Source organism: Aeromonas sobria, assembly GCF_006243315.1.
Taxonomy (GTDB): Bacteria; Pseudomonadota; Gammaproteobacteria; order Enterobacterales; family Aeromonadaceae; genus Aeromonas; species Aeromonas sobria_A.
Window position 1 is genome coordinate 1 of the sequence record NZ_NKWE01000059.1, and the last position, 41,729, is coordinate 41,729.

Sequence of the window (41,729 nt, forward strand, 5' to 3'; positions counted from 1 at the left end):
TTCAAGACGACAGCCCCTAATTTATGCAGCCGTTGTCAGCGCCCTGCTGGCCGGATGTGGGGGAGATGAAAACAAGGGCGATACCACCAGCTCCCTCGACTATGCCCTGAGTGGCGCCAGCGGCCTCCGCCCGAGCGTGCTGGCCCCCCGAGCCAGCGACGGCACCCTGAAGTTTGCAACAGAGACGCAGGATCTCTCCAATCCGGTGTCTGCGCTCTCCACCCTGGATGGCTGGTCAACGACGCAACCTGTCCAGCTGGTACCGGCGACCGTGACCGGTGTATCTGTGCCGGCACCGGCGGCCAGTGAGTATGCCTCTGCCGTTGCGCCACTCTATCTGCTGGAGCTGGTGCTGGATCCGGTGACTCAGCGACCCGTCGGAGTGAAGAACAACCAGCCTCTGACCTATGGCACCGACTTTGTGGTGAGCGATGGCGGCGGCAAACTCAATCTGGTACCGCTCAAGCCGCTCAATCCCTCTTCTTATTACATGATCGTGGCGACCGACTCCCTTAAGGACAGTCTGGGGACACCGCTGAAAGCCGGTGGTGATTACAGCAGCTTCAAATCGACAGCAGGCAGTAGCGCGCAGGATCAGGCCATCAACGGTCTGATTACGCTGCAGGAGGGGCTGTTCAAGGAGGCCACCGGGATCACCAGCGATCGGGTGATCTTCTCCGACTGGTTTGCCACCCAATCTGGCGCCGATGTACTGCTGGCGGTGAAGGGGGCCGCCGCGTCCGTGCTGCAGAGCCCGAGCCTGGACGCCGCGTCGCTGTGGACGCAGGACGCCAAAGGCAATACCAGCTTGCCGGCAACCTATACCATCAGCGGCCTTAATGGCGGCGTGGATTTCCTGACCCAGCTGGCCGGTGAGCCGTTCCTGCCTTCAGATCAGAAGAGCTTGTTGGCAACCACTATTGCCAACAGTACGCAGCTTACCGCTGTCGCCAACCAGACCAAGGTTTACACCGGCACCGTCAAGCTCCCTTACTTCCTCTCTACCCCAGCGATAGCCGGTTCATGGGACAAGGCCAAGACCCAATCCTGGCATGGCGCCATCCCCAGCCTCTATGCCATCGCCAACGCGCTGAAAGCGGGTGACAGCGAGGTGATCGGTGGATTGGTCGGGGCGGGTGTGGATCCGGCGCTGTTGGGTGAGCTGATGGCCGACCCGAGCCGTCAGAGCGCACTGCTGACCGAGGCGAGCAAACTGATCGGAGTGACTATCACCTCTGGCGGCAAGCCGCTGGATGCCGAGCGCAATATCGGCCGCTTCAACCCGCTGCCGACCCTGACCGAAGTGCAATCGGTTCCGTTGCGGATCTTTGCCGCCGGGCCACTGGCCAATGTCACCGATGTGATCATCTATCAGCACGGGGTCACCTCCATCAAGGAGAACGCCTATGCGCTGGCGCTGGGGCAGATTGGCGCAGGTTTGAGTGCCAGTAAAAGTGTCGCAGTGGTGGTGATCGATCATCCGCTGCACGGTGAGCGTGGCTTTGCCCTGAGTGGTAGCACGGATACCGTCACCACCTCCGACAACCCGACTCCCTACCTGAATCTGGGCTATCTGACGGTGGCGCGGGACAACCTGAAACAGAGTGTGGCCGATCTGCTGGGGCTGCGACTGGCAGTCGGTCTGGCCAATACCAGGGGGCTGGGTGGTCAACTGGGCGGTGCCGGTCTGAAGGTGCACTTCCTCGGCCACTCGCTGGGGGCGATTGCCGGAGCCAATCTGCTGGCGGTAGCCAACCAGACCACCGGCAGTGTCCAGGCTGATGCGCTGTTCAAGTTCGATACCGGCGGTCTGGCGATGCCGGGTGGCGGCATAGCGCCGCTGCTGCTCAACTCGCCGAGCTTCGGGCCGACCATCAAGATGAGCGTGCTCACCTCGGGCAGTCCGGAGCTCAAAGCGGGTTTCACCGCTTATGCACCGAACTGCAAAACGGCAGCCGCCAACTGCTTCGTCAACGAGTTCCTGCCCAGTCTGGATGCGGTCACTCAGGCGGGTGCGGCCAGCACGCTGCAGAGCTATACCTTTGCCGCCCAGTCGGTGCTGGACTCTGCCGACCCGATCAATCTGGGCAGTGGCGTCGCCAAGAACTTCCCGCTGTTCGCCACCGAAATTGTTGGCGATGGTGCGCTCAGCTTGCCGGACCAGGTGATCCCCAACAGCATCGCCTCCGCGCCGCTGGGTGGCACCGAGCCACTGTTTCGGGTGCTGGGTTTGCAAGAGCTGAAGGGTTCCGGCGTGCTCCCGGCGGGTCATCATGCTGCGCGATTCCTGAAAGGGGGCCATAGCTCGCTGCTGGCCCCTGACGAGAACTTCGATCAGGCTGGCGCGGTCACCACCGAGATCCAGACCCAGTTCGCCAGCTTCTTTATGAGTGGCGGTGCGGCGGTCAAGGTGACCGACGACACCCTGATCAAGCAGTAACTGCCTATCGCGTAAAAAAACGCCGCCCTTCGGGGCGGCGTTGTTGTTTCTGCAGGCAGCTTGCACATCTCAGGCAGGTTGGTGGTTTCTATCCAGCCAGCCTTGCAGCAGGCCGACCAGCAGGCCGACCAGATGAGCCATATTGGCGGTTTTGGCACCGAGCATGTCGAAGAAACCGAGCACCAGCCAGAACAGCATAAAGCCCATCAGTGCAGGTGGCAGGGTCAGGCCACAGGCCGGTTGCAGCTTGCTGCGCAGCCAGCAGTAGCCGAGCAGGGCATAGACCACACCGGAGAGGCCGCCAAACAGCGGGCCGCTGACGAAGAACTCGGCGATATTGGGCAAGGCCGCCCCGATCAGTAGCAAGATCAGTAGCTTGCCGCTGCCAAGGCGCTGCTCGATCTGGCCCCCCAGATACCACCACCACAGCAAGTTGAACACCAGATGGAGCACCGAGAAGTGGATCAGGGCGGGGGTGAAATAGCGCCATGCCTGCCAGTCGGTGAACTGGGTCAAGGTCGGGTGGAACGCCAGCTCGTCGAAGATTGGCAGGCCGATGGCCTCGATCCCGTAGATGGCCAGACAAGCGATGATCACCACCAGGGTCAGTGGCCCCGCTTGATGGAGAAAATCGGTGACCGGATCCATCATCCCCTTGCTGTAGTCGATACGGGCATTGGCTTGGCCAGACTGCCAGGAGGCTTCCATATAGCGCGGGTGGTTTGGTTCGGTCAGGAAGCGCTTCACCTCCAGCTGGGCCTGGGCGAGGCGCTGCTCGTCCGCCAGCCAGATGGTCACCCCCAGCTCTGACTGGGTCAGCTCGCAGGAGATGCCCAGGGTCGTGAGGTAATCCACCAGCGCTTGCGCCATGCGGGCATTATCGAGCACCAGTAGCTGGATCATGCCTCGCCTGCCTCGATGGGAAACTCCCGGCGCCACGCCTCGAAGCCGCCATCCATGCTGTAGACCTCGTCATAGCCCTGTTGCAGCAGGTACTGGGCGGCCCCCTGACTGCTGTTGCCGTGATAGCACATCACTATGACCGGGGTATCGAAATCCACTTCATTCATAAAGCGCACCAGGGAGCCGTTGGTGAGGTGATAAGCGCCGACCGCATGGGCCGTTTCGAACGATTGCGGGTCGCGAATATCCACCAGTCGAGCATCACCGGCGCTCAGTTTTTGGTGAGCATCATGGGCACTGATATGGGCAAACTGGTCCATTGAAATGTCCTGCGAATAGGTTGATTGCCGGTCAGTGTACCGCAAGCAGGGGCGCAAACTAACCCCACAAAAGATAAGGGAGCCAGCGGCTCCCTTGTCGTTATGTCATCGTCGTTCCGGGCTCAGCCTCCGAGATAAGCCTGCCGCACCGCCGGGTTGGCCAGCAGGGCGGCCCCGGTGTCTTGCAGCACCACATGGCCGTTCTCCAGCACATAGCCGCGGTCGGCCAGTTTGAGCGCTTGGTTGGCGTTCTGCTCCACCAGAAAGATGGTCATCCCCTTCTGGCGCAACTGCTCTATGGTGTCGAAGATCTGCTGGATGATGATGGGGGCCAGCCCCAGCGAGGGTTCATCCAGCAGCAGCAGGCGCGGTTTGCTCATCAGGGCGCGACCGATGGCCAGCATCTGTTGCTCGCCGCCAGACATGGTGCCCGCCCGCTGTTGCAGTCGTTCGTGCAGCCGCGGGAACAGGGTGAACACCTGATCCAGCAAGGCGGGCTGTTCGGCCTTGTCGACGAAGAAGGCCCCCATCAACAGGTTCTCTTCCACAGTCAGGCGGGCGAAGATGCGGCGCCCTTCCGGCACCACGGCGATATCCTTGCGCATGATGCGGGCTGTGGTGAGGGAGCTGATCTGTTCCCCTTCAAACCAGATGGAGCCGCTGCTGGGCTTGGGTTCGCCACACAGAGTCATCAGCAAGGTAGTCTTGCCAGCGCCGTTGGCACCGATCAGGGTGACGATCTCCCCCTCTTTTACCTCGACGCTGACATCGTGCAGCGCCTGAATTTTGCCGTAGTGGGTCGATACGTTGCGAAGTTCTAACATCGTGACTCCTAATGCCTATGCCTACGATTCGCCCAGATAGGCTTTGATCACTGCCGGATTGTTGCGGATCTCATCCGGCTTGCCATGGGCCAGCGGTGTGCCCTGATTGACCACGAAGATGCGGTTGGAGATGCCCATCACCAGCTTCATATCGTGCTCGATCAGCAGCACAGAGACGCCGAATTCGTCCCGCAAAGAGGTGATCAATTCATCCAGCTCGTCGGTCTCTTTCGGGTTGAGGCCTGCAGCCGGTTCATCCAGCATCAACAGCTCGGGCCGGGCTGCCATGCAGCGGGCGATCTCGAGGCGGCGTTGCTGGCCATAGGCCAGATTGCCTGCGGCGCGGTTAGCAAGATCCGTGAGCCCCACCTTCTCCAGCCAGAATGCGGCTCGCTCCAGCCCCTCTTGCTCCGCCCGGCGGAAGGCCGGGGTCTTGAACAGACCGGCGATAAAGTTGGTGTTGAGGTGCTGGTGCTGGGCGACCAGCAGGTTCTCCACCGCTGTCATCTCCTTGAACAGCCGCACATGCTGGAAGGTTCGCACTATCCCCTTGCGGGCGATCAGGTGGCCGGGCAGCCCCTGGATCTCCTCACCCTTGTAGCGGATGGTGCCGCCACTTGGGCTGTAGAAGCCGGTCAGGCAGTTGAAGATGGTGGTCTTGCCCGCGCCGTTTGGGCCGATGATGGAGATCACCTCGCCCTTGTCGATATCCAGTTTGACCCCGTTGACTGCCAGCAGACCACCGAAGCGCATCGACAGATCAGAGACTTCCAATAACTTCTGATTGGCACTCATTTTTTCAGCTCCCTATTCAAGGTGGAGCAAGTCACTGCCAGCCATTCAGCCACATAGCGCATCGACAGATCAGAGACTTCCAATAACTTCTGATGTGTACTCATTTTTTCAACTCCAGATGCGGACGGGTCATCGGCAGCAATCCTTGTGGCCGCCAGATCATCATGAACACCATCAACAGGCCGAACATCAGCATGCGGTACTCGTTGAATTCACGGGCCAGCTCCGGCAGCACCGTCATCACGATGGCGGCCAGCACCACCCCGATCTGGGAGCCCATACCGCCCAGCACGACGATAGCGAGCACTATGGCCGACTCGATAAAGACGAAGGATTCCGGGCTGATAAAGCCCTGCCGCGAGGCGAAGAAGCTACCGGCGAAACCGGCAAAGGTGGCGCCTATGGTGAAGGCGGTCAGCTTGATGATGGTGGGGTTGAGCCCCAGCGATTTGCAGGCGATCTCGTCTTCCCGCAGCGCTTCCCAGGCGCGGCCGAGCGGCATCCGCAGCAGACGGTTGATGACGAACAGGGTCGCCACTACCAGCAGCAGCGCCATCAGGTAGAGGAAGATCACCTTGTGGTTGGCGTTATAGGTGATGCCAAAAAATTCGTGGAAAGTCTCCCAGCCGCCATCCTTGACGGTACGGTTGAACTCCAGCCCGGCCAGGGTCGGTTTCGGGATGCCGGAGATCCCGTTCGGGCCGCCGGTCAGGGAGGTCATATTGTTGAGCAGGATACGGATGATCTCGCCAAAGCCCAGGGTGACGATGGCCAGATAATCCCCCCGTAGCCGCAGTACCGGAAAGCCGAGCAGGAAGCCGAAGGTGGCGGCCATCATTCCGGCGATAGGCAGGCATTCCCAAAAGCTCAGACCGAAATAGGTGTTGAGCAGGGCATAGCTGTAAGCGCCGACCGCATAGAAACCGACATAGCCGAGATCGAGCAGACCGGCGAGACCGACCACCACGTTCAGCCCCAGCCCCAGCATGATGTAGATCAGGGTGAGGGTAGCCAGATCGATGGCTCCGCGCGAAGCCATAAAGGGCCACAGCACCGCAAACAGCAGCACCAGCACCGCAGTGGTGTTATAGAGCCGTGGCGCCTCCTCCTGACTTGGCAGCACCAGCTTGGTGAAGCCGACCGAGAAGCCACTGATGGAGGAGTGGAACAGCCGACTGATCTGGCCGCGCATCAGCTGGAACCAGAACACCAGGGTGGCGCCGCCCAGCAGCCAGGCCAGCGACACATCGAGACGACTGACGATCAGTAATTGACCCCCCTCTGACTCAAAACGAAAGCCGAGCAGCCAGAAGGAGAGCACCAGTAACACCAGACTGGCGATGCTGGCGTGGATGAATTGGCTTTTCATGCCTTCACCTCCGAACGTTGCGGGCGACCCCGAGAGCCGCTGTTGGGCAGAGAGAGCAGTATCAGAGTGGTGGTATCTGCATGAGTGAATGGATGTTTCATCATACTTTTTCTACCTCCGGGCGGCCCAGAATGCCGGTGGGCATAAACAGCAGCACAAAGATAAGCAGGGCAAACGCCATCACATCCTTGTATTCGGTGCTGAGATAACCGGCGGTGAGCGCTTCAACCACCCCCAGCAGCAGGCCGCCAAGTACGGCGCCCGGAATGCTGCCGATGCCACCTAATACCGCCGCCGTGAAGGCTTTCAGACCGGCCATAAAGCCGAGGTAGGGGTTGATGACGCCGTAATACATGCCGAGCAGCACCCCGGCGATGGCGGCCAGTGCGGCCCCCAGCACGAAGGTGATGGAGATGACCACGTGGGTGTCGATCCCCAGCAGGTTGGCCATCTTGATATCTTCCGAACAGGCGCGGCAGGCGCGGCCCATGCGAGAGCGGTTGATGAACTGGGTCAGCGCCAGCATGGTGATGAAGGTCACCACGAAGATGATCAGCTGCATGTAAGAGAGGCTGGCCTGAAAACCATCCTCGCTCCCCAGGGTCCAGCCACCGGAGATCAAGGTGGGCATGGCGATATCCCGCGAGCCCTGGGCCATCCGCATCATGTTCTGCAAGAAGATCGACATGCCGATGGCGGAGATGAGGGGGATCAGCCGGTTACCGCCGCGCAGCGGCCGATAGGCGACCCGCTCGATGCTCCAGCCATAGGTGCCGGTGATGACGATACTGACCAGGAAGGCGCCCCCCAGCAGTAGAAAGGTGCTGTCGATGCCCATCATCATGAGCCCCGCCATCACCATGAAAGCGACATAGGAGCCGATCATGTAAACCTCGCCGTGGGCGAAGTTGATCATGCCGATGATGCCATAGACCATGGTGTAGCCGATGGCGATCAACGCATAGGTGCTGCCTATGGTTAATCCGTTCAGCAGCTGCTGAACCAGATAGAGAAGGTGTTCGGACATACTGCGTTCCCTGTACTTGCCCGCAAAGAGAGGAGGGGGTGAGCGCACTCACCCCCAAATCAGCAGATTATTTGACTTGGCTGGAGGTACCGTCAGCGTGCCACTGGAACACCCCGAATTCGAAGCCTTTCAGGTCACCGTTCGGTGCCCAGTTCAGGTTGCCCATCACGGTATCGATCGGGGTTGCCTTGATGGCGGCAGCAACGGCGGCCGGGTCATCTTCACCCGCTTTGGCGATACCGGCAGCCAGGGTTTGCACCGCGGCATAGGTGGTCCAGACGAACGGGCCGGAGGAGTCCTGACCCTTGGCCTTGAATGCCGCAACTAGCGGGGCGTTGGCAGGGACCAGATCGTACTTGTTCGGCAGAGTGACCAGCAGCCCTTCGGATGCCGGGCCGCCGATGGCGGAGATATCCTTGTTACCCACCCCTTCCGGCCCCATGAACTTGGCTTTCAGCCCTTTCTCGGCAGATTGGCGCAGGATCAGCCCCAACTCCGGGTGATAACCGCCGTAATAGACGAAATCGACGTTCTCTTTCTGCAGCTTGGCGATCAGGGCGGAGAAGTCCTTGTCACCGGCGGTGATCCCTTCAAAGGCCACCACTTTGACGCCCGCCTTGTCGAGCGATGCCTTGACGCTGGAGGCGATCCCCTCACCGTACTGCTTCTTGTCGTGGATAACAGCGACGCGCTGGGGCTTGACCTGCTCGATGATGTACTTGGCGGCAGTCGGGCCCTGATCGCTATCCAGACCTATGGTGCGCAGGGTCAGCTGGTAACCGCGCTCGGTGATCTTGGGGTTGGTGGAGGCGGGGGTAATCATCAGGATCCCCTCGTCTTCATAGATGTCGGAAGCGGGCAGGGTGTTGTCGGAACAGAGGTGACCGACCACGAACTTGACGCCGTCATTCACCACCTTGTTGGCGACGGCCACCGCTTGCTTGGGATCGCAGGCATCGTCATAGACGATCGCCTCGATCTGCTTGCCAGCGATGCCGCCAGCCTTGTTGATTTGCTCTACCGCCATCTTGCCGCCGGTAAACTGCATGTCGCCGTATTGGGCGACCGGGCCAGTGACCGGACCGGCGATACCGATCTTGATGGTGTCTGCTGCATTGGCGATGGAGATCGATCCAAACAGAGCCAAAGAAACCGCTGCGCTTACTGTTATTTTGCTCAACTTATGCATTGATTCGTCCCTTAATCAGTGAATTATTTCATTTCCGTACCTTGTTCCGGATCTTGATCCCACATGTCCGGCAGTAGATAAGGTTCTATCATTCCTCACGGGACAATAACAAGCTGTTAAAGATACTAACCAGAGGGGGTTGGATGGGGGTATTTTGAAACTAATGACCTATTATTTTAGTTTGATTGGAATTTAATATTGATTTAGGCACTTAACATCTTTGCAACCAGTTGCTGGTTCGTTAAACGCCAGAGGATTAATCTGGTGATAATTTACCCTGATGGCGCTCCCATTTTGACCACAATTAATTTGCGCAAATACAAATGGGCGCATAGATTAGCCAGCATTGACAATTCCGTGGCCGAGCCCGTTAAAACCAAGCCTTTATTCGGGAAATCTGCTAATGTTCCGCCTTTGACAGTCAGGAGACTGAGATGGCCACTATCAAGGATGTCGCCTCTCGCGCAGGCGTATCCATCTCCACCGTCTCACATGTGCTCAACCACACTCGGCGGGTCAGCGAAGACGCGACCCAGAAAGTGATTGAGGCGGTGGCAGAACTCAACTACGCGCCCAACTCGGTAGCGCGCAGTCTAAAAATCAATTCGACCAAGACCATTGGCATGCTGGTGACCACCAGCGTAAACCCCTTCTTTGCCGAAGTGGTGCAAGGGGTCGAAGCGTACTGCTTCGAACAGGGCTACAGCCTGATCCTCTGCAACACCGAAAACCAGCCGCCCCGCCAGCAGCATTACTTGAGAATGCTGATGGAAAAACGGGTGGATGGCCTGCTGGTATTGGGTACTGATATCGATACTCCGTTGCGCGATATGTTGCGCATCCACAAACATGTGCCACAGGTGGTGCTGGATTGGGGTACGGAGTGCGATTTCGCCAACGTGATCAACGATAACGCTCGCATCGGTGCCGGCATGGCTGTGCGCCATCTGCTGGAACTGGGGCACACCGATATCGTCTGTATCACTGGTCAGGTCTCTAAAGAGACCACCCAGCAGCGACTGGACGGGGTGCGCGACGCCTTGGGTGAGCACGGTCTGACCCTCAAAGATGAACAGATCTTTGAAGGGGATTACGAGAGCCAGAGCGGCTTCGATGCCATGCAGCGTATCCTGGCCTTGCAGCCCCGGCCGACCGCGGTGTTCGCGTTCGACGATCCGATGGCAATCGGTGCGATCTGTGCCGCTTGGGAAGCCGGGGTCAAGGTGCCTGATGACATCTCGGTGATCGGCTATGACGATGTGGCGATGGCCCGCTTCTCCAGCCCGCCGCTGACCACCATCCGTCATCCCAAGGCAGAACTCGGTCTGTTGGCGGTCAAGCATCTGGTCAGCCGGATCCGCAACAAAGAGCTGGATGTCGAATCAATGACGGTACAGCCCGAGTTGATCATCCGTCGCTCGGTCAAAGCGCTGGGTTAAGCACACCTCTATTGCCCCAATGAAAAACCCCCTCAGTCACGAGGGGGTTTTTGTTTGCGCAGGCCAGAGTGCAAATGGTTTTTTCCCCAAGCAGCCCAGCCTATCCTGACTTCTGTCGGGAGCAGGAAGGGTTATTTTTGTGTGCTGTATTTCGGTGAGTAGGGGCCATACAGGATTCCATTGGGCATACCTGCGCTCAGCAGTCTGACACTGGTTATCCCTGCGATATCATGGCCTTTGTCCATCACTGTGTTGGTGATCTGGTCAACGACAGCAACGACCAGCATGCCAACCAGGCTACCACCACCATTAGACTTTTGTTCTGCACTTGAAGCGCGCGCCGTACCTTCCCATATGGTTTTGCCGTTACGCAGGTCCACCAATTTTGCTTTCGCTGTCACGGCTGTTTCACTCGAGACCACCATATAGCTGGTGCCATATTCGGTGATGTCCAGATAGAGCGCGGTATCAGCACCAAAAATCTGATGCAGTTTGCTGATGGGCAGAGAGTGGATATCTTCCGCAACAGTCATGCCGTTCTGACGGAAGGTTTCGTTGGTCAGTGAGACCGGGAAAACATAATAGCCAGACTCGGCCAGTGGCATGGTGCTCTGGGAGAGTAGGCTGTTGCCCGCCTTGACATCCGGACTGTGGTTTACGGGGGGCAAAACCAGAATGGAGGTCGGATGGCTTTCCCGAAAGGCTGCATAGTCATATGCAGCTTGTTGGGATGCGCAGCCCGCCAGCAGCAGTGAGCCCATCAGGGCAATCAGTAACTTTTTCATTTGGCTGCTCCTTTCTTCTGGTTGAGCAGAAAATTAATGAAAGTGGTTGATTCGGGGAAGAGTTGTTTCTCTTTCTCGAAGTGCTCCAGTGCGAGGTTATCGCGCCCCTGCTGGGCATAAAGCATGGCCAGATGAGCATGGAAACCGGGCGGCACCTTTTCCCCTTTGCCATTGGCTTCTTGCAGATTTTTCTCAAGCCGATCGATCTGTTCACCGTTATCTTGGTCTTCAAGGTTCTGGTAGACCGAATCCTGATATTCACCCCAGTTGTACAGAGGCTTGGGTGGGGTCGCACAACCGTAGCTGAAGAGGGCAACAGCCAGACAGAGCCCTTGACGTATTTTGTTCATTGATTCCCCCTTAGCGAGCCGGTTGCCAGGCACCGTTTTGGATGCCTGCGACCAGATTGTTTACGGCTTCACGAATCGCCAGGTCGAGCACCTTGCCATTGAGCGTGGAGTCATAATCGGCCGTGCCACCAAAACCGATGACTTCGCGGTTGGAAAGCTCGAATTCGCCTGCTCCTTGTGACGAGAAAACAACTTCTGACGTTTTGACATCGACGATGTTGAGGTTGACTTTGGCATAGGCGATCTGTGATTTTCCCCGGCCGAGAATGCCAAACAGCTGATGATCTCCCACCGCTTTTCGACCAAATTCAGTGACATCGCCAGTGACGACGTAATCGGCACCTTTCAGCGTCTGAGTCTCTTTCTTGAACCCGGCTTCCGCTTGCAACTCTTCCATGTTGGCTCTGTCCAGAACACTGAAACGGCCAGTTTGCTGCAGATGGGTGATCAGGATGGTCTTGGCTTGGCTACCGAGGCGGTCGTTACCATCGGAGAAGATACCGCGCATGTAGCTTGAACGATTATCAAACTTGCCCACAGAAATTGGGCTGCGAGTGCCTTGGTATTGGGTCTGGTAAGAAGTCACTTTGGCAACTTCAAGTGTTCGGGAGGATTCGCTTGCACAACCCGCAAGTGTCAAGCTTGCTGCGATAGTCACAGCAACAATGTGATACTTTGTCATGACAGCCTTATTAAGTTTATGATTATTAATGTTTTTTTGTGGGGGCTGTATCGTACACCAGCAAGTTTCCCAACGGAACCGTTTCAGCTGGGAGCCTCAATAAAACTCCTTGTCGTACCTTGGTAACCAAGGTGGGGCTGTAGGGGGATATCTCTAAATTTTGCAATTTGATCGCTCTGTGGGAGTTATAACCGTCAGTTTTATGCACCAAGATCAAATTCCAGCCCATATGACAAATATTCCCCTCGTTTGATCAATATCAACAAAGGGTTAAGTTCTGATGGGTTCCCATCTTATCCGTTCCATGCTGTAGGTTGGGTATGACTGTCAAGGATGGTGTCTTATGTTCCCCCCTCGCAAGCTGGGTCACCAGATCACGCTGCTGGCAATCAGCGGCATCGTATTGCTCGCCGTGGTGCTGCTTACCTTTAACCTGTTTGAAAACCGCCAGCGGGCGGTGACGGCCGAACAGGGCGCACTGCAAACCGAGCTGCAAAATATCGAATCGGTGATCCGCAATGCCAGCCATGAAACCATGCTGGCGGCGACCCTGATCGCCCAGCGGCCGGATGCCGCCAAGGCGGTGGCCGATAAGGATTGGCAGGCTCTCGCCAGCCTGTTCGACCCGCTCTGGCCTGCCCTCAAGGCACAAGGGATCCAGCAGTTCCACTTCCACATTCCCCCGGCCACCTCCCTTTATCGGGTGCATAAGCCCGCGAACCATGGCGACGACCTCTCTACCACCCGGTTGGCGGTGGTCGAGGTGAACCGCAACCATCAACCGGTGGGCGGGCTGGAAACCGGTCAGGGCGGCACCGGGATCCGCGGCGTGGTACCGGTCACCTTCAACGGTCAACCGGTCGGCTCGGTGGAGTTTGGCCGCGCCCTCGACACCTCGCTGTTTGCTGATCTGCTGGGTAAGGACAGTCGGCTCGCCATCTATCTGTTTGAACAGGGCAAACCCGTGCTGCTGACCGGCACCTCCATGCTGGGCGAGTCCGGTGACTGGTATCAGGGGGTGCTGGCGGGGGAGAGCCGCTTCACCACCATCAAGCAGCAGGGGAGCGATTTTTTGGTGATGGCGGCGCCGCTGCGCGACTTCTCCGGCAAGGCGGTCGGGGTGATCGAACTGGCGCGGGATCACAGCGGGGTTGCCGCTGCACTAGCGCGCCAGAGCTGGCAGATGGTGATGATCGCCCTGCTCGGCACCGCCCTGATTGCGATGGCTCTGGTGCTGCTGCTGGCGCGTCTGAGCCGTCCACTGCTCGACAGCGTCAAGGCTCTGGAGGCGCTGGCCAATGGCTCCGGCGATCTCGGCAGCAAGCTGCCGGTTGCGGGGCCGGAGGAGATCCGCCGCCTTGGGTCGGCGTTCAATGTCTTCGTTGCCAAGATCCGCGACACCATCAGCCAGCTCACCACCACCCTGGGCGAACTGGCTGGCGAGAGCGAGCGGCTGTCGCGCAGCGCGGCGGGCAACCTCAGCAGCATGACGCGCCAGCAGGAGCAGACCACCCAGCTCGCCACCGCCATGACCGAGATGACCAGCACGGTGCACGAAGTGGCCCACAACACGGTGCAGGCGGCCTAGGCGGCCAGCGAGGCGGATAATCAGGCGGTCACCGGTGATGAGGTGGTGCAGCAGAGCGTTAGCATGATCGAACAGCTGGCCGAGGAGATTGCCAGCGCGGGCAACACGGTGAGAGAGGTCGCCAAGGCCAGCGAGCAGATTGGCTCGGTGCTGGCGGTGATCCAGTCCATCGCTGAACAGACCAACCTGCTGGCCCTCAACGCTGCCATCGAGGCGGCCCGCGCCGGTGAACAGGGGCGCGGTTTTGCGGTGGTGGCCGACGAGGTGCGCTCGCTGGCGGGCCGCACCCAGCACTCCACCGCCGAGATCCGTGGCACCATCGAGCAGCTGCAACGAGCGGTGGGCGCGACGGTGACCATGATTGAGCACAGCGTCTCGCAGGCGGGGGAATCGGTGGAGCGGGCCAATCAGGCGGGGGAGGCCCTCAGCCGGATCAAGGGGGCGGTCAACAGCATTCGCGATATGAACGCCCAGATCGCCACCGCCTCGGAGGAGCAATCCTCGGTGAGCGACGAGATCACCCGCAATATCGTCAGCGTCCACGAGATCTCTCAGGCCACCACGCTGGTGGCGCGGGATACCGCCCAGATTGCCACCCATGTGGCGACTCTGGTGGACAAGCTGGGGGAGCTGGCCGGGCAGTTCCAGGATGGTTCCAACGTGCAGATGGTGCTGACTCGCGCCCGCGCAGCCCATATGGGCTGGAAGACCCGGGTGCGTGCCTATCTGGATGGGCAGGAGGGGCTGTCGCGCAGCGAAGCGGTCAGTGATAAGGAGTGCCGTCTCGGCCGCTGGTACTTCAGCGAGGGGGCATCCTGCTGCAGTTCACAACCGGCCTTCAAGGCGATCGCCACCCCTCACGCCAGATTGCATCAGGTGATCCAGCAGGTCATCGAGCTGAAAAATCAGCACAAACACGACGAGGCGGAGGCCCTCTATCGGGAGATCGAGCACAACTCCGAGAAAGTGGTCGGTTGCATCGATCAGTTGCTGCAGGAGATGACCAAGCCGGAGCGCTAAGCACGCTCGGGCCGGATAGCCAAAGGGCTGACAGCGATGTCAGCCCTCTTTCATGGTGCCGGTCAGGGGCGCGAGCTTACTGCAGCGGGCGCTGATCCTGATAACGGGCGGCGGTGATGAACTGGCCGAAGGTTTCACACCAGACGATCACGCTGCTGTAGCGGGCCGGATCGACCGTAGCAGGCAGCGGCACGATAAAGTTGTCGAAGGTCTTCACCGGCCCGACCCGCACCATCTGATCCTTAAGACGGGCAAAATCAGCTTCGGTCTCGATAAATTCGGGTGAGAGGTAGAGCTGGTAGTCCGGCCCGGGGGCCAGCTTGCCCATCAGGCTGATGGCATCCGGCCCTATGCTCACTTTGCCTTCCCCCCAGTGCAGCCGATCGCTGTCTTTCAAATCCCGGCGAAAGGTGCCGTGGAATCTCGCTTGCTGCTGGCTGGCCGCTACCTGCTCAGTATCAGGCGCGGGTGGCGCGATCAGGATCGGCAGGGCGTAGATCCCGGCAGCAAAGCCCGCGGCTGCGACCAGCAAGTGGGTGCCCAACAACAGGGCCATGGTTTTGCGTTGCATGGGTGTCTCGGTCAGTGATGAATTGGTAGGAAAACCATACCAGCACGGGTGCCCGCTGCCCAGTTTGCTCATGTCAGAGGCGTGGTTGCCCACACTGTCGTGTCGCGAGTTACCGTTATGCTAATGAGGCTAGGCCGGAAGGTGCCGTCCTAGCCTTTGTTGATCTCGCTGGCGGCATGGACCAGCTGTTCCAGCTGGTGGTGGATCTGGGCGCGATCCAGTTGCTGCAAGGGCTGACGACTCCACAGCACCGGTGTCAGGCTCTCGGTATCGAAACCCAGTACCGGCTTGCACGGATCCTGACTGAAGAGGTTCTGGGCGGCGGCCTGGGCGCTGGTGGCCGCGTCGAGGCGGGTAAACATCAGCAGATAGTCGGCCGGGTGTTCGGTCAGATGGCAGGTCAGTTCGCCGATCTGCAGGCTGGTGACGCTCTCCTCCTGTTGCGGCGCAGGAAGGGAGAGGGAGAGAAATAGCTGGTGGATGGCGGCGTGATAAAGAGAGTTCATTGATGGCTCCAGATTAATGATGGTGCCATTAGAGCAGGTCGCCGCCCGCGGCACTGTTAATGGTGGCTCTCTTTTTTTAGCTTTCCGGTCAGCGAGATAGCGCACCGCGCTCAGTACAAAAATCGCGACCAATCCCGATAGTCCCTGTTGATGGCCTCTCCTAGACTGGCGGCGAAACATCACAAGAAGACAATCATCATGCAGATTCAAACACACACCGGCGGCTTGCAGGCCGTCGCTCACCACAGTGATGCCACCACCGGGGTTGGCCGGATGGGCCAGTTGGATGTACGTCAGATCGCCACCGGGCAAGATGCGATCCTGCTGGGCAGCCGCAGCGAACCGCAAAAAGGGCAGGGGCTGCTCTCGCGACTGGGGGCCCAGCTGGCTCGCCCGTTTGTGGCCCTGAAAGAGTGGATCGGCAACCTGCTGGGGCCGGACAAACGTGCCGCTGCGCCGAAGGCGCAAACCGCCGCATCCCCCGAGGATCTTCAGCGTCTGATGAAGCAGGCTGCATTTGGTAGCTCGCTGGGTGGCTTCGCCAAGGCGGACGTGTTGAACAACATCACAGCCGAACAATTGGGCAAGGATCACGCCACTCTGGCGACCGGCAACGGCCCCCTGCGCTCTCTCTGCACCGCGTTGCAGGCCGTTGTCATCGGCTCTCAGCAGCCGCAACTCCGGGAGTTGGCTGCCGAGCTGCTGGCCCGCCCCATCGCAGGTATCCCGCTCCAGCAGTGGGGTACGGTGGGGGGCAAGGTGACCGAGCTGCTCGCCAGCGCCACTCCCGAACTGTTGCAGGAGGCGATGAGCCAGCTGCACACCGCGATGGGTGAAGTGGCCGACCTGCAGCGGGCCGTCAAGGCTGAAATCGCTGGTGAACCGGCGCAAAGCGCGACCACAACTGCGGATGCGGCGCCCGTCCAAAGCGGTGAGAGCAAAGGGGCCGCTCGCGAACAGGTCGCCATGGAACGCCAGACCCCAGCTACCGGCTACAAGCTGGCGCTGGATCTTATCAGTTATCAGGCCAGCTACCTGCTGCGGGATCAAACCTCGACCGAGGTGACCCTGAGCAGCAGCGATCTCAATGCCCTGCATCAACATATTGCCGATGGCTCCATCAATGGTTCCCACATGGCCAAATTGCAGACCCGTGGCGATCTGCAAACCCTGCGCACACTGGCGCTTTCGCTGGCCAGCGGCAGCGACACCAAGGGATCTTCCCTTGGTCATGCCCTCGACAGCCTCGCCTCGGCGCGCCCCAACCAGCGGTTGGTGTTGGGCGGTCTGATGCAGTTTGCCAGTCAGGGCGATCAGGCGTGGGCTGACCATACCGCTGGCAAGCCGGAAGATCGGCTCGATGCCGGGGCGCGGCAGCGCTTTGATGGTGACAACATGAAGGCGGCGGTGGCGCGTCTCGGCGCCAGCGAAGCGCGGCAGGTGCTGCAACAGCTGGAAGGGGCTTTTGGTGATCGGGTGAAGGGCATCTGTGGTCTTGCGGTTGAGCTGGTTTCGCCCTTTGCCGATAGCGAGACCGGCCCAGAGGCCGTGTTGACCTCCCGGTTGACCCGTATGGGCACTGTGGTGAGCACACTGATCGACCAGATCAAGGAGCACCTCGCGCTGCCCCTGTCAGCTCACAGTGATTCGTCCCAGATTGATTCTGTCGATCAGCTGACGCCGCTCGAACTGGCTGCACTGGCCCATATCGGCGTCGATGAGAGCTATCTGTAAACCGCCTGTACACAAACCCCTCGGGGCAAGGTGATATGACATAAAAACGGACACCCTCGGGTGTCCGTTTTCTTATTCAGGCGGGAGTGGGATGAGGGCATGCCGATATGGCTTACAGACTGGCGAAATCCATCTCGGGCAGGGTTTCGAAGCCGGTGCGGGCAAACAGATAGCCCTGCATCAGGCTGATGCCCGGCTCTCGCAGGCAAGCCATCTCTTCGCGGGTCTCGATCCCCTCCGCCGGCGGGGGGATCTGCAGCTCCGCAAACAGCGCCAGACAATGGCGCACTATGGCTTGCCGGGTCGGGTCCTGGTCGATGCCGAGCAGCAGATGCATATCGAGTTTGACGATATTGGGCCGAAAATCGGCCAGCAGGTTGAGGCCCGAGTAACCGGCGCCAAAGTCATCGATCGCCGTCTTGAAGCCGAGCGCCTGATAGTGATCGACGATACCGCGAAGATGCTGGCTATCCCGCACCTGCTCCACCTCGGTCAGCTCGAACATAATCTGCTCGATGGGGAAGTGGTGCTCGCGGGCCGCCTGCAGGGTGGTGCGGATGCAGCGCTCCGGGCGGTAGACGGCATTGGGCAGAAAATTGATGCTCAGCATCCCCTTCATCCCGAGCCGTGCCGCCCGCGCGATGGCCTTGATGCGACACGGCTGATCGAAGCGGTAGCGGTTGTCGTCGTTGACCCGGGCGATCACGCTCTGCCCCGGTTCGTTGTTGATCCCCCGCACCAGCGCCTCATTGCCGAAGAGAGTGCGGTGGTGGCAGTCGATGATGGGCTGGAAGACCCGGGTGCGTGCCTATCTGGATGGGCAGGAGGGGCTGTCGCGCAGCGAAGCGGTCAGTGACAAGGAGTGCCGTCTCGGCCGCTGGTACTTCAGCGAGGGGGCATCTTGCTGCAGTTCACAACCGGCCTTCAAGGCGATCGCCACCCCCCACGCCAGATTGCATCAGGTGATCCAGCAGGTCATAGAGCTGAAAAACCAACACAAACACGACGAGGCGGAGGCCCTCTACCGGGAGATCGAGCACAACTCCGAGAAAGTGGTCGGTTGCATCGATCAGCTGTTGCAGGAGATGACCAAGCCGGAGCGCTAAGCACGCTCGGGCCGGATAGCCAAAGGGCTGACAGTGATGTCAGCCCTTTTTCATGGTGCTGGCCGCGCGAAAATCGACCGCTCCTTAAGCTCCGGTACAAGGGGGGGCGGGATAATGGCTGCCAGCGCCGAGCTGGTGGCCGGATGTGGCACCTGCCGGGTGGCTGAGAGCCTGACAACCCTGCGCCAGTTGCCGAACGTGGAATCGAGAGAGTGAAACCGACCAACAAATCCCTGCTGTCCATGCCTGAACGCCAGATCCCGCAGATGCCGTCTGACGAACCCGAGACTATGCCGCCCGCCGAACCAGCGCGTGAGGCACCCAGCGAGCCGCCCATCGCGCCTGTGCTTGCTGAGCCGCCGCTCCCATCGTTTCAATCAGGCTCCGCTTCACTGTCAGCTCCGCCGATTGTGGTGGTGCCGGTTACGCAGCCACTGCCTGCTCGCGCCAGCAACAAGCTGGTCGGGGCGCTGATCTGTACCAGCCTGGCGCTGGTGGCCTCGCTGGTTTTTATTGCCCGCTTGCACCTTGCGGCACTTCCTCTGGTGGTCAACGAGCCGCAGCCATTGGCGGAGTTTGGCGTGGCCGCCATTGATCAGCCCGACCCCCTCTATATCATGGAGCTGGCCTTTCCACCGCGCGAGACCGCTATCCCCCAGCCGGTAGTAGCTCCCGGCCAGAAGCCAGCCAAGCTGAAGATCGGCGTCTACAAACAGGCGGATAACGTCGAGAAGTGGCGCCGCTGGGCGCGCCAGCACAATGTCACCTTCGAGGCGGTGAAAAAGAACCGCGATGGCGAGCCCCACTACTTCCTCTATCTGTGCGAGCAGGATCCGGCACGGGTTGACCAGCTCAAGCTCGACGTGGCCCGCATCAGCGGCGAAACCCCGCTGCTGGTACGGTGGGCATCCTCCGCCAGCATCTAGCCCCGGTTGTTGCCGTAGGTCAACGGTGGCCAGCCGGAGGGGGATATTCGGCTGGCCACCGTTGACCTACGGCAACAACCGGGGCTAGATGCTGGCGGAGGATGCCCACCNNCTTCTCCCCTTGCGGGAGAAGGGTTGGGGATGAGGGGGCGTTATGCCAACCCAAGGTCAATGTTGGGCTTCTCGATGTTCGGCAGCGACCGGTATCAACCATATCTCACCACCTTATGTAGGTGCGATTAGCGCAGCGTAATCGGACGATCGAGAAGCTGTTGTTCCGGTTATTGGCGTGAGTCAGGTGTGGCCAGCCGGAGGGGAAATGCGGGTGACCGTTTTGGTAGGAGAATTGATTTACGCGAACGTCCGATTACGCCTGACGGCTAATCGAACCTACGAGTTGCTCCCTTCTCCCCTTGCGGGAGAAGGGTTGGGGATGAGGGGGCGTTATGCCAACCCAAGGTCAATGTTGGGCTTTTCGATGTTCGGCAGCGACCGGTATCAACCATATTTCACCACCTTATGTAGGTTCGATTAGCGCAGCGTAATCGGACGATCGAGAGGCTTTGATTGCGGTTGTTGCCGTGGAACAGGGGCGGCCAGCCGGAGGGGGAATGTGGCTGGCCTTTATGGCGGGAGAATCCATTTACGCGAACGTCCGATTACGCCTGACGGCTAATCGAACCTACGGTATCTGGCGGGTGTCGGGGGTGGCATTGCTCCCTTCTCCCCTTGCGGGAGAAGGGTTGGGGATGAGGGGGTGTTATGCCAACCCAAGGTCAATGTTGGGCTTCTCGATGTTCGGCACCGACCGGCATGCACCATATCTCACCGCCTTATGTAGGTTCGATTAGCGCAGCGTAATCGGACGAACGAGAGGCTGTTGCCCCGAGTCAGGGTTGGCCAGTCGGAGGAAAAATGTGGGTGACCGTTATGGCGGGAGAATCCATTTACGCGAACGTCCGATTACGCCTGACGGTTAATCGAACCTACGAGCCAAATAATAAAAAGCCTCTAGATATCTAGAGACTTTGAAATTACATGAGTTTATTTTTGAAAATTTCAAATAGAGGGATAACTATCAGTATCTCAATAAGAAACATCGCTAAATCGTTATGAATCAAATCAAAATCCACACCTGTCTATAAAAACAAAATGGAATTGATAATCATCTATATTAGACGAACAAAAACAAACATCATCCCGTCAATGAACAGTGTGTCCATCATAGGTCTCCTATCACCTAATTAGGAGTAAATGATATAAATCAACTCCTGAAAAGGTAAACGCCATAACTATCAACATGATAATTACGCTGATTAAATATATCATTAATGATTTTTTTGTAAATCTTCTTTTGAAGCAAGCTAAGTAAATCTGCAAGCAGAGAAGTCGTTGTTCCGGCTGTTGCTGTGGGCCAGTCGGAGGGAAAATGCGGATGGCCTTTATGGTGGGAGAATCCATGTACGCGAACGTCCGATTACGCCTGACGGCTAATCGAACCTACGAGCTGAATAGAAACGGAAATTCTTTGGCACAGAAGTGCTTCATGGTTTTATATATTAAAAAGTCGTCTTGAGTGTTAGAAGAGTGAGATGCCAAGCATAGAAAAATATTCATTCCTTTATACTTTGAATAAATCAACCATTCACCAGTAAGGTTGTTCTTGTTGGCTCTGTTTTTATAGCCTTCAATGACAAACTCATGTGCGAATCGATCTTGCCATCCATGCTTTGATGGATTTATTTCCTCTTCCGAAATAATCTTTTTGCAAAGGGTATCAAATTTTTTGCTGTTTTCAAAATTCAGCCCCCATTCATTTATTAGATTTTTCATGATAAATGCGGGGGTTATAAAATGGGATTTATAAAACCCTTGCAATGGAGGATGTTTGAATCTGTTTTCTACGACATGCCGATGGTTTACACCGTCAATCGCCTGCATTAAATCAGTAACTGCAAAGGAGCTGAATTTTCTATTTTTTATCGCATTTGTTAATTGTGAGAAAAGTAAGCTGCTTATTCTTGATTCATGTAAACCATAAAATCCAGCGTTGTTTTCTAAATATATAGAAACATCATCATTTGTGATTTTGAAAAGGCTCATTAATTCTGAAGATAACTTGACCATATGTGCCCCCATGAACTTTTAATTAACTATATAGATGTGATGGCGCTATATAAACAAAAAACGGCGCCTCGCGGCGCCGTTTTTAATATCAATCAACCCAACCAAGATCACTGCAGCAGAGAGATATCCGCGACTTGCAGGAACAGGTTGCGCAGGTTGTTCAGCAGCGCCAGACGGTTGGCCTTGAGGGCCTCGTCGTCGGCCATCACCATGACTTCGTTGAAGAAGGTATCGACCGGCTCGCGCAGGGCGGCCAGACGGGTGAGGGCAGCCTGATAGTCACCGGCGGCGAACAGCGGGGCCAGTTCGGCTTGCAGTTCAGCAACCTGGGTGGCCAGCGCCTTCTCGGCAGCATCGACCAGCAGTTCCGGTTTGACGGCAGTCGGCAATTCGCCTTCGACCTTGGCCAGAATGTTGCTCACGCGCTTGTTGGCGGCAGCCAGTGCCAGTGCGGCATCCAGAGTGCGGAAGTGGCTGACGGCCTTGACGCGGCGATCGAAGTCGAGCGGACGGGTCGGGCGGCGGGCCAGCACGGCCAGCACCACGTCGGCACCTATGCCTTCGTCTTGATAGGCGGCACGGAAGCGGCCTAGCATGAAGTCGACCACGTCGGTAACGACGGTTTGGTTGGTCAGCTTGTCGCCGTAGACGCGTACCGCTTCTTCAACCAGTTCAACCAGATCCAGGTCCAGCTGCTTCTCGGTCATGATGCGCAGGGCACCGATGGCGGCGCGACGCAGGGCGAACGGGTCCTTGTCACCTTTGGGCAGCATGCCGATGCCGAAGATACCGGCCAGGGTATCGAGCTTGTCGGCCAGCGCGACGGCACAGGCTTCCAGAGCGGACGGCAGGGCATCACCGGCGAAGCGCGGCATGTACTGCTCGTTGAGGGCCACGGCCACCACTTCGTCTTCGCCATCGTGACGGGCGTAGTGCATCCCCATGACACCCTGGGTGCTGGCGAACTCGCCGACCATGTTGGTCATCAGGTCACACTTGGAGAGCAGACCGGCACGCTTGGCCTGAGTGACATCTGCACCGATACGCTCGGCGATGAAGCCGGCGACGGTCTCGATGCGCTCAACCTTGGCCTTGACGGTGCCCAGCTGTTGCTGGAACAGCACGGTTTCAAGGCGCGGCAGGCGGGAGGCCAGAGTTTGCTTGAGGTCGGTCTTGAAGAAGAACTCGGCGTCAGAGAGACGGGGGCGAACCACCTTCTCGTTGCCGCTGATGATCTGGCTCGGGTCTTTCGACTCGATGTTGGTGACGAAGATGAACTTCGGCAGCAGCTTGCCGTTCTTGTCGTAGACCGGGAAGTACTTCTGGTCACCCTTCATGGTGTGCACCAGCGCTTCAGCGGGCACGGCCAGGAACTTCTCTTCAAAGTTGGCAGTCAGCACCACCGGCCACTCGACCAGTGCGGTGACCTCTTCCAGCAGGGCGTCATCCAGATCGGCAACGCCACCGAAGGCGGCAGCGGCCGCTTCGGCGTCAGCCTTGATCTTGGCCTTGCGCGCCATGAAGTCGGCAATCACCATGCCGCGCTCCTGCAGGATCTGCGGGTACTGGCTGGCGTTGTCGATGGTGAACTCGGGCTCGCCCATAAAGCGGTGACCGCGAATAGTGCGGGCAGAGTCGATACCCAGAATAGTGGCGGGAACCAGATCCCCATCCAGCAGCAGGGTCACGGTGAACACCGGACGCACGAACTGGATGGTCTTGTCGCCCCAGCGCATCATTTTCGGGATCGGCAGCTTGGCCAGTGCAGCCGCAACCAGTTCGCCCAGCAGCTCTTTAGCCGGACGGCCTTCGACCTTGGCGGTGTGAACCAGCCATTCACCCTTGTCGGTGACCAGACGCTCGGCCTGAGCAACTGTGATGCCGTTGCCACGGGCCCAGCCTTCGGCAGCCTTGGTCGGCTTGCCTTCGGCATCGAACGCCTGAGAGACGGCTGGACCGCGCTTCTCGACGCTCTTGCTCGGCTGCTCGCCAGCCAGCTCGCTCACCTTGAGTGCCAGACGGCGCGGTGAGGCAAACCACTCGACACCGGCGAAGGCCAGATCGGCCTTGGTCAGTTCGCTTTTGAGGTTGTCGGCAAAGGCTTCGGCCAGGGAGCGCAGGGCTTTGGGCGGCAGCTCAGCAGTACCGATCTCTACCAGAAATGTATGTTGTGCCATGTCCGTTCCTTAACCTTGCTGCTCGTTGCTGTCACGACGCTGGCGCTCTTCGTCGCTGCGCTTGCACATGGGGAAACCCAGCGCTTCGCGGGAGGCGTAGTAGGCCTCGGCCACGGCCTTGGTCAGGGTGCGAATGCGCAGGATGTAGCGCTGACGCTCGGTGACCGAGATGGCCTTGCGGGCATCCAGCAGGTTGAAGGAGTGAGCGGCCTTGAGGATGCGCTCGTAGGCAGGCAGCGGCAGCGGTTTTTCCAGTGCCAGCAGGTGTTGGGCTTCCTTCTCGTACTGCTCGAAGCAGTGGAACAGGAAATCTACATCGGCGTGTTCGAAGTTGTAGGTGGATTGCTCCACTTCGTTCTGGTGGAACACGTCGCCGTAGGTGGTCTTGCCCAGCGGGCCATCAGACCAGACCAGATCGTAGACGCTGTCTACGCCCTGAATGTACATGGCCAGACGCTCGAGACCGTAGGTGATCTCGCCGGTAACCGGTTTGCACTCGAGGCCGCCAACCTGCTGGAAGTAGGTGAACTGAGTCACTTCCATGCCGTTGAGCCACACTTCCCAACCCAGACCCCAGGCACCCAGCGTCGGGTTTTCCCAGTTGTCTTCCACAAAGCGGATGTCGTGGATTTGCGGATCCAGACCCAACTCTTGCAGCGAGCCGAGGTAGAGCTCTTGAATGTTGTCGGGGGAGGGCTTGATGATCACCTGAAACTGGTAGTAGTGCTGCAGGCGATTGGGGTTTTCACCGTAGCGGCCGTCGGTCGGACGGCGGGACGGTTGCACGTAGGCGCAGGCGATGGGCTCCGGGCCCAGGGCACGCAGACAGGTCATGGGGTGGGAGGTACCGGCACCCACTTCCATATCCAGCGGCTGAATGATGGTACAGCCCTGGCGGGACCAATAGTCCTGCAGCTGCAGGATCAGGCCCTGAAAGGTTTTGACATCGAATTTTTGCATAATTTTTTTTCGCGCGAAGTGAAAATCAGAGCAAGATTTGCTGAATGTGAACCGAGGGAGTATACCGTCTGGCATGGTCGGATAATAGGCGAAATTGCTGGGGATTCGCGAGATGGCGCCCCGTTATGACGGGTTAGCGGCGGGTTGGCGCCGGATGATCACGGGATGATCTGCCCACGGGGTGGGAGGATATCGGGTATCAGTGAGAAGAGAGGAGATAGCCAAAGATGAATGAGATGGAACTGCGTTGTGCCTGGGTGACCCGTGATGCGGAATATATTGCATACCATGACCAGCAGTGGGGCAGGCCGGTTTATGACCCCCGTGAGCTGTTTGCCAAGCTCTGCCTCGACGGCCAGCAGGCGGGCTTGTCGTGGCTCACCATCCTCAAGCGCACCGGGAGCTATTACCGTGCCTATGCCGACTTTGATCCCGAACTGATCGCCCGGTTCGACGAACAGGATGTGGAGCGGCTGATGCAGGACAGCGGCATTATCCGCAACCGGCTCAAGGTGCAGTCGATCATCAGAAATGCCCGCGCCTATCTGGCGTTGCAGGAGCAGGGCATCGACTTTGCCGATTACCTGTGGGCCTTTGTCGGCGGTGCCCCCATGGTCAACCAGCGCCAGGGTAACGGCGATATTCCGGCAACGTCACCGGAGTCGGATGCCATGGCGAAGGCGCTCAAGAAGCTCGGCTTCAACTTCGTCGGCAGCACCATCTGTTACGCCTTTATGCAGGCGGTGGGAATGGTGAACGATCATCTGGTCAGCTGTCCTTGCCACGCAGAGTGTCAAAAGACACCACGTTAAGCCTCTTTGTTGCATCCGGTTCAGTCGGTATACAGTGATGGGCGTTCAGAATCTCGCTCCCAACTTAAGGAGTCATTCATGTCTTTCATCACTGTTCGCGGACGCGCTTGTCGTGCCCTGATCCTGGCTTGTGCCACCCTGTTGACCTCACTGCCGGCGCTGGCTGTCAAAGAGGCGCGCGATATTCGTCAGGATGGTCGTAGCGACGCCCGTGACGTTCGTCAGGATAGCTACAACGGTCATCAGGATGCCCGCCATGATGCCCGTGATGTGCGTCAGGATGGCCGCCCGCAAGCCCGCGATACCAAGCAGGATTGCCGTCAGGAAGAGTACCTGAACAACGTCGACTGCCGTCAGGACAAGCGCCAGTTCAAGCAAGACGTGCGTGAAGAGGCGCGGGATATCCGCCGTCGCTGATGCTGGCCAGTGGGGGGGATCGCTCTGTTCACCGTTGCCCACCGTGCAACAGCCATGTTGAGACCGCATTGCGGCTCATCCGGCGATAAAAAGGCTCCTCGCAATCGGGAGCCTTTTTTACAGGTGTCATGGCCTGTGTCGTGGGCGATCTTCTGCAGTTCTCGGTGCGGGTCGGGGGATGGGGTGGTTCAGGTGAGGTCCAGTGTGGTTTGCCATAATAGGCCGATTTGCGGGATTGGGGCGTAGTCGACATCCTGACGTCACACCTTGGCGCGCGGCTGGGGTAGAATGCGCGCCTTCCCGTTTTGAGTTGTTTTTTCAGAGGTTTTTACATGCATTTCAAGATGATTGTTCCGGCGGTTGCATTGGCTGTGGCGCTGAGTGGTTGCACTACCAACCCGTATACCGGTGAGCAGCAAACTTCCAAGGCTGTGTGGGGTTCACTGGCGGGTGCCGCGACCGGTGCTGCAGTGGGTGCCATGTCTTCCAGCAAGGGCGATCGCAAGAAGGGTATCTGGACCGGCGTGGCCGCAGGTGCCGCACTGGGTGGTGGTATCGGTTATTACATGGATGTGCAGGAAGCCAAGCTGCGCGAGAAGTTGCAGGGCACCGGCGTCAGTGTTACCCGTAACGGTGACGAACTGATCCTCAATATGCCGAACAGCGTGACCTTCGACAGCTCCAGCTCCCAGTTGAAAGCGGCCGGTGCCAACACCCTCTCCGGCGTGGCCATGGTGGTTGCCGAGTTCGACAAGACCCGCCTGAACGTGGTTGGTCACACCGACAGCTCAGGTTCCCGCGATCTGAACATGAAGCTCTCTCGCGAGCGTGCCGATGCCGTTGCCGCCCAGCTGATTGGCCAGGGTGTATCAGGCAGCCGCATCTCTACTCGTGGCGTTGGCCCGGATCAGCCGATTGCTTCTAACAGCACCGCTGACGGCAAGGCGCAGAACCGTCGCGTCACCATTACCCTGACTCCGACCGGCAAATAAGCCGCCAGTGGTCTTGTAATGAAAAAGGCCCCGCCAGTGATGGCGGGGCCTTTTCATTTATGCCGTTGCGAGCAATGGCGGCGTGGTTCTTTACTCCCTTCTCCCCTTGCGGGAGAAGGGCTGGGGATGAGGGGAAAACCGACTCTTAGACAGCCGCAGTCAGCTGCACTTCCACCTTGTAGCCTTCATGGGCGAGGCGGGCCTGTACGCAGGCGCGAACCGGTGCGGTGCCAGCCGGGATCCAGCTGTCCCACTGTTCGTTGAAGGCGGCGATGTCGCTGATGTCCTTGAGATAGATGTTGGCCATCAGGATCTTGTTGACGCCGGAGCCGTTGGCTTCCAGCAGGCGCTGCAGGCTGGTCAGCACTTCGCGGGTCTGCTGGTGGATATCCGCCTCTTCACTGACAGGGACTTCTACCACATAGAGGGTGCCATTGTGGATGACCACATCTGACCAACGCTGGGTGGTGCCGATTCGGGTAATGGTTGTCATGGATTGCTCCGGTACTGGGGCTTATTGACCCTTGCGGATCAGATAGCGGTAAGGGGCCTGCTCTGTCTCGCTGGCGATCAGGGTGTGATCCATAAAGCGGCAGAAACTGGGAATGTCGCGGGTGGTTGAAGGGTCGTCGGCGCTGACCAGCAGGGTCTCGCCATCCGCCATCAGCCGCACTTTCTTGCGAACCATCATCACGGGTTCCGGGCAACGAAGCCCGATTGCGTCCAACTCATGGGTTGCGCTGCAGAATAAATCACTCATCTATTATCAACCTTCAACCTATTCGGCTGCCAATGATACTCAGGGCTAAAAAATAATCAAATAAACGCCCTGTTAACCAGCATATGTAACCAAAATGTTATTTAACCCTATCCAGTGTGCGCCGGACGAGTAATATAAAAATTGCACCATATTCAACAAGGAGGTGAATATGCAGGTTTCCTACGGCAGATTACAGGCCTACGCAGGCATGGGGTTCTTGTCTTTCGCCATGATAGTGATGGGCAGCCCGATCGGGAATACCGGTACCTGGTTCGGCTCCATGGTGATGGTCGGATTGGGGCTCTGGATCGAGCTCAGCGATTACTATGACGAGGATGAGGACGAAAACGATCAATCCTGAATCGGATGACGATTCAACAACAAAGGCGGAGCAATTCCGCCTTTGTCATTTCTGCCGTTTGGCAATTTGTCCGGATCAGCGGGTCGAGCGCATGGCGCGTTCCAGTTGCAGCGCCGTCTGTTGCGGGTCGCCTTTGGCGTCATTGAAGAAGTTACCGAGCACGTCAAAGATGGCCTGACGCATATTGGTCGGGGTGGCCATCCCCTCTGCCATGCTGGGTAGCAGGTTGTCCTGCTTTTCCGCTTGCAGGAAATCCTGATAGGAGTGGATGGCGCAGCGGTCGAACTTGCTCATATCAGGGTTGGTCAGTGCCGGGATCGATCCCTTCACCCGATTGAACTCCTGCTGGAATTTCGGCGTCATCAGCAGCTGGGCCAAGTCGCCCTGGGCCTGTAGCTGGGCCGGATCCCGCTGCTTGAACATGGCGATGGAGTCGAGGTTGTAGCTGAACAGCCCGGCGCTACCCGGGCTCGGCAGGCAGGCGATATCCTCACCGGGCCGGTAGTTGCCCGCGCTCAGCTCCCCTTTTACCCAGTCCCCCATCAGCTGCATGGCGGCGCCACCACTCTCCAGCAAGTTGGTGGCCTGGTGCCACTTAAGGCCCGCGTATTTTTGCGGTACATAGGCCCGTAGCTGGTGGAAGCGGGTCAGGACCCGCACCATGTCGGGGCCGGTCAGGGTAGCGCTGTCCTGTTCGAGAAACGCCTTGCGGTAGAACTCTTTACCGCCCTCACCAAGCGCTACCGTTTCAAACAGCACCGCCAGCTGCCAGGGTTCGTTGCCGATGGCGAGCGGGGTGATGTCCCGTTTTTTAAGCTGCTCGGCGACCGTGATGAACTGGGCCCAGTCATCGGGTGGCGTCAGCTTTTGCTGCTCGAACACCTTGCGGTTGAGCCACAGCCAGTTGACTCGATGGATGCCGGTCGGCACCGCCATCAGGGCGTCATGCTGGCTGAGGGTAGCCCGCACCATGGGGGGCATTTTGGCATACCAGCCAAGGTGTTCGGCCATCGGGCTGAGGTCGCGCAAGAAACCGAGACCGGCCCACTCCTTGAGCTCGTAACCCTTGAGGTGCGCCGCCTCCGGCGGGTTGGCTGCCAGCGCCCGGCTTTTCAGCACCGTCATGGCGCTCTTGCCGCCGCCCCCTTGCACCGCGAAATCATTCCACTGATTGCCTTGGGCAGCCCATTCGGATTTGAGTTCTTCCACCGCTTTCGCTTCGCCACCGGAGGTCCACCAGTGCAGCACCTCCACCTGGGAGGCGGAGGCAGAGCCACAGAGCAGGGCAAGCAGGGAGATCGGGAACCACTTCATGGGCAACTACCTTGGGAGAGAGAGGGTGGCCTGCAGGCCGCCTTGCGGACGATTTTCCAGCACCAGATCGCCGCCATGGGCGTGGGAAATATTGCGGGCGATGCCAAGGCCGAGGCCGGTTCCCGCCTGATCGGTACTGAGCCGGTAATAGGGTTCGAAGATGCGTTCGAACTGATCTTCCGGCAGGCCGGGACCTTCGTCCATGATGAACAGGATCAACATTTCCGCGTCATCCATGATGATGATGCGTACCCGCTGACCATATTTGATGCCGTTATCCACCAGATTGCCGATGCAGCGTTTGAGCGCCAGCAGCTTGCCGCGATAGGGCCACTTGCAGTGCCCCTCGATAGTCAGTCGCTCGTCGTGCAGGTTCATCGACTCCGCCATCTGCTCCAGCAGGGCGTTGATGTCGATCTCCTCGATGTTCTCGTGAATGTCGGTCTCTTTTACCGTCTGCAGCGCCCCTTTCACCATCAGCTCCAGCTCGTCGAGATCCTTGTTGAACTTGCCGATCTGCACCTCGTCGTCGAGCAGCTCGACCCGCAGCCGCAGCCGGGTGATGGGGGTCTTGAGGTCGTGGGAGATGGAGCTGAACAGCCGCTCTCTATCATCGATATAACGGCGAATGCGGTGCTGCATGATGTTGAAGGCGCGGGTGGCCGCCACGATCTCCGACGCCCCTTCTTCTTTCAGCGAAGGCTGGTCGATATCCTTGCCCAGATTCACCGCCGCCTTGGCGAGACGGCGCAGCGGGCGGGTCTGCCAGCGCACCAGCATAAAGGTGAAGAAGCAGAGGAACACCGTCATCAGGGCGATGAAACGCACCTGATTGCTCGGCATCACGGTGTCATCCAGCGTCATGTAGGGGGCGGGCAGCAGGGCCGCCAGATAGAGCCACTCCCCCTTTTCAATCTCGATCTGGGTCACCAGCACCGGCGGATTGAGCGGTTCCAGCGACAGGGTGTAGCGGGCCCAGGAGGAGGGGAGATCCGCCAGCAGGGTGTCATTGTTGAAGACGTGAAGGTCGTCGGGGCGGGAGAAATCCACCTTGATCGCCATGGCATCGGAGAGCTTGCGGGTCAGCACCCCCTGCACCTCCTGCAGCACCAGCGTCTTGCGCTCGCTGTCGGGGATGGCGTTGATGTGGATCTCTTCCTCGTTGAGCGAGACGAAGAAGCGGCTGCCGCCCATGTTGCGCAGCTGGTCCAGCGCGATATGGCGATACTGCAGCGGCAGGGATTTGAAAAAGTTGACGGTGGAGGCGGCGGAGAGCGCCAGGTTGCGGGTGGTGCTGATCATCCCCTCCAGCTCCCGCTTCTGGATCTGCTGCATCCAGATGCCGGTCAGAATGGTCTGGGAGAGCAGGATGGCCAGCAACAGCAGCAGGATCATCCGTGATAGCAGGGAGCGGGGCACCAGCGCCCCCCAGGACCACTTGTGGCTCATGGCAGCTCGTGCACCTCGGCAATCAGCATGTAACCGCTGCCGCGAATGGTCTTGATGATGCGCGGACTCTTGCCGTTGTCACCCAGCTTCTGGCGCAGGCGGCTGATCTGCACGTCGATGCCGCGCTCCATCGGCAGGCTCTCGCGGCCGCGGGTGGCATCGGAGATGGTATCCCGATCCAGCACCAGACCGGGCTGTTGCAGGAACATGCCGAGCAGCATGGCATCGCTGCCAGAGAGATCCAGCAGGCTGCCATCGTCATGGGTCAGCTGGTGGCTCAGGGTGTCGAGGGTCCACTCGGCAAACCGCAGGCGGCGGCTCGGCTCCTTCTCTTTTTCCGGTTGGCGGAATTCGGCGCGGCGCAGCAGTGCCTTGATGCGGGCCTGCAGTTCACGGGGGCTGAACGGCTTGGCGATATAGTCGTCGGCGCCGAGCTCGAGGCCGATCACCCGATCCGCTTCGTCGGAGGCGGCGGTCAGCATGATAATGGGCACCTGGGAGTCACGACGGATCTGCTGGCAGAGGGTAAAACCGTCCTCGCCGGGCATCATGATGTCCAGAATAATCAGGTCCGGGCTGTGCTGGGCGAGTTGCTGGCGCATCTCGTTGCCACCGGCGGCCGTCAATACCTGAAAGCCCGCCCGGGTCAGGTACTCATTGAGCAGCTCGCGGATCTCTTGGTCGTCATCGACGATCAGCAGTTGTTTGCTCATTGACATATGTATGTGCATCCACCCATTTTTTTGTGCAGATTGAACCTGTCGGGGGAGTAAAAAGCAAGCAAGCCCCCCATCTAATGTGAGGTTTAAGGCAATAACAGGCTATTGATAAGGTTAAAACGAAAAAAGGCCGACCCAAACGGGACGGCCAACAGATAACTGCTGACAACTGACGATCACCCCGTGTGGCTCTCGTCACAGACTTGAAAAAGGGCCAGTCAGACTGGCCCCGAAAAGGGACAACACTCAGTCATGCATCCCGTCGATCCGGCTGGTCATCACACCCGTTCGAATACGGTGGCGATACCCTGACCCAGACCGATACACATGGTGGCAACCCCCAGGGTGGCATCTTTCTCCTCCATCAGATTGATGAGGGTGGTGGAGATGCGGGCACCGGAGCAGCCGAGGGGGTGGCCCAGCGCAATGGCGCCGCCGTTCAGATTTACCTTCTCGTCCACCAGATCCTGCAGACCCAAATCCTTGACGCAGGGCAGGGACTGGGCGGCAAAGGCTTCGTTCAGCTCGAACAGGTCGATATCGCCAACGGTCAGACCGGCACGCTTGAGCGCCTTCTGGGTGGCCGGTACCGGGCCGTAACCCATGATGGCGGCATCACAACCGGCGATCGCCATGGCGCGCACCCTGGCGCGGGGCGTGAGGCCGAGGGCCTTGGCGCGATCCGCACTCATCACCAGCATGGCGGCGGCGCCGTCAGACAGAGCCGAGGAGGTGCCGGCAGTGACGGTGCCGTTGACCGGGTCAAACACCGGGCGCAGCTGGCTCAGGGTTTCGACCGTGGTCTCCGGGCGGATCACCTCGTCGTAGTCGTAGAAGAAGCGGGCGCCGCTGGCGTCATGGCCTTCCAATCCGACGATCTCTTTGGCAAAACGCCCTTCCACGGTCGCAGCATAGGAGCGGCGATGGGAGCGGGCGGCAAACTCGTCCTGCTGCTGGCGGCTGATGCCATGCAGCTTGCCGAGCATTTCGGCGGTCAGTCCCATCATGCCGGAGGCTTTCGCCACTGACTTGGCCATGCCGGGGTGGAAGTCGACGCCGTGGCTCATCGGCACGTGGCCCATGTGCTCGACGCCGCCGATGATGAAGATATCCCCATCACCTACCTGAATGGCGCGGGAGGCGTCGTGCAGCGCCTGCATGCTTGATCCGCACAGACGGTTGACGGTGACCGCCCCCACCTGCTTCGGAATACCAGCCAGCAGTGAGGCGTTACGGGCGATGTTGAAGCCCTGCTCCAGAGTCTGCTGCACGCAGCCCCAGTAGATATCCTCGATCTCGTTCGGGTCGAGGTTGGGGTTGCGCAGCAGGATGGATTTCATCAGGTGCGCGGACAGATCTTCTGCACGCACGTTGCGGAAGGCGCCGCCCTTGGACCGGCCCATGGGGGTCCGGATACAGTCGACAATGACTACGTCTTTCATGAATGGATCTCCTTTCCGCAATCAGTAGAAGGTTTTGCCCTGGGCGGCCATTTCACGCAGCTTGTCGCTGACGCGATAGAGCGGGCCCAAATCGGCATACTGGTCGGCCATGGCCACGTAACGATCCAGACCAATGGTGTCCAGATAGCGGAACACGCCGCCGCGGAAGGGAGGGAAGCCCAGACCGTAGACCAGTGCGATGTCGGCTTCGGCTGGGGTGGCAACAATGCCCTCTTCCAAGCAGAGCACCACCTCGTTGATCATCGGGATCATCATGCGAGCTATGATGGCTTCCTTGTCAAAGTCCTGCTTCGGCTTGGCAATGGGGGCCAGCAGCTCGTAAGCCGCGGCGTCGGCCACCTTCTTCGGCTTGCCCTTCTTGTCCTGCTCGTAAGAGTAGAAACCCTTGCCATTCTTCTGACCGAAGCGGCTCACCTCATACATCACGTCGATGGCGGTGCGACCTTCCTTGCTCATGCGTGCCGGGAAACCCTGCGCCATCACATTACCGGCATGGTGACCGGTGTCGATGCCGACCACGTCCAGCAGGTAGGCGGGGCCCATGGGCCAGCCAAACTCCTTCTCCATCACCTTGTCGACGGCGGCGAAGTCGGCACCATCGGCAACCAGCTTGTTGAAGCCGAAGAAGTAGGGGAACAGCACCCGGTTGACGAAGAAGCCCGGGCAGTCGTTGACCACCACCGGGGACTTGCCCATGGCGGCGGCATAGGCCACCACGCGGTTGATGGTTTCATCGGAAGTCTGCTCGCCGCGGATGATCTCCACCAGTGGCATGCGGTGTACCGGGTTGAAGAAGTGCATGCCGCAGAAGTTCTGCGGGCGCTTCAGCCCCTTGGCCAGCAGGGAGATGGGAATGGTGGAGGTGTTGCTGGCGAGCACGGCGTCTTCGCCAATGATCCCTTCCACTTCGCCCAGTACGGCGGCCTTCACCTTGGGGTTCTCGACCACGGCTTCGACCACCAGATCCACATGCTTGACGTTGTCATAGCTAAGGGTCGGGGTGATGGCAGAGAGCACCTGGCCCATCTTGATGCCATCGATGCGGCCTTTTTCGAGCTGACCGTTGAGCAGCTTGGTGGCTTCGCCCATGCCAAGCGCCAGTGCCTTCTCGTTGATATCCTTCATCACTGCCGGAATGCCCTTGCTGGCAGACTGGTAGGCGATGCCGCCCCCCATGATGCCCGCACCCAGTACGGCAGCGTGGCGAGTGGCCTTAGCAGCCTGCTTGGCAGCCTTCTTGGCCAGCGCCTTGATGTGCTGATCGTTCAAGAAGATACCAACCAGCGCCTTGGCGACATCGGTCTTGGCCAGCTTGATAAAGCCCTGTGCCTCGACGGCCAGCGCCTCGTCACGGCCCATGCCAGCGGCGGCTTCGACGGTTTTCACCGCGGTCATCGGCGCCGGATAGTGCTTGCCCGCCACGGCGGCAACCATGCCGGCAGCGGTGGTGAAGCTCATCATGGCTTCCAGTTTGGAGAGGCGCAGCGGGGCTTTCTTGGCGGCGCGACGGCTCTGCCAGTCCAGCTTGCCCGCGATGGCGTCTTTCATCATCTGCAGCGCAGCGCTGTGCAGCGCATCGGGGGCGACCACGGCATCGATGGCACCCACCTTGAGGGCATCATCGGCACGGTAATCCTTGCCGGTGGTGATCCACTCCAGCGCGTTGTCGGCGCCGATCACCCGTGGCAGACGGACGGTGCCGCCAAAGCCCGGCATGATGCCGAGTTTGGTCTCGGGCAGGCCGATTTTGGCTGTGGTATCAGCCAGGCGGAAATCGGTGGAGAGAATGGTCTCGCAGCCGCCGCCCAGGGCGTGGCCCTTGATGGCAGAGAGGGTCGGCACCGGCAGATCTTCGATGGCGTTGAAGATGTCGTTGGCCTTTTTCAGCCAGCCGAGCAGATCTTCTTGCGGCAGATCGAACAGTTCCAGGAATTCGGTAATATCGGCGCCGACGATAAAGGCGTCTTTGCCGGAGGTGAGGATCAGACCTTTTAGTTCACGTTCTTGTTGTAATGCGGTGATCGCTTCGCTCAGGGAGAGCAGGGTAGCGCGATCCAGCTTGTTGACTGAACCCGGGGCATCAAACCTCAGTTCGGCAATGCCGTTTTCGAGGTAGCTGACCGACAGGGTTTCGCCTTGGTAGATCATGAGAGTGTCTCCTTGTTCCCACTCAGTGGGGGGTGTTGCTCCTTTATCCCCAGCAGGGGGCGAGGCTCACTATTGATCCAAAAGGAGACATTTTCAACACCTATTTAAAACATTTGTTTAACAGTTCTCGAGTAAAAGCTCTTCATCACAAAATGGGCAAAAGAGAGGCGCCTTGCGGCGCCTGGGGTGGATGTGAGTTTGTTATCAACTGGCCAGTTCCGGCCGGTTGCGATACTGGTTCAGCACCTCGGGATCGGCGAGGGCATGGGTGTTGTTGACGGGTCTGTTGTGCACCACTTCCCGCACCGCCAGTTCGACGATCTTGCCGGACTTGGTACGGGGGATGGCATCCACCTGCAGGATGCGGGCCGGCACGTGGCGGGCGGTGCAGTGCTGCTTTATTTGCTGGCGGATCCGCTCGCGCAGCGGCTCATCCAGCTTGCAGCCCGCCTTGAGCTTGACGAACAGCACCACTCGTTCGTCCTGCTGCCACTGCTGGCCGATGACGATGCTCTCTTCCACCTCGTCCAGCTGCTCGACATAACGGTAGATCTCGCTGGTGCCGATGCGCACGCCGCCCGGGTTGAGGGTGGCGTCGGAGCGGCCGTAGAACAGAATGCCGCCGGTCGGGGTCAGCTCGATCCAGTCGCCGTGGCACCAGATGTTGTCGAACCGCTCGAAGTAGGCGGCGCGGTATTTGTCGCCGCTCTCATCTCCCCAGAAGCCCACCGGCTGGGCCGGGAACGGCTTGGTGCAGACCAGCTCGCCCTTCTCCCCCTGCACCGGCTGGCCCGCTTCGTTGAATACCTGTACCGCAAGGCCGAGGCCGCGCCCCTGACTCTCGCCGCGATAGACCGGGCTGAGGGGGTTGCCGATGACGAAGCAGGAGCAGATATCGGTGCCGCCGGAGATGGAGCTGAGCTGCACATCCTGTTTTATCTGCTGGTAGACGTAGTCGAACCCCTCAGGCGACAGCACAGATCCGGTGCTGCAGATCAGCCGCAACTGCGGCAAGTCGTGGGTCTTGATGGGGGCATAACCCTGCTTGTGCAACGCATCAAGATACTTGGCCGAGGTGCCGAACAAGCTGACCTGCTCGTCGCGGGCGAGATCCCACAGCACGTTGCCATCCGGGTAAAACGGCGAGCCATCGTAGAGCACCAGGGTGGCGCCAGAGGCGAGGGCGCTCACCAGCCAGTTCCACATCATCCAGCCGCAGGTGGTGAAGTAGAAGATCCGCTCCCCCGGTTTGATGTCGCAGTGCAGCTGATGCTCTTTCAGGTGTTGCAGCAGGGTGCCGCCGATGCCGTGGACGATGCACTTGGGTTTGCCGGTGGTGCCGGACGAATAGAGGATATAGAGCGGATCGTTGAAGGCCATCGGCTCGAAGGTGAGCTGGGCGCCGTGCTGGCTCGCCAGCAGTTGCTGCCAGTCGTGGCCAAGCTGCAGCGGGTTGCCGAGTAGCGGGATCATCACCGTCTGCTCTATGCTGCCTAACTGGCTCACCACGCTGGCGACCTTCTGCTGAATGTCGATCCCCTTGCCGTTGTAGCGATAGCCATCCACCGCGAACAGCACTCGCGGCCGGGTCTGGCCGAAGCGCTCCACCACGCTGGCCTCGCCAAAGTCGGGGCTGGTGGAGGTCCAGATCGCCCCTAGGCTGCTGGTGGCCAGCATGGCAACCACGGTTTCCGGAATATTGGGCAGGTAGGCGGCCACCACATCGCCACGACCAATCCCCTGCTGGCGCAGCCACTGAGCCAGCCGGGCCACCTGATCACTCAATTCACGCCAGCTGAGGGTGCGGCTTGGACTCCCTTCGATGCGGGAGATGATGGCCGGGCTCTCGTCCTGACGGCGCAGCAGGTTTTCGGCGAAGTTGAGGCGGCTGTCGGGGAACCAGCGGGTGCGCTGCATATCCTGACGGTTCTCCGCCACTATGTTGCCGAGCTCGCCCTTGACGCCGCAGTGCTGCCACACCAGCGGCCAGAAACGGGTGGTCTTCTCCACCGACCATTGGTAAAGCTGCGGATAGTTCTGCAACTGCAAGCCGTGGAAACGGTTCACCTCCGCCATAAAGCGGTAGAGGTTGGATTGCTGCATCCCGAGCGGATCCGGTTGCCACAGGCAGAGGTTGTCCATGAGTAATCCCTGACGTCATGTATCTAGCGGCAGTGTATTGAATTGTTTTTGATTTGTTAATGATTGGTTTTCTGTTGATAACAAACACTTTGTAACGCATGCGTTACCTCACGAAGCGACAGCTTGACGGGTCGAGCCGCCCCGAGCTTGGTGTTATGCTGCTATCACATTCACCTCGGAGCAGGACGCCATGAGCAGCTACAGCCAACTTTTTGCCCAGCACCTCGATACCTTGCAGCAGCGTACCCGCGACATTCTGCAACAACAGGGGCTCAGCGGACTGGCCATCCACTCCGGCCAGACCCACCGCATCTTCCTCGATGATCAGGATTACCCGTTCAAGGTAAACCCGCACTTCAAGGCCTGGTTGCCGGTGCTGGACAACCCCCACTGTTGGCTGCTGGTGGATGGGGTGAACAAACCGGTGCTGCTGTTCTATCGTCCGGTGGATTTCTGGCACAAGGTGGCGGACCTGCCCAATGCCTTCTGGGTCGAGTTCTTCGATATCCGTTTCCTGACCCGGCCGGAGCAGGTGGCTGACCATCTGCCCGCCAACAAGCAGGAGTGGGCCTATCTGGGCGGCCATCTGGAAGTGGCCGAGCTGCTGGGGCTGACCCAGCCCAATCCGGAGGCTGTGCTCAACTACCTGCACTATCACCGCGCCTACAAGACCCCCTACGAGCTGGAGTGTCTGCGCGAGGCGACCCGCATCGGCGTGCGCGGCCATATCGCCGCCAAGGACTCCTTTATGGCGGGGGCGAGCGAGTTCGAGATCAATCTGGCCTATATGAAGGCGGTCGGGCAGGGGGCCAATGAGGCGCCCTACGGCAATATCGTCGCCATCAACCGCAGCGCGGCCATCCTTCACTACACCCATTTGTCTGCCTTGCGGGTGCCGGATGCGGAGCGCCACTCCTTCCTGATCGATGCCGGCGTCGATTTTCACGGCTACGCCTCCGACATCACCCGTACCTGGGCGTGGCGGCGCGGCGAGTTTGCCGATCTGATTGCTGCCCTCGACGAGCAGCAGCAGGAGATCATCAAGGAGATCAAACCGGGTCGCCGCTACAGCGAGCTGCATCTGCAGATGCATCACAAGCTGGCGCGTCTGCTGCAAGCTACCGAGCTGGTGGACATGTCGGTGGATGAGATGATCAACACCGGGGTGACCAACGTCTTCTTCCCCCACGGCCTCGGCCACTTCCTTGGTCTGCAGGTGCACGACGCCGGTGGCTTCATGCAGGATGAGCGCGGCACCCATCTGGCGGCGCCCGAGCTGTTCCCCTATCTGCGCTGCACCCGGGTGATGGAGGTGGATCAGGTGTTCACTATCGAGCCGGGGCTCTACTTTATCGACAGTTTGCTGGAGCCGCTGCGTCAGGGCGAACAGGGCAAACGGGTCAACTGGAACAAGGTGGAGGCACTGCGGCCGTTTGGCGGCATCCGCATCGAAGACAACATAGTGCTGCACGCCAACGGGGTGGAGAACATGACCAGACAAGCAGGGCTCTGATGGCGGCAGCGTACTCCATTCCGGCCGCCCCGCTGGAACTGACCGAAGAGATCAAGAGGAGCCGCTTCATTACCCTGATTGCCCACACCCCGACCGTCGAGGCGGCCAAGGGGTGGGTCAATGAGATCAAGCGTCAACATCCGACCGCTCGCCATCACTGCTGGGCCTTTGTGGCGGGTGCGCCGCAAGATAGCCAGGTCTATGGCTTCAGCGATGATGGCGAACCTTCCGGCACGGCGGGCAAGCCGATCTTGGCCCAGTTGATGGGGTCTGGATTCGGTGAAATCTGCGCCGTGGTGGTGCGTTACTACGGCGGTATCCAGCTTGGCACCGGTGGACTGGTCAAGGCCTATGGGGGCGGTGTCGGTGCCGCCCTCAAGCAGCTGACCACCCTGCTCAAGGTGCCGCGAACTCCCTCTCTCATTCACTGCGATTACGGTGACATGGGGACGGTCGAGTCGCTGATCAGCAGCCACAATGGCGAATTGCTGGCGGCCGATTACGGTCAGCAGGTCACCTTGCAGGTGGCGTGGGAATCCTCTGTTTGGGCTCAGGTTGACCGTGAATTGACCGATCGGACTCATGGACGGGTATCCCTCAGTCCCTTAGATGGCTAGAATCCATCGCTCTTTAATAGGGAAAAGGGAGCTGTAATGCACATCCTGAGCATCGTTCGCATTGTTGGCCTGCTGGTTGCGCTATTTAGCTCGACCATGCTGTTGCCTGCGCTGGTGGCCTTCGGCTATCGGGATGGGGGTGGTGCCGAGTTCGTCAGCTCTTTTCTGATCGCCCTGCTGCTCGGCGTGGTGCTCTGGTTTCCCAACCGCTATCACAAGAAGGAGATGCGCTCGAAAGAGGGCTTCCTCATAGTGGTGCTGTTCTGGACTGTGCTGGGTAGTGTGGGGGCAGTGCCCTTCATTATTGGCGATGTGCCGGACATGTCGGTTTCGGAAGCCTTCTTCGAATCTTTTTCCGGCCTGACCACTACCGGGGCGACGGTACTGACCGGGCTCGATAATCTGCCCAAGGCGTTTCTGTTCTACCGCCAGCTGCTGCAGTGGCTGGGGGGGATGGGGATCATCGTACTGGCGGTGGCCATTCTGCCACTGCTCGGCATCGGTGGCATGCAGCTCTATCGCGCCGAGATCCCGGGGCCGGTCAAGGATACCAAGGTGACGCCGCGTATCGCCGAAACGGCCAAGGCGCTCTGGTTCATCTATCTGCTGCTGACCGCGCTCTGTGCGCTGGCCTACTGGCTCGCCGGGATGACGCTGTTCGATGCGGTGTGCCATTCGTTCTCGACCCTGTCGGTCGGTGGCTTCTCCACCCACGATGCCAGCATTGGTTTCTTTAACAGTCCGGTCATCAACCTGATTACTGTGGTGTTCCTGCTGCTGGCCAGCGTGAACTTTGCGCTCCACTTTACTGTCTTTTCCCACCGCCCGGTTCGGCTCGGACGCTACCTCTATGATGCGGAACTCAAGGTGTTCCTGGCCATCCAGGCGACCCTGGTGATGATCTGCTTTGTCGCCTTGCTGACCCACGGGCACTATGCCACCTGGCAAGAGGCGCTCAATCACGGTCTGTTCCAGGCGGTCTCTCTGGGCACCACCACCGGCTACAGCACCACCACCTATGCAGACTGGCCCTCTTTTCTGCCCATGCTGTTGATGTTCTCCGCTTTTATCGGCTGTTGCGCGGGCAGTACCGGGGGCGGCATCAAGGTGATGCGTTTCATGATCCTGTTCATGCAAGGGATGCGCGAGCTGAAGCGGCTGGTTCACCCCAGAGCCATCTATACGTTGAAGCTGGGGCAGCGGGCGGTGCCCGAGCGCATCGTCGAGGCGGTGTGGGGCTACTTCGCTACCTATATCATTCTCTTCTTTATGTTTATGCTGCTGTTGCTGATGACCGGGCTAAACGAAGTGACCGCCTTCACCGCCGTGGCGGCGGCTTTCACCAACGTAGGGCCGGGGTTGGGAGAGGTCTCAGCCAACTTCGGCAATATCTCGCCAGCGGCACAGTGGGTGCTGGTGGTGGCCATGTTGTTTGGCCGATTGGAAATTTTTACGCTTCTGGTACTGTTTACCCCTGCCTTCTGGCGTAGTTGAGGTTGTTATGGACAAGATTCTGGTGCTTTATTCCTCTCGGGATGGCCAAACCCGCAAAATAGTAGATGTCATGCTGGAGCAGATGCCGGGATGCGAAGTGGTGATCCATGACCTGCACTCCCTGCCGATGTGCAACTTAAGCAAGTATGCCAAGGTCTTGATCGGCGCATCTATTCGCTATGGCAACTTCCATCCCAGCCTGTTCAGCTTTATTCATGCCCATCAGGAACAGCTGGAAGTGGCCAATGCCGCCTTCTTCTGTGTCAACCTGACGGCCCGCAAGCCAGAGAAGCAGACGCCGCAAACCAATGCCTATATGAAGAAGTTCCTGCGCCTCTCTCCCTGGAAGCCGAAAACCCTGGGGGTGTTTGCCGGTGCGCTGCAGTACTCCCGCTATAACTGGTGGCAGACTCGCATCATCCAGCTGATCATGAAGATCACCGGCGGCAGCACCGATACCAGCAAGGACCTCGAATTTACCGATTGGGAAAAGGTGCGCAGCTTCGCACGCGAATTCTGGTCAAAAAGGTAGCAACCTGATGTGAATTCAGGGTTTATTGCCCGAAACAGCCTCGCCGAAGCGGGGCTTTTGTTTAATAAAACAACGGTTGAACCGGAAAACTGCAAAAAGTGCCATTTTTTGCAGTTTTCCTCTTGTCATCCCGGCGCGGCTCCCTATAATGCGCCCCT

39 protein-coding genes and 1 pseudogene are annotated in these 41,729 nt (G+C 59.1%); 16 read left to right on the plus strand and 24 right to left on the minus strand.

From position 1 onward, the window contains the following. Positions 1-19 precede the first annotated feature (19 nt). On the plus strand, positions 20-2,440 hold the full coding sequence (locus CF137_RS18420; RefSeq protein ID WP_139720923.1) for a VolA/Pla-1 family phospholipase: 2,421 nt from the start codon (positions 20-22) through the stop codon (positions 2,438-2,440). A 69-nt stretch (positions 2,441-2,509) separates the two neighbouring features. On the opposite strand, the gene glpG is transcribed toward CF137_RS18420, so the two are convergent. The 7 genes from glpG to CF137_RS18455 form a co-directional block, all read right to left on the minus strand. Then, entirely contained in the window at positions 2,510-3,343 is an 834-nt protein-coding gene (gene glpG, locus CF137_RS18425; protein WP_139720889.1) for a rhomboid family intramembrane serine protease GlpG, read from the minus strand. Then, positions 3,340-3,663 carry a thiosulfate sulfurtransferase GlpE gene (gene glpE / locus CF137_RS18430; RefSeq protein ID WP_068979270.1) on the minus strand — a complete coding sequence of 108 codons (324 nt, stop codon included), beginning with the start codon at positions 3,661-3,663 and terminating at the stop codon, positions 3,340-3,342. The genes glpG and glpE overlap by 4 nt, the downstream gene beginning before the upstream one ends. 122 nt (positions 3,664-3,785) lie before the next feature. After that, positions 3,786-4,487 (minus strand): ABC transporter ATP-binding protein, encoded by a 702-nt coding sequence (locus CF137_RS18435; protein WP_042021096.1) that lies wholly within the window; start codon positions 4,485-4,487, stop codon positions 3,786-3,788. A 21-nt stretch (positions 4,488-4,508) separates the two neighbouring features. Continuing rightward, on the minus strand, positions 4,509-5,282 hold the full coding sequence (gene livG / locus CF137_RS18440) for a high-affinity branched-chain amino acid ABC transporter ATP-binding protein LivG (RefSeq protein WP_042021094.1): 774 nt from the start codon (positions 5,280-5,282) through the stop codon (positions 4,509-4,511). A 100-nt stretch (positions 5,283-5,382) separates the two neighbouring features. Next, positions 5,383-6,651: a high-affinity branched-chain amino acid ABC transporter permease LivM gene (locus CF137_RS18445; protein ID WP_042021092.1), complete on the minus strand. Its 1,269-nt coding sequence runs from the start codon at positions 6,649-6,651 to the stop codon at positions 5,383-5,385. Between the two features lie 100 nt (positions 6,652-6,751). Beyond that, positions 6,752-7,678: a high-affinity branched-chain amino acid ABC transporter permease LivH gene (gene livH / locus CF137_RS18450; RefSeq protein ID WP_139720890.1), complete on the minus strand. Its 927-nt coding sequence runs from the start codon at positions 7,676-7,678 to the stop codon at positions 6,752-6,754. Between the two features lie 67 nt (positions 7,679-7,745). Continuing rightward, positions 7,746-8,867: a branched-chain amino acid ABC transporter substrate-binding protein gene (locus CF137_RS18455; RefSeq protein WP_042021088.1), complete on the minus strand. Its 1,122-nt coding sequence runs from the start codon at positions 8,865-8,867 to the stop codon at positions 7,746-7,748. A gap of 434 nt (positions 8,868-9,301) precedes the next feature. On the opposite strand from CF137_RS18455, the gene CF137_RS18460 reads away from it, so the two are divergent. After that, on the plus strand, positions 9,302-10,306 hold the full coding sequence (locus CF137_RS18460) for a substrate-binding domain-containing protein (protein ID WP_042021087.1): 1,005 nt from the start codon (positions 9,302-9,304) through the stop codon (positions 10,304-10,306). A gap of 131 nt (positions 10,307-10,437) precedes the next feature. Here CF137_RS18460 and CF137_RS18465 read toward each other — a convergent pair whose 3' ends face one another. From CF137_RS18465 to CF137_RS18475, 3 genes are read right to left on the minus strand one after another with little or no spacing between them, the layout of a single operon-like run. Then, entirely contained in the window at positions 10,438-11,091 is a 654-nt protein-coding gene (locus CF137_RS18465) for a DUF799 domain-containing protein (RefSeq protein WP_139720891.1), read from the minus strand. Beyond that, the gene (locus CF137_RS18470; protein ID WP_139720893.1) at positions 11,088-11,441 is read right to left on the minus strand and encodes a DUF4810 domain-containing protein; all 354 of its coding nucleotides are present in this window, start codon (positions 11,439-11,441) and stop codon (positions 11,088-11,090) included. The genes CF137_RS18465 and CF137_RS18470 overlap by 4 nt, the downstream gene beginning before the upstream one ends. A 10-nt stretch (positions 11,442-11,451) precedes the next feature. Beyond that, positions 11,452-12,123, minus strand: a complete 672-nt coding sequence (locus CF137_RS18475; RefSeq protein WP_139720895.1) for a CsgG/HfaB family protein — start codon at positions 12,121-12,123, stop codon at positions 11,452-11,454. 343 nt (positions 12,124-12,466) lie between these two features. Between CF137_RS18475 and CF137_RS22340 the strand changes: the two genes are divergently transcribed. From CF137_RS22340 to CF137_RS22415, 3 genes and pseudogenes are all read left to right on the plus strand, one after another. Further along, entirely contained in the window at positions 12,467-13,711 is a 1,245-nt protein-coding gene (locus CF137_RS22340; RefSeq protein WP_240038571.1) for a methyl-accepting chemotaxis protein, read from the plus strand. A gap of 15 nt (positions 13,712-13,726) precedes the next feature. Then, positions 13,727-14,248 (plus strand): annotated as a pseudogene (locus CF137_RS22410) (methyl-accepting chemotaxis protein); the annotation flags it as partial. Positions 14,249-14,407: 159 nt separating this feature from the next. Further along, complete coding sequence (locus CF137_RS22415) at positions 14,408-14,731, plus strand: CZB domain-containing protein (RefSeq protein WP_275066022.1); 324 nt, start codon at positions 14,408-14,410, stop codon at positions 14,729-14,731. Positions 14,732-14,807: 76 nt separating this feature from the next. On the opposite strand, the gene CF137_RS18485 is transcribed toward CF137_RS22415, so the two are convergent. Further along, positions 14,808-15,302: a DM13 domain-containing protein gene (locus CF137_RS18485; RefSeq protein WP_101323251.1), complete on the minus strand. Its 495-nt coding sequence runs from the start codon at positions 15,300-15,302 to the stop codon at positions 14,808-14,810. Between the two features lie 149 nt (positions 15,303-15,451). Next, entirely contained in the window at positions 15,452-15,808 is a 357-nt protein-coding gene (locus CF137_RS18490; RefSeq protein WP_101323267.1) for a CesT family type III secretion system chaperone, read from the minus strand. A 198-nt stretch (positions 15,809-16,006) separates the two neighbouring features. Here CF137_RS18490 and CF137_RS18500 point away from each other — a divergent pair, with 198 nt between their 5' ends. Beyond that, entirely contained in the window at positions 16,007-17,542 is a 1,536-nt protein-coding gene (locus tag CF137_RS18500) for an ADP-ribosyltransferase (RefSeq protein WP_139720897.1), read from the plus strand. A gap of 112 nt (positions 17,543-17,654) precedes the next feature. Here CF137_RS18500 and CF137_RS18505 read toward each other — a convergent pair whose 3' ends face one another. Next, a complete protein-coding gene (locus CF137_RS18505; RefSeq protein WP_240038573.1) occupies positions 17,655-18,281 on the minus strand; it encodes an EAL domain-containing protein in 627 nt (208 codons plus the stop codon). Positions 18,282-18,321: 40 nt separating this feature from the next. Here CF137_RS18505 and CF137_RS18510 point away from each other — a divergent pair, with 40 nt between their 5' ends. Then, positions 18,322-18,648: a CZB domain-containing protein gene (locus CF137_RS18510; protein ID WP_240038574.1), complete on the plus strand. Its 327-nt coding sequence runs from the start codon at positions 18,322-18,324 to the stop codon at positions 18,646-18,648. A gap of 212 nt (positions 18,649-18,860) precedes the next feature. After that, on the plus strand, positions 18,861-19,574 hold the full coding sequence (locus tag CF137_RS18515; protein ID WP_139720901.1) for a hypothetical protein: 714 nt from the start codon (positions 18,861-18,863) through the stop codon (positions 19,572-19,574). 1,500 nt (positions 19,575-21,074) lie between these two features. Here CF137_RS18515 and CF137_RS18520 read toward each other — a convergent pair. From CF137_RS18520 to glyQ, 3 genes are all read right to left on the minus strand, one after another. Further along, entirely contained in the window at positions 21,075-21,701 is a 627-nt protein-coding gene (locus CF137_RS18520; RefSeq protein WP_139720903.1) for a hypothetical protein, read from the minus strand. A gap of 107 nt (positions 21,702-21,808) precedes the next feature. After that, positions 21,809-23,878, minus strand: coding sequence for a glycine--tRNA ligase subunit beta (glyS, locus tag CF137_RS18525; protein ID WP_139720905.1), 2,070 nt, complete (start codon positions 23,876-23,878; stop codon positions 21,809-21,811). Positions 23,879-23,887: 9 nt separating this feature from the next. Then, positions 23,888-24,838: a glycine--tRNA ligase subunit alpha gene (glyQ, locus tag CF137_RS18530; RefSeq protein WP_042021076.1), complete on the minus strand. Its 951-nt coding sequence runs from the start codon at positions 24,836-24,838 to the stop codon at positions 23,888-23,890. A 236-nt stretch (positions 24,839-25,074) separates the two neighbouring features. On the opposite strand from glyQ, the gene CF137_RS18535 reads away from it, so the two are divergent. From CF137_RS18535 to CF137_RS18545, 3 genes are all read left to right on the plus strand, one after another. Further along, on the plus strand, positions 25,075-25,650 hold the full coding sequence (locus CF137_RS18535) for a DNA-3-methyladenine glycosylase I (RefSeq protein ID WP_139720925.1): 576 nt from the start codon (positions 25,075-25,077) through the stop codon (positions 25,648-25,650). Positions 25,651-25,728: 78 nt separating this feature from the next. Continuing rightward, complete coding sequence (locus CF137_RS18540) at positions 25,729-26,067, plus strand: hypothetical protein (RefSeq protein WP_101323256.1); 339 nt, start codon at positions 25,729-25,731, stop codon at positions 26,065-26,067. 332 nt (positions 26,068-26,399) lie between these two features. After that, the gene (locus tag CF137_RS18545; RefSeq protein WP_101345888.1) at positions 26,400-27,059 is read left to right on the plus strand and encodes an OmpA family lipoprotein; all 660 of its coding nucleotides are present in this window, start codon (positions 26,400-26,402) and stop codon (positions 27,057-27,059) included. Between the two features lie 145 nt (positions 27,060-27,204). Here the strand turns inward: CF137_RS18545 and CF137_RS18550 are convergent, their stop codons facing one another. After that, a complete protein-coding gene (locus CF137_RS18550; RefSeq protein ID WP_101318972.1) occupies positions 27,205-27,552 on the minus strand; it encodes a RidA family protein in 348 nt (115 codons plus the stop codon). A 21-nt stretch (positions 27,553-27,573) separates the two neighbouring features. Next, entirely contained in the window at positions 27,574-27,819 is a 246-nt protein-coding gene (gene tusA / locus CF137_RS18555; protein WP_139720909.1) for a sulfurtransferase TusA, read from the minus strand. 169 nt (positions 27,820-27,988) lie between these two features. Between tusA and CF137_RS18560 the strand changes: the two genes are divergently transcribed. Further along, positions 27,989-28,180, plus strand: a complete 192-nt coding sequence (locus tag CF137_RS18560) for a hypothetical protein (RefSeq protein ID WP_005339471.1) — start codon at positions 27,989-27,991, stop codon at positions 28,178-28,180. Between the two features lie 75 nt (positions 28,181-28,255). On the opposite strand, the gene CF137_RS18565 is transcribed toward CF137_RS18560, so the two are convergent. The 6 genes from CF137_RS18565 to CF137_RS18590 form a co-directional block, all read right to left on the minus strand. Then, entirely contained in the window at positions 28,256-29,494 is a 1,239-nt protein-coding gene (locus CF137_RS18565) for an ABC transporter substrate-binding protein (protein WP_139720911.1), read from the minus strand. Between the two features lie 6 nt (positions 29,495-29,500). Next, positions 29,501-30,943, minus strand: coding sequence for an ATP-binding protein (locus CF137_RS18570; protein WP_042021062.1), 1,443 nt, complete (start codon positions 30,941-30,943; stop codon positions 29,501-29,503). Next, on the minus strand, positions 30,940-31,662 hold the full coding sequence (locus CF137_RS18575) for a response regulator (RefSeq protein WP_042021059.1): 723 nt from the start codon (positions 31,660-31,662) through the stop codon (positions 30,940-30,942). Before CF137_RS18575 ends, CF137_RS18570 begins: the two co-directional genes overlap by 4 nt. A gap of 278 nt (positions 31,663-31,940) precedes the next feature. Next, positions 31,941-33,104: an acetyl-CoA C-acyltransferase FadA gene (gene fadA / locus CF137_RS18580; protein WP_101318966.1), complete on the minus strand. Its 1,164-nt coding sequence runs from the start codon at positions 33,102-33,104 to the stop codon at positions 31,941-31,943. A 21-nt stretch (positions 33,105-33,125) separates the two neighbouring features. Further along, positions 33,126-35,273, minus strand: coding sequence for a fatty acid oxidation complex subunit alpha FadB (fadB, locus tag CF137_RS18585; protein WP_139720914.1), 2,148 nt, complete (start codon positions 35,271-35,273; stop codon positions 33,126-33,128). 204 nt (positions 35,274-35,477) lie between these two features. Beyond that, the gene (locus CF137_RS18590) at positions 35,478-37,415 is read right to left on the minus strand and encodes an acetoacetate--CoA ligase (protein ID WP_139720915.1); all 1,938 of its coding nucleotides are present in this window, start codon (positions 37,413-37,415) and stop codon (positions 35,478-35,480) included. Positions 37,416-37,605: 190 nt separating this feature from the next. On the opposite strand from CF137_RS18590, the gene pepQ reads away from it, so the two are divergent. From pepQ to hemG, 4 genes are read left to right on the plus strand one after another with little or no spacing between them, the layout of a single operon-like run. Beyond that, a complete protein-coding gene (gene pepQ, locus CF137_RS18595) occupies positions 37,606-38,928 on the plus strand; it encodes a Xaa-Pro dipeptidase (RefSeq protein ID WP_139720917.1) in 1,323 nt (440 codons plus the stop codon). Further along, complete coding sequence (locus CF137_RS18600; RefSeq protein ID WP_139720919.1) at positions 38,928-39,545, plus strand: YigZ family protein; 618 nt, start codon at positions 38,928-38,930, stop codon at positions 39,543-39,545. Before pepQ ends, CF137_RS18600 begins: the two co-directional genes overlap by 1 nt. Positions 39,546-39,581: 36 nt before the next feature. Further along, positions 39,582-41,039, plus strand: a complete 1,458-nt coding sequence (locus tag CF137_RS18605) for a TrkH family potassium uptake protein (RefSeq protein ID WP_101323265.1) — start codon at positions 39,582-39,584, stop codon at positions 41,037-41,039. 7 nt (positions 41,040-41,046) lie between these two features. After that, positions 41,047-41,571 carry a menaquinone-dependent protoporphyrinogen IX dehydrogenase gene (hemG, locus tag CF137_RS18610; RefSeq protein ID WP_162515985.1) on the plus strand — a complete coding sequence of 175 codons (525 nt, stop codon included), beginning with the start codon at positions 41,047-41,049 and terminating at the stop codon, positions 41,569-41,571. Positions 41,572-41,729 lie beyond the last annotated feature (158 nt).

Coding starts and splice junctions, on each gene's coding strand:
- livH (WP_139720890.1), bottom strand. CDS start 7,678: ATGTCCGAACACCTTCTCTATCTGGTTCAGCAGCTGCTGAACGGATTA.
- CF137_RS18545 (WP_101345888.1), top strand. CDS start 26,400: ATGCATTTCAAGATGATTGTTCCGGCGGTTGCATTGGCTGTGGCGCTG.
- tusA (WP_139720909.1), bottom strand. CDS start 27,819: ATGAGTGATTTATTCTGCAGCGCAACCCATGAGTTGGACGCAATCGGG.
- CF137_RS22340 (WP_240038571.1), top strand. CDS start 12,467: ATGTTCCCCCCTCGCAAGCTGGGTCACCAGATCACGCTGCTGGCAATC.
- fadA (WP_101318966.1), bottom strand. CDS start 33,104: ATGAAAGACGTAGTCATTGTCGACTGTATCCGGACCCCCATGGGCCGG.
- pepQ (WP_139720917.1), top strand. CDS start 37,606: ATGAGCAGCTACAGCCAACTTTTTGCCCAGCACCTCGATACCTTGCAG.
- CF137_RS22415 (WP_275066022.1), top strand. CDS start 14,408: ATGGGCTGGAAGACCCGGGTGCGTGCCTATCTGGATGGGCAGGAGGGG.
- glyS (WP_139720905.1), bottom strand. CDS start 23,878: ATGGCACAACATACATTTCTGGTAGAGATCGGTACTGCTGAGCTGCCG.
- CF137_RS18520 (WP_139720903.1), bottom strand. CDS start 21,701: ATGGTCAAGTTATCTTCAGAATTAATGAGCCTTTTCAAAATCACAAAT.
- CF137_RS18550 (WP_101318972.1), bottom strand. CDS start 27,552: ATGACAACCATTACCCGAATCGGCACCACCCAGCGTTGGTCAGATGTG.
- CF137_RS18445 (WP_042021092.1), bottom strand. CDS start 6,651: ATGAAAAGCCAATTCATCCACGCCAGCATCGCCAGTCTGGTGTTACTG.
- CF137_RS18540 (WP_101323256.1), top strand. CDS start 25,729: ATGTCTTTCATCACTGTTCGCGGACGCGCTTGTCGTGCCCTGATCCTG.
- CF137_RS18600 (WP_139720919.1), top strand. CDS start 38,928: ATGGCGGCAGCGTACTCCATTCCGGCCGCCCCGCTGGAACTGACCGAA.
- CF137_RS18460 (WP_042021087.1), top strand. CDS start 9,302: ATGGCCACTATCAAGGATGTCGCCTCTCGCGCAGGCGTATCCATCTCC.
- CF137_RS18605 (WP_101323265.1), top strand. CDS start 39,582: ATGCACATCCTGAGCATCGTTCGCATTGTTGGCCTGCTGGTTGCGCTA.
- CF137_RS18465 (WP_139720891.1), bottom strand. CDS start 11,091: ATGAAAAAGTTACTGATTGCCCTGATGGGCTCACTGCTGCTGGCGGGC.
- glpE (WP_068979270.1), bottom strand. CDS start 3,663: ATGGACCAGTTTGCCCATATCAGTGCCCATGATGCTCACCAAAAACTG.
- hemG (WP_162515985.1), top strand. CDS start 41,047: ATGGACAAGATTCTGGTGCTTTATTCCTCTCGGGATGGCCAAACCCGC.
- CF137_RS18590 (WP_139720915.1), bottom strand. CDS start 37,415: ATGGACAACCTCTGCCTGTGGCAACCGGATCCGCTCGGGATGCAGCAA.
- CF137_RS18475 (WP_139720895.1), bottom strand. CDS start 12,123: ATGACAAAGTATCACATTGTTGCTGTGACTATCGCAGCAAGCTTGACA.
- glyQ (WP_042021076.1), bottom strand. CDS start 24,838: ATGCAAAAATTCGATGTCAAAACCTTTCAGGGCCTGATCCTGCAGCTG.
- CF137_RS18485 (WP_101323251.1), bottom strand. CDS start 15,302: ATGCAACGCAAAACCATGGCCCTGTTGTTGGGCACCCACTTGCTGGTC.
- CF137_RS18500 (WP_139720897.1), top strand. CDS start 16,007: ATGCAGATTCAAACACACACCGGCGGCTTGCAGGCCGTCGCTCACCAC.
- CF137_RS18565 (WP_139720911.1), bottom strand. CDS start 29,494: ATGAAGTGGTTCCCGATCTCCCTGCTTGCCCTGCTCTGTGGCTCTGCC.
- fadB (WP_139720914.1), bottom strand. CDS start 35,273: ATGATCTACCAAGGCGAAACCCTGTCGGTCAGCTACCTCGAAAACGGC.
- CF137_RS18535 (WP_139720925.1), top strand. CDS start 25,075: ATGGAACTGCGTTGTGCCTGGGTGACCCGTGATGCGGAATATATTGCA.
- CF137_RS18435 (WP_042021096.1), bottom strand. CDS start 4,487: ATGTTAGAACTTCGCAACGTATCGACCCACTACGGCAAAATTCAGGCG.
- CF137_RS18570 (WP_042021062.1), bottom strand. CDS start 30,943: ATGAGCCACAAGTGGTCCTGGGGGGCGCTGGTGCCCCGCTCCCTGCTA.
- CF137_RS18575 (WP_042021059.1), bottom strand. CDS start 31,662: ATGTCAATGAGCAAACAACTGCTGATCGTCGATGACGACCAAGAGATC.
- CF137_RS18510 (WP_240038574.1), top strand. CDS start 18,322: ATGATGGGCTGGAAGACCCGGGTGCGTGCCTATCTGGATGGGCAGGAG.
- livG (WP_042021094.1), bottom strand. CDS start 5,282: ATGAGTGCCAATCAGAAGTTATTGGAAGTCTCTGATCTGTCGATGCGC.
- glpG (WP_139720889.1), bottom strand. CDS start 3,343: ATGATCCAGCTACTGGTGCTCGATAATGCCCGCATGGCGCAAGCGCTG.
- CF137_RS18455 (WP_042021088.1), bottom strand. CDS start 8,867: ATGCATAAGTTGAGCAAAATAACAGTAAGCGCAGCGGTTTCTTTGGCT.
- CF137_RS18470 (WP_139720893.1), bottom strand. CDS start 11,441: ATGAACAAAATACGTCAAGGGCTCTGTCTGGCTGTTGCCCTCTTCAGC.
- CF137_RS18560 (WP_005339471.1), top strand. CDS start 27,989: ATGCAGGTTTCCTACGGCAGATTACAGGCCTACGCAGGCATGGGGTTC.
- CF137_RS18490 (WP_101323267.1), bottom strand. CDS start 15,808: ATGAACTCTCTTTATCACGCCGCCATCCACCAGCTATTTCTCTCCCTC.